This is a genomic window from Lachnotalea sp. AF33-28 (assembly GCF_003477885.1).
GTDB lineage: Bacteria > Bacillota > Clostridia > Lachnospirales > Lachnospiraceae > AF33-28.
The window spans coordinates 115,343-173,013 of sequence record NZ_QUEE01000010.1 but is presented as its reverse complement, the minus strand read 5'-3'; the positions used below and the strand labels follow the sequence as shown (position 1 = coordinate 173,013).

Here is a 57,671-nt window from a genome sequence, read left to right as displayed (position 1 = left end):
AGAATTTTCAGCGAAAAGATGCATACCAGCTTCAACCGGTATTTAAATACGCTGCGCGTCGATTACGCGAAGCACCTGCTGCAGGAGAGCAGCATCGATATTCTCACGGTCAGCGAGATGTGCGGCTATGATAACCCCCGCACCTTTAACCGCGAATTTAAGGCCCTCTGCGGATGCTGCCCGAGGGAATACCGCCAGGGTGCGGTCAAGGTGTAACCGTCTTCGGTTCTTATCCCCTGTCATCTCACGCGGTCCTGCCGGTAGAGCAGATACGCTCTCCCTGTCTCCCGGTGCGGGCTGCCGGCCTGACAGGCTTCGTATTCTCCGCTGGACGTGCTTATATGCAGTTTCTTTTCTTCCGGATAGTACGGAAGCATCCCCCGGTCGTACCTAAGCAGCACAGTCTCACCGATCGTGATGAGTTCCTTAAGCATCGCATAAGACCTTGGCTCCATCCTGCCATGGCTTAAAAGAATGCCGTTTTTATATTCATTTCTTCTTTTATATATCCGCTTCAAATTCTGTACATACTGTTCCACCGTAAGTGAATGCTCCAGGAACAGATACGTGAGGGTGCTCGCTGCATCGCCGGTGATCAGCAGCCCGTCCTCCTTCAGAAGAATGCCCATGCTGCCCGGCGTATGACCCGCCAGTTTTACCGCTTCCGCTTCATAATTGCCCAGATCAAACCGTTGTCCGTCCGCCAGCCCGTGTAAATGATGCAGATCGCGGTCCTCCGTAAAATCAGCGCGGGCTGCCCAGCCGCAGACCGGAGACACAAACCAAAGGCGCGTCTCAATGGAGCGCCCGGTCTCCAGTACCGTCCTCTTCAGCCCGGGCTTAGGAGTCCGGTCCTTTTCATTCAGCCGGATCTTCACGCGCCGATCATCAAAACAGTAAATGCCCCCACAATGATCCACATGCCCGTGAGTCAGCAGGATCTCATAAGGGTGCCTGGCAAAAAGCTCCGCAAGCTGCCCGCAGTCCCCGATCCCTGCCGTGGCATCGATGAGAAGTGAACGTTCGTCCCCATTCACCACGTACATGACTTCGCCTGCCGGCCCCTGGATGCCGGTCACATGTTCCGTCAGTTTTTTATAGGAAAATTCATGGACGGCTCCGTCTGAAGCGTCACAATAGGTCAGGATGCCGTCCTTTAGATAAAACGATTTTTTCTGTGTCTGCATGAAATCTCCGTCACAGGTCCGCCGCCTGTTTTGCCTTCCCATAGTCTTTCCGCCTCACATACAGATACTATACAACAGTTCTGCAACAACTTCAGCGCAGTGCGCTAAATCAGTATTCCGTCGCAGTGATCGATTTCATGCTGGATAATCTGTGCGGTGAGGCCGGAAAATGTCTGCCTGTGGCTCTTAAAGTTCATGTCCTGAAACTGGACCTCCACGTTCTGGCTGCGCAGTGTCCGTTTGGTGCCGGTATGGGACAGGCAGCCTTCCTCCGCCTCATAGGTATCCCCGTACTTTCTTACTATCACGGGGTTGAGCATCAGCACGGCGGCCGCGCCCATATCCACCGCGATGATACGCCTGTTCACTCCGATCATATTGGCCGCCATGCCTACGCAACGCTCGGAATTCGCCCGCAGTGTATCCAGCAGATCCATAGCTGCGGGCAGATCTTCCTTTCCGGCCGGAAGCGATTTTTGATTCAGTGTGAATATATCGGTGTTGATCGTTCTTACCATATGTTCTCCTTCCGTGTGATTCAGCCACGGTATCTCTACACTAGATTCTAATATCGGGCTGTATAAATGTCAAACAAATCGTGTTACTAATTCAGCACTAATTCACGATCAGGAGAAGTGATTGTTACTATTCACGGCTGCCGATAAAGCAGCGCATGTCGGGGCAGAGTACGGAAGCCGTAAATAGTAACAATGGTCATGAGATCTATACGCCATAGTATCTCTGTATCGCCAATGCCACGCATTTCGCATTTCCCTCACCGAAAACCCGGTCATTGGCTTCCCGCATCATCTCATTCTGAAGATATTCCTTTGCCAGATCGAGCAGCAGAGCCCTGGCGTTGTCCAGATGAAACATACCTTTGTAACATTCCGCCAGCCTCACAACCAGCGCATCTTCTTCCTCCGGATTCTCTGCGCCCACAAACTGCTGGAACGCCCTGCAGATTTCTTCATTTTCTTTCTGATAAGCGTCAAGGTCTTCCTTAGGACTTTTCACGGCCTCCATGGCTTTCTCTTTGCTGCCATAAAGCTGTATGAGTTTTGTGCTGTTCTCCTCCAGACTGCCCGCCATATAGGCTCGGTATTTCTCTTCACTGCCGCCATAGGCCTCCAACAGCTTATCAAACTCTTCCTTAGGCATTTTCTCCTTCATCCGATCAAAGACAATATCCGCGTCCGCTTTGTTAAATGCTTCAAATTCCATAGTATTCGCTCCCTTCATCACATCCGTAATCAGTTCGATCAGTCCGTCCAGCCTGTTCCTTTTTCGGACCAGCATAGCATGCTGCGCGCGCAATGCCTGCTTCCGGTCATAATGCGGATTGTCCATAATTTCCTTTATATCCGCCAAAGGAATCTCCAATTCCCTAAAAAACAGGATCTGCTGCAGTTTTTCAATGGCTCTGCCATCGTACATCCGATAGCCGGCCTCTGTCAGCTGTGTTGGTTTCAGCAGGCCGATTTCATCATAATACCGAAGCGTCCGTATACTCACTCCGGTAATCTCCGATACTTCTTTTACACTTCGCATGATTCACCTCCTGCTCTTATCATAGACCGTTACGCGGCGTGAGAGTCAAGAACTATTATGCTTTTCTTTACGATTTCCATATACTTTTTACCACCCTATATGTTCCAGGAAATCCTGCACCGCCTCCATCCGGCAACTGGCTGTATGCGCGTGTTCGCTGTACATACGGAAATAATAGTGGTATGGGTTTCCTTCCAGTTTCTCAAAAAAATTCCTGACCAGCAGATTTTTATCCAGCCATGGATCGAATCTGCCGCATGCATGAAATATGTACGGCAGAGGCACATTCTGCTTCAGCAGCTCTCCTCCCAGATATTTTATGCTGTAAGGGGTCTGGCTGATATCACCTTTTCCAAACATCAGCTCTCTGTTTTCAGCCTGCTCACTTCCATCCGCCTCATATAGATTATCCGCCTGATCTCCTGCTGCCATCGCTCCTATCGCTCCAAATACCTGTGGATAGGACAGTCCGAGATAAAGGCTGCCATAGCCTCCGTTGGAGAATCCAGCTATATAATTCTGTATTCTTTCTCTTCCCATTTTAGGAAACAGACTCCTAAGCACAGCCGGCAGCTCTAATGCAACATAGTCGCCATAACGCAGGCCATTCTTCATGTTCACGAAGCAGGAGGCGTGGACACCCGGCATAACCACTGCAAGACCGCGTTCCTCGGCAATCTGCCTGATTCGTGTTTTTCGCAGCCAATTGTGGTGGTCGCCATGTCCTCCATGCATCAGCCACAGCACACGCCAGCAATCCGTTTTCTCCCTCTCCGGAAGGATTAAATTAATATCCATCCGCATCCCAAGCACCCTGGACATCAGATTTAGTTCCATCTGTGACATATTCTTCAGACCTCCTTCTTTGCAGGAGCTTCCCGCTTCACATTGTTTGAATCACTGCTTTCAGAAACATAATTCATAAATTGTTCCAAACAGGTATCCGGATACCGCCACTCTTCTTTCGGAACCACATGTCTGATCCGTACTGAATGCGGATACAGCACATCGTTTAGACTCTCAAACAGTCCTCTCTGCTGCTCTCTGCAGTCCCTTTCTTTTATGCAGTAAAAAAGCTCCGGTGCCTCATCCTGTATTGTCTGCAGCCGCTTTAATGCCCATAACAAAGAATTTTGGGAAACAGTATACTCTTCCAGGCTGCCAAAGACCAGCTCAAGCTGTCTGTTCCTCATCCACAGGAATTCTTCCGTCAAATCCGTCGGAGAAAAGCAGCCGATCCAACCAAATATATCCGGATGCCGCAAAGCGGTGATCAGCGCCCCATATCCTCCCATACCGCATCCTGCAATACACCAACAGTCCGGCGATTGAGGAAAACCCAATACCTCACGGCAGTAAAGCGGCAACTCCTGTCCGACAAAATCCCCATACCTTCTGCCCTGTTTCATATTGACAAAAAAGCTGTTATCTCCTGACATCAAAACCACCGTAAACGAATTCCGGCTTGCGTATTGCTCCACCATAGAACTGCGCATCCACCATGTGTGATCTTCTCCATAATCGTGAAGCAGGAACAGGATTCGCCGTTTCTGCCCCTCATTATCCCCGTGGGGCTGGGGCGCTAATATTTCAAGTGTTACCGGCATATTCAGTGCCGTTGAATCCATCTGTACATGCATCCATATCATAAAATGTCGTCCTCCCACTGTGTTCTGTTAGAAAACGGGCGAAAGCACGCTCTGCTTCCGCCCGTTTTATAAACATCTTTCACATCAGCTTCACTGTTTCCGGTCCGCGTGATACTGTTCATTCACTTCCGCGATCACAGCCTCTCCGCCGGAGGCATACCACAAATCGAACTGTTCCATCAGCTGTTCCCTGTCAATCTGTCCCACGATATACTGGGTCCTCGCATCGCTTAAGATCAGATTGAGATTGCCGCCCTGTGCCACATAAGTCGGAGCATTGCCCAGATACCCCAGTGCCGGATTATAAACCGCGATCCTGGCGCCCTCTTCAAATTTTTCGTTCTGCACTTTTGTTCTCTCATCCTCAGCAAATGTATAGTCAGTGGACTGCTTATTAGGGATGTAAGGATTCAGCTGATCTAATCCCGCATAGGACTTACTGATCACAGTATCATCCACATTGATCTTCTCCACTTCTCCCTCACTGTTTTTCTCCCAGTTAATTCCTTCCAGTCCATAATTCATGAGCATAAGCGCATCATTTCCGCACAGCTTATCCAAAAACTCCAGGCAGGCCTGAACCTCCGCTTCGGACTGCGCAGCTCTGGTAATTACAAAGAAGTTCTTGGAAACACATGCTGCTGTCTTCGGATTCTGCCCATCTTTGGATATTCCGGATACCATAGCCATAGATGCCGGCTCTTCGTCATTTAAAACGCTGGGAATCTCATTGTCCACATAATAATCCCAGATTTTCTTCACATCATCCAGGCAGTCCATATAAGCCCCTGCCTTTCCGTTGTAGCTGTCATCCTTCCAGGTCCCTCCGTCACGGATCGCCCAGTCCTTAGCGAGCAGTCCGTCATCATAGAGCTTCTTAAACCAGTCCACAGCCTCCATATATTCATCCGTCATATGCACCGGCACAAGGTTTCCGTCTCCGTCATCCACTCAGCCATTGCCGCAGCCAAACCACGTCTGCATCTCATCCAGCGGACCTGTGTAACTGCACAGATTTAATCCATAGGTATCGTCGGCTCCGTTACCGTCAGGATCTCCGTAGGTAAAGGCATAGAGCATGTCATACACATCATCGATGGTGGAAGGCTCGCCGATACCCAGCTTTTTTGCCCAGTCCGCCCGGTAGCCCAAACCGTATCTTCCAATGGGAGAGGACAGGTTATGCAGACCATACGTATGTCCGTCAATGGTGAAATTCTGCTCGATCTCCTTTTTGGCCTGTGATATATTGGGATACACTTCACTGTTGTACAGATAATCCTCGATCGGCCAGAAGGCTCCGCTGGCAGCTGCGCTGATCACCACGCCGGTCTGAGTGTTCAGCTTCATGATCATCGGCATCGCCGAGACACCGCTGGCCAGTATTGTGCTCACCTTATCGTTATAGCTGTCACTGGTCACCCAGGTAATTTCAAATTGATAGCCGGTAATCTCCTCCAGCATCTCATGAACCTGTTCGCCGTATTCACCGCTGTTAGGGCTGCCTACAAAATCCGTCAGCATAATGGAGATTTTGAAATCCTCCGGCAGCTGGCCGTGAAAATCACCGGAAGCACTGCTGCCGCCACCGCTTTCATCCGTTTCACCCCCTGCCGCGGATGTGCCCGCTGCGGACGTGCCGCCGGTAGTCTGTGCATCCCCGGAGCTGCCGCAGGCCGTAAAGGTTCCCATCAACAGTACCAGTGTCAGCAGCATGGCTGCTGCTCTCATCCATCTTCCTTTGTTCCGCTTCATAAATACTTCCTCCTGTTTATATTTTTCCGTTGCGGCCCGTATAGCCGCTCCCGGGTATTCCTGCCGGCCGCAAGCCGCAGACCGGCATTCAGAAAGGGCTCTCACCCTTTAACTGCACCTACCATGACACCCTTTGTAAAAAACTTCTGTACAAAAGGATAGACCACCAGTATGGGCACAATGGTTACAATCGTGGATGCCAGCTTGACCGCCTGTTCCGGCGGTGCCCCCATCGGTCCGAAATCAATCGGGCTTCCCGACAGATCAAATCCGGAAGCAAGCAGCACGATGGAGCGCAGGATCAGCTGCGCCGTCTGCTTCGCCGTATCATTGATATAGAGCATGCAATTAAAATAATCGTTCCAATAGCCCACCGCATAAAACAGGCTGATGGATGCCAGAACCGGTTTGGAAAGAGGCAGCACAATCCTGAAAAATATCCCCGCATCCGTACAGCCGTCTATCACAGCGGACTCCGACAGTTCCTGCGGTATCTGTTCAAAGAAATTTTTAATAATCACCATATTAAACGCACTCATGGCGCCCGGGAAAATCAGAGCCGCATAGCTGTCAATCATATTCAACGACTTCACCAGCAGATAATTGGGAATCAGACCGCCGGAAAAGACCATGGTCACAATAACCATATTTAAGATTGTGGCCCTGCCGTTAAAATCCTTTCTGGAAAGCGGATAAGCGAAGGTGGCGGATAATGCCATTGCAACCGCAGTGCCGGCCAGCGTTACCTTGATCGAGTTGAGCAGGCCTTTCAGAATACGGCCATCATCCAGGATAAACTTATATGCATTTAATGAAAATTCGTGCGGGATAATCAGAAATGGGCGCTCATATAATTCCCGTTCCGTTGCAAAGGAGCCTCCCAGCACATATAAAAACGGCAGAATCGCCATAATTCCGATCAACCCGGCAAACAGATAGATAAATACCTGTGTGGTGCGGTAACCGACGGAACCTCTGATCGCATTGCTATTTCTGTTATTATTAATTTTCAAAATAATCTTCCCCCTGTCAGTAGATTCCGCTTTCGCCCATCCTCTTGGCCAGCCAGTTGGTGGTAAGCACCATCACACAGCCTACGATCCCTTTGAAAATTCCTACGGCGGTGGCAAAAGAGTATTGTCCGTTGGAAACGCCGATCCGGTAAACATAAGTGTCAAATACATCCGCCACCGAGCGGTTCAGCGCATTGGACATCAAATAGATCTGTTCATAGCCGGTATTGAGCAGCGCTCCCACCCTTAAAATCAGCATAATCACTATCGTACCCTTAATAGCCGGAAGAGTGATGTGCCACATCTGACGCCAGCGTCCGGCACCGTCCACCTTTGCCGCTTCATAAAGCTGGACATCCACGCCCGCCAGAGCCGCCAGAAATATGATCATGCCCCAGCCAGTCTCCTTCCATATATTCTGGATCACAATGATCGGGCGGAAATACTGTGTGCCCGACAGCAGTGGCTTTGTTGTGCCGGTCAGAGAACGGATGATGCTGTTGACCAGTCCGGTATCCTCATTGCAGAGCACATAGGTAATGCTGGCCACAATGACAAAGGATATAAAATGCGGGATATAGACCATGGTCTGCACCAGGCTCTTATACCTGTAGCTGCGTATCTCATTTAACAGCAGTGCGATGACGATCGGCATCGGGAAATAAAACAGCAGGTTTAACAGGGAAATGGACAGCGTATTGACCAACAGAGGAACAAAATCCCTTCCTGAAAATAAAAAGCGAAAATGTTTCAGCCCCACAAATGGGCTCTTAAGTATGCCGACAAACGGATTGAAATCCTGAAACGCGATCACCAGTCCCGCCATTGGGATATATTTGAATACAATCAGGTAGATTAATCCCGGCAGCACCAGCGCATATAATGTCCAGTGATGTACCGCGTAGGTTGCGTACCGTTTTATTCTGTTTTTTTTCACATGCTTTTTTTTCACAGAGCGGCCTCCATTCTCATACATTGATCACATTTTGCGGCGTTCCCTTGCAAAACTGCACCAGGTTTTCCACTGCGATATCCATAAGGCGCTGTCTGGCCTCCCTTGGAGCCCAGGCAATATGAGGGGTAATGACAGTATTGGGTGCGGTAAGCAGCGGATTATCCCCGCAGATCGGCTCCGTCGATACGACATCCACTGCCGCGCCGCCGATCTTACCGCTGCATAGAGCCGCACTTAGATCCTCCTCAACAATCAGCGGCCCTCTGGAATCGTTGATCAGCAATACGCCTTGTTTCATTCTGGCTATTGTTCCGGAGTGAATCATGCCTTCAGTTTCCGGTGTCAGCGGGCAGTGCAGCGTGATCACATCCGCATTTTCCAGCAGCTCATCCAATGAAACACAGCGGCAGCGCTCCCCTTCCGGTGTTTCACAGCTTCCTTGAGTGTAATAGATCACCTTCATGCCAAAAGCCAGCGCAATCTCTGCTACCCGTCTTCCGATCCGGCCGAATCCAATGATTCCCATCACCTTACCGGCCAGTTCCATCAACGGATAATTCCAGAAACACCAGTCTGGGCATCTGCTCCATGCCCCATCCTTTACACTCTCGGAATGCTCCCCCACATGATGGCACAGTTCCAGCAACAGAGCGAAGGTGTACTGCGCTACGGCATCGGTGCCGTAAGAAGGGATATTACATACGACAATGTCCCGCTCTTTGGCCGCTTTTACATCCACCACATTGTATCCCGTAGCCAGAACACCAATGAACCTAAGATTCGGGCATCGCTCCATTACAGCTTCAGATACCGGCGTTTTATTAACATATATGGCTTCGGCATCTCCGATCCGCTCCACGATGTCTTCCAGCTGAGTCCTGTCATAAACCGTCAGCTCCCCCAAATTTTTAAGGCCGTCCCAGGAAAGATCCCCCGGATTTTCTGTATATCCGTCTAACACAACGATTTTCATGGTTTATCCTCTTTTCTTTTATCTGATTTAAGCCTCCTGCTTTACATAACGGGGATTCTTTGAGATACGGATCTGATGTCCACTGAAATTGCCGTCAATCCTGTCAAACTCCATGCGGGCGGCTGCCATAAGCACCTCAAAATCAACGCCCGTTTCATACCCTTCCCGTTGTAACAGATAGATGAAATCCTCCGTGGCCGTATTGCCCGTAGCGCCCGGTGCGAACGGGCAGCCGCCCAGACCGCCCAGCGCCGTCTGCACGGAATCCGCGCCGGCCAGCACAGCGGTATAGCTGTTGAGCACACCTAAATTTCTTGTATCATGTATATGGATATTGAACTCGGATCCCGGGAAGGCCGCTTTTACCTCCTGCATTACATGCTTAACCTGTGACGGATAAGCGATGCCGATCGTATCACATAACGTAAATGCGTGAATTCCCATGCTTTTCAGTCTCCCGATCATTTCCAGCAGTTGTTCAACCGGCATACATCCTTCAAAAGGACAGCCAAATGCTGTCGCTATATCAACAGTCAGCTTCAGTTCGGGGAAAAGCTGCCGCATCTGCCCGATCTGGGCATAGGACTGTTCATGCGTCCGCTTTACATTGGCTATATTGTGGGAAGCGCTTAAGGATATAACCGGCGCGATCTCCTTGAGTCCCACCGCGACAGCGCTTTTCGCTCCATACACATTCGGGACCAGCGCGAACAATTCCGCACATGGATATTCTTCGATGACGGTCTTTGCTACTTCTTCTGCATCCTGCATCTGCGGTATGGCCCTTGTGCTTACAAAGGATGTGATCTGGACTTTCCGGATGCCAGCTTTAAGGATGTTTCTGATAATTTCCAGCTTCAGGGCGGTCGGAATGAACTCCTTTACATTCTGGAACCCGTCCCTGGGGCCGATCTCTACCACATTCACTTGCGGTTTCATTTCAGATCACCTTCTCTCTAAGCAGCCGTTCATATTCTTCCGGCTCCATATTAAGCTCTTTTGTCAAGATTTCCCGCGTATGCTCTCCCAGCATAGGGGACGGCCTGCTAATTTCCACTTTCCTATTCGTGAACTTAAACTGGCTTCCCGTCAGCGTCACTCTTCCCGCTTTGGGGTGCTCTACTTCCACGAACATCTCCCGCGCGCCGCCGATATGCGGATCCTTCACTACCTGATCGATAGAATAGATCGGCGCAGAAGGAATTCCCGCCGTCAACAGGCGATCCACAATATCATGAATCCCATGCAGCACGGTCCACTCCTCCAATATGGCTTTCAACTTTTTGTGGTGCTCCACCCGCAAAAGGTTGTCTGAAAATTCAGGGGCCGCCAGCCGGGAGTCTCCGATTATTCCCTTCAACAGTTCATAGAGCTTGTTATTGCCGCAGGCTATGACCACCATACCGTCTTTTGCCTGAAAAGAATCATAGGGATAGATCGCTTCATACCGGTTTCCAATGCGATCCGGTACCCGTCCGGTACACAGGTAAATCATATTGATGATCTCCAGAGATGAAACCATTGTATCCACCAGCGAGATATCCACCTTCTCCCCCTCTCCGGTTTTCAGCCGGTTTATGTAGGCCGCCAGCACCCCGATGCAGCAACTCAATCCTGCACTGACATCCGAAATCGCCGTTCCAGATCTGGTCGGCGGCGTGTCCGGCCAGCCCGTGGTGCTCATGAGGCCGCTCATAGCCTGCCCCACGATATCATATCCGGCACGGCTGCTGTAAGGGCCGTACTGTCCGAATCCGGAAACAGCTCCATATACAATGGCGGGATTTATCTTCTTAAGCTCCTCATATCCCAGGCCCAGACGTTCCATCACACCGGGGCGGAAATTTTCCAGCACGATATCGCTGCGCTTAACCAGTTTACGAAAAATTTCTTTACCTTTTTGGCTCTTTAAATCCAGCGTCATCCCCCTCTTGTTTCGGTTCAGATTCATAAAATAGGCGCTTTCACCGTTTATGACCGGCGCATTGTTCCTGGCATCATCGCCCTTTTCCCTGCGTTCTATTTTAATCACATCCGCTCCCATATCGGCCAGTATCATGCCGCAGTACGGCCCGGCCAGCACCCGTGTCAGATCCAGAACCCTTACGCCTTCCAGCAATCCTCTGTGACACATAATTCAACCTCCGTTCTCTTTGATATACTCTCGAAAGCTCTCAAAATCAGGCACAAAGAGATTCCGAGAGTACACTTTACTTACTGTCAGGGGATTTATTTCCCCTCTATTAATATTTATTAGCAAGAAACGTGCCAACTTTTTAAACCGTATATTATGGGATATTTATCAGAATTTCTTGAAATGTTTTGTTTCAAAGTGCTATTTTAGACAAAATTTGAAACATTTGAATTTATAGACATTTGTAACTCAAAAGGCTCCCTCCTGAAGCCTTTTGAGTAGCCGATTCGCGCGTTACCGCTCCTCTTTATTTAATTTTCTCCAGAGAGTAGTCCTGCTCGTCCCCAGTTTTACAGCTATCTGCTCTTTATTATACATAAAAATTCCGGAGATTTCCTTAATCATATCCGACGTGATATCCTCCGGGTGATCCGTACTGTAATGATATCTTGACAGAATGTCCCGAAACAGCCGTTCCTCTCCGATTGCCCTCACCATACAGCGCTTAATATAGCCTATACTCCGGTTTTCACCTGACTTGATATACAAATAATATCGCTCACAGACATTTTGCAGTTCTCTGATATTTCCCGGCCAGGTGTAGGAAGCGATGATCGGCTTAACCTCCGCGTGCAGCGGCAGGTCCGTCTTTTTCGCATAGAATGTTTCAAACAGATGGATTGCATCGTCTTCTCTCTCCCGCAGAGGAGGAAGTTTCAGTTCCAACACATTCAGCCGATACAGCAGGTCCCGGCGAAATGCCTTAGCGTCCAACAGTTCCAGATTGCGGTTGGTAGCGGAGATTACCCGGGCGTTAATCGGTATCATACGGTCGCCTCCCACATGCATCACTTCCTTCTCCTGCAGCACGCGCAGCAGCCTGGCCTGCAGACCGGGATTGATCTCCCCCACCTCATCGAGAAACAGCGTTCCGTTTTCCGCCAGCTCAAACAACCCTTTCTTTCCGCCTTTTTTACCGCCGGTGAACGCGCCCTCGTCATAGCCGAACAGCTCGGTCTCCAGCAGATTTTCGGGAAGGGCCGCACAGTTAATGCCGATAAAGGGCCCTTTGCGTCTCTCACTGCTGTTATGAATCCCCTGCGCAAACAACTCTTTTCCTACTCCGGTCTCTCCATAGATCAGCACATTTGCATCGCTTGACGCAAAGAACCTGGCGTCCGCTATACAGTCTTTGATCGCATAGGACGATCCTGTAATATCGCTGAAATTATACTTGCCTTCAAACCCGCGCTCCCGTCTTGCCTTTCGTTCCTTTTCCTTATACTCCAACTGCATCTTCTGAATATCCGATACATCGGAAAGCACACAAACATTGCCGATATACTGGCCATGTTTATCCTCAATCCTGATCCAGGTCTGCAGCAGCTCCTTCGTCTCTGCCCGAATGATTTTTTTTGACTCCTTAAGGCCCGAACCCGCGAAATCCTCCAGACCGCCGGCCGGCAAGAGGAGTTGGATATACTGGCCCTTCAGCGATCTGCCGCCAAATTCAAGCATAGTTCCCGCACTCAGATTATGGTTCAGAATACAGCCGTTTTTGTCCGTCATCAGGATACCGTTGGCGCTGTAATCCACCATGGCCTGTATAAACAGCGAATTCTCCCTCTCCATGCGCAGCCTCTTCAACAGCTCCTTAGCCTGCAGGATGGAATCACGGATAGCGGATTGGCCCGGATAAATCAATACTGATTTTTTATGAAGCTTTCCGGCAACTTCCACCGCATGAGCACCTCCGATAATCGTCGCCGCACTGTCCTCTTTCATCAGGCTCTCCAGCTCCTGCGTATCCTCATAGATGATATTAGCCACATCCATATGTACTTCATCAAGATAGTGCTTAAGCTCCGTTCCCAGAGGCTCCCTGTAGGTCACAATTGCCGCCCTCCCACCGCTTTCACAGTTTTTCTGTACCGCCAGCAGATAATCCATACTGCTGATCCGGTAGTCCAGCACCGGAATATTGCAGAAATCCCTGACGATTCTGGCATTTGCCCCGCCGGCAATCACAATTTCAATCCCATCTGCAATCTTCTTTTGCAGTTCCGGCAGGATTTCCTCGCGCAGACCGCTGATCACATCAATCTCCACCTCATCATCGGATAAACCTTTGATGGCAGTTCTCACCAGACTGTCCAGTTCTCTGTACGTCACACAGCATATTCTGTATTTATCCATTCGCTCATCTGTCCTTTCTGTCCACACTGCTCGGGATGCCCAGCTCTTCACGGTATTTCGCCACAGCTCGCCTGGATATATTCACATTCCGTGCCTTCAGCAGATCCGTAAGTCTTTGGTCGCTGAAAGGTTTTCTGCTGTCCTCGCCATCCACAATTTCCTCTATCATAATCTTTATATCCTCCGCGCGAAGTCCGGCATCCTCCGTTGCATTACGGGAAAACAGCTCTTTCATCAATATGGTGCCACATGGAAACTGCAGGTATTTTCCTGAAACAGCGCGGCTCACTGTAGATTCATGCAGGCAGATGTCCGATGCGATATCCGACATTCTCATCGGCCGCAGCCTGCCTTTTCCCATAAAAAAATTCTGCTGCCGTTTTGCAGCTGCTAATGCTATTCTGATCAAGGTGTCTTTTCTCTGCTCTACATATCCGATTATCATTCTGGCCTTTGCAGCATCTCTTTCAGCCGCAGGCCGTCGCAGGCGAGTATTTCCAATGATTGTATCTGCGCTGCTGTAATCGACGCTTTCTGTTCTACATTTATAGAATAAGTAAGCTTCATAATTCCTGCCCCCCATCAGTGAAACCACAAGATTTATCCAAAGCGTATCTGTTAGTTAGATTCTAATATCGGTCCGCATAAATGTCAAAGGAATCGTTAAAACAGCCGTCTCTTTCAAATTTTACCGTCACACTTCATCAACAACAAAAATAGACAGATTCTCATCTGTCAAAAGGATTCTTCCTAAACCGTTGCGCGGCATGAAATGCGGGTTCTATTTAAACTTTCCTTCCCGCATATATCTCCTGTATTCTGAAGGCGTATAGCCCGTAAATTTCTTAAAGGTGCTGCTGAAATACTGCGAATTGTCCCCAAATCCTGTTGCTCTGGCCACATCCAGGATCATTTCCTCCGGGCTGTACGCCAGCTTCTGCATGGCAAGCAGCATTCTGCGTTCGGCCAGATAGGAGGAGAATCTCTGCCCGGTCTCTTTCTGGAAGACTCTGCTTAAATAATTTTCATTCAGAAAAAGCTTCTTTGCAGAGATCCATTTCAGTGACAGTTCCTCGTTGGCGATCTCTTCGTCCACAATCTTGATGATCCTGCCTACTGTCTGCGGATAATTTCCCGGATCTGAAACATTAGCAAGGATCCTGTTCATTGCCGGGTTTTCCCGCATCATATCCATAAGCTGCTTTTGCTGCCGCTCATCCCGGCATTTCGTCACCACATTCAGCAGTGAAGCGGCATCCAGCGGCTTTAGCAGATATTCTCTGGCCCCATAGTGAATTGCCTGCTGCGCATAGTGAAAATCCGCATGTCCGCTTAAAATCACAAAATCAATATCCGCTCTGCGGCCTCTAAGCTGCTTAAGCAGTTCGAGGCCGTCCATCACGGGCATCCTGATATCCACCAGCATCATATCCACTTCATGGTCCTTAAGATATTCCAGCGCATCGACCGCATTGGCAGCGGCATATACTACCTCCACCTGATATTTTTCCCAGGGGATGGAAGAGGAGATCGCCTCCCTTACAATATGCTCATCATCCACCACCATAATCCTGTAATTGTTTTTCATTCCGCCTTCCCTCTTCATACTCTTCCTGTGAAATACATTTCATCCTCGCCTGCACCACCGTGCGGCCGGCGCTGTCACGCAACACACTGATTCCGCAACGATCCCCAAACACCTCTTTGATTCTCCGGTCAATATTTAACAGGCCAACGCCGTTTCCCTTCGGCTTCAGCTGCCCGCTGCGCAGCTTTTCCATCAGATTTTCTTCCGGCGGAGGGCCGTCATTGGATACCTGGCAGATGCACTCCTCTCCCCGCACGCACAGGCTGACTTCCACTCTGCATACCCCCAGCATGCATTCCACTCCATAGGCAATGGCGTTTTCCAATAAAGGCTGTATTGTGAACTTGGGAATTAACAGGCCGCTGCATTCCTCCGACACATCAAAGCGGATATCCAAACGCTCCTCATAGCGGTGCTTCTGGATCGTCAGATAATAGCAGACAATGTCGAGCTCCTTATCGATCGTGATCACCAGCTCTTTATTGCTGATCGCCTCCCTAAGCAGGAGTCCCAGACTGTTGACCATATCCGCCGCCGGCATATTCCCTGCCGTCTTAACCATCCAATACACGGAATTCAGTGTATTATAGAGAAAATGGGGATTCATCTGCGCCTGCAGCGCCTGTATCTGCGTCTCCTTGATCAGAATCTGTTTCAGATAATTTTCCCGAACTAATTCATTGATCCTGACCGACATTTTGTTAAAAGCCTGCTGAAGGGCATACACATCCCTGTCCCTGATTTCCTCTTTTTCATAGACGGGAAGCTGTGTAAAATTCTCCCAGGAAATCTGATGGATATGCTGGATAAATCTTCGGATATCATCGGTCACCCGGCGCGTGAAAAAGAACGAAATCGACAGCACCGCCGCGCAGCAGCAAACAAAAATCCCCATATACAGTGTAAAAACCTGCTTTACATCAAAGAAGAGTTCCGCATACGGTGTAAAAAGCACGTAGGAAAACTGCTGTCCGCTGTTATGCATGCTCACCACAAAATAGCGCTTCCCGCCGATATCCCGAATCGAATACGCCTCGCTCTGCACCCCGTCCGGATCGTAGTCCTCCAGAAGGTTCTCTTTGTCATTCAGCACAAACTTAAGACCGCCCTCATTGCCGTACATCAGAAATATCCCGTCGTGCACATCCGTAAGCAGCCTGCCCAGCCTGTCTATATCAATAAACAGCACCACCGTTCCGATATGCTTCAGGGACAGGTTTTCCTTTTCCCTGATCTGTTTGACCGCCAGCAGAATATTTTTCTCGCCGGCAAACGTGCTTTCCTCCATAAAGAAGGTCTCGCCCTTTGCATTGACAGCGGCCCCGGATACCGCTTTCGCGTTTTCTTCGGTCAGTCGGAAATAGCGCGTCGATGCGATCACGCTCACATTGCCCGCTCCGTCCACAAAATTGGCACAAACTACAGAATGATTCGCCGCGATTTCTCTCTGTATGCCGTCCGCAATCTGATTAATCCTTAATGCCCGCCCAAGTCCCGTTTCATCTCTTCCCTCATCATAAGCCAGCAAACTGCTGCCCGCTTTCTGCACGGTATCGGAGACCACGATATCATAGATGAGAGTTTTTATTTCCCCCATTTCATTCTCCATTCTGGAAATGGAAGAATCCATCAGTTCTCTGGTAAGCTGATATATGTATTCCGTATTTGACCGTTCCACACTGTAAAGCACAAAGCATCCGCCAGCAAAGCTTAGCACCAGCGCCGCGCCCAGAATGGCGGATACCCGATGAACGATGCTTTTTCTCTTTCCTGTCATGGCTCTCCTCCCCCCAGGATAAACCGAATGTGAATGATACTATTTTATGCTTTCAGTCCGGACATTGCAATGCCGTCCACAATGTATTTCTGCGTAAACAGAAACAGCACAATCACAGGAAGCAGCGAAGCCACGCACATGGCAAACATGGCGCCATAATCCGAAACGCTGGTTGGATCGCAGAAAAGCTTCAGCGCAATGGATACGGTGTACTTCTCCGGAGAATTAAGGTACAGAAGAGAACCCATAAAATCGTCCCATTTCCAGTAAAACGAGAAGATCGCCGAGGTTGCAAGAGCCGGTTTAATCAGAGGCATCATAACCCTGGTGAACAGACGCACCTTACCGCAGCCGTCGATTTCCGCCGCTTCATCCAGATCCTTGGGAATTCCCGCGATAAACTGCATGATTAAAAAGATAAAGAAGGCTCTCCCGCCCCATTCCGGCACCGTCAGCGGCAGAAACGTATTCACCCAGTTCAGTCCGTTAAAAATAATATACTGCGGCACCACCAGTACCTGGCTGGGCACCATCATCGTAATCAGCATACAGATAAAGAAAAAACCTCTTCCCCGGAAACGTATCCGTGTAAAGCCATAGGCCGCCATGGCCGACGCCAGCACATTGCCGATCACCGAAACCACCGTCACTATGACAGAGTTTTGAAAAAATGTGGTAAAAGTAGTGCCTCCAAACCCGGACCATCCGTTGAGATAATTTCCAAATTCCCATTTTTCCGGAAACAGATGATCTACGGTAGAGAGGACCAGGCTGCTCTCTTTAAAAGAGCTGAAAAACATCCAGATCAGCGGATAGATCATCACGAATCCGATCGCGCATACGACCGCATGAAATAAAACAGTATTAGATAGCTTTTTCCGAATCATTTCCGACGCGCCCTTCCTTTCCTCTTATTGCTTTTGCCGTCAAACATCTCGTTTTCATAAAACACCCATGCGCTGGAGGATTTGAAAACAAGGGCCGTGAAAAAGCCGATGATTACCAGAAGGATCCAGGCCATAGCGCATCCGTAGCCCATCTTATAATAAGCGAAGCTCTGTCTGTACAGATAGAGCGCATACACCAGCGTCTTGTTCATGGGGCCGCCGTCCGTTATGATCATCGCCTGTGAAAATACCATAAAGCCGCCGATCATCTGCATAACAAGGTTAAAGAAAATGATAGGGCTTAACAGAGGAAGTGTGATCCGGAAAAACTTCTTTACAGGTCCAGCGCCGTCCACCACCGCCGCTTCATAGTAGCTCCTGGGAATCTGCTTCAGTCCGGACAGAAAAATCAGCATCGGAGAACCGAATTGCCAGATAAACAGCAGTATGATGCTCCACAGCGCAGTATCTTTATTGGATATCCAGCTGATGTTGCAGGGAATGCCTAGCATATTTAAAAAGCTGTTAAATACGCCTGTTTTCGAGAAACAGTATTTCCACATAACCGATACCGCCACGCTGCCTCCAAGGATGGACGGAAGGTAATAGATCACCCTGTAAATAGGTACTGCTTTGGAGTCTCTGTTGAGGATCATTGCCACCATCAGCGCAAATAACAGTCTTAGCGGAATGGAAATAAATACAAATTTAAAAGTGACTCCGAGAGAGGTCATAAACAGGTTATCCTGCGTGAACAGACGGATATAATTGCTAAAACCGATAAACTTCGGCACCGACAACATATTGTATTCTGTAAAAGACAGAAAAAAGGAAGCTGCAAACGGCAGCGCCGTAAAGGCAAGAAAACAGATCAGCCAGGGTCCGATGAAAAGATACCCCAACAGTGTATTCTTCCTCATCTGGGATTTATTCGCCATGATAATCTACCTCATTTTCGTGAATTAGGCTGTTGGATAAACACACCTTTTTTGTGAAGCGGGAAAGGCAATGGGGGCTGATCAGGCCCCCATTTTACGATACTGTGAATATTGCCGTCTATTCCGGAAGAATGGAAGCTGCCTGGCTGATAAAGTCCGTGATGCAGTCTTCTGCGGACATCTCTCCGTACATGGCCGCCGTGAAGTTATTCTTCAGAACGCTGATCGCTTCCGCGGAATTGAGCGGATCAGCAGGATTCGTGGATTTGACCGCGGAGGAAACCTCATTCACATAATTCAACGTGTTCTTGGTATATACATCCGTATCCTCGCTGGATGCCAGCATTTCGCGCACCGCGCCGGATAATGAAATGCCTCTGTCCGTTCCGATCATCTTGCAGGCATCCTCGTCGTTGATCAGATAATTGATCACTGCCGCGGCCGCTTTCGGATCCTGGCAGTTGGCGGAGATGCACCAGTACATGTTGGAATTCAGATACATCCCTGTCTGGCTTCCGCCGTCCATCTTAGGCAGCATAACCATTCCCAGCTCCTTGCCCGCCGCAGCGCAGTAAACACCGTAGTAATTGCTTAACTGGAAGGACATGGCGGACTCGCCTTTTACGATAAAGTAATCTTCCGTAGTAGACCATGCGATCTGTACCTCCGGATCCACAAAATACCCAGCCTTAACTCCGTCATAAATATCCTGAACCGCCTGGATCACCGCCGTAACCACAGCCTCATCCTCTGCCCACGGAAGGGAATGGCCGTCCTCTGAAAAGAAATCATATCCATAGCTGCGGACCATTGCCTCCACCAGCCATCTGGCCTCCGCCAGGAATGGCAGCTCAGTGGGGATCTGCGTCGCGTCGTAAACAGCCTTGGCCGTATCAATAAATTGGCTCCAGGTCCAGTCATTGGAAGGGTATGTCACTCCCGCCTGATCAAACGCCTCTTTGTCGTACAGCACATTCACGGTGTTCACGCCGGTGGTAAAACCAGCCAGTTTACCGTCCACCATGCCTCCGCTTAGAGAGCTCTGGTCAATATTGCTGATGTCTATGGTCCCGTCATCAATATACGGCTGCAGATCGATGATCTGGTCGTTTTTTGAATAGTTGATGATATCCGTTGTAGACATCTGAATCACATCGGGAAGGTTGCTACCCACCGCCTGTGTGGCCAGGTTCTCAAAATAACTTGTCCAGCTGGTATACTCATAGGAGAACTCCGTTCCCGCTTCCGCCGCATATGCGTCCAGCGCTTCAATGGTCATGTTATGACGCTCCTGGCTGCCCCACCATGCCACCCGCAGGGCCGCTTGGTTCCCCGCATCATTGCCCGGCGCAGCAGTGGTGTTATCTGCAGCAGAGGTCTGACTCTCCACCGTGGTATTTACTGGACTTTCCGCCTGTGTTGTATTACCGGTATTCTGAGCGCCGTTTGCGCAGGCTGACGCAGATATGCACATAACTGCCGCAAGCGCCAGTGCCGTAACTTTTCTCCATTTCATCTTCATATCCTCCTCGTTTTCAATGCTAACGGTAAGCGTGCTGTCTGGTGAATATAATATGATCAGCACACACCTGTCTTTGTTCGGCCGATATGTCGATTATATGCAAAAGCACACTTATCCGCAATAAAAATAAGTGTGCAAAACGTTTAAAAAAGTGTGTTAATTTGCATTATATGAGACAATATTACCAGTTTTTATAACTGCCGGAATAATCCCTGGTCTTTCCCACCACCTGTCATCCATCATTGTTCTGCCCGCCGGTCCTAATGTCCTCCAGCGCTCTTGCGGTGTCTTCCGGCAGTGAATCAAACAGATAGTTCTTGCCAGATGGGCGGTCTTTTGTATATTCCTCCCTCAAGCTTTCCATCGCATGCGCAATCTCCTTCTTAAATTCCCTGGCCGAAAGCAGCCTGCATCCCTGGCTTAGGATGATGATCTGTTCCAGTCCGTCCGAAGTGGCCACGGTCACATCATATTTGCCGGCATTTTCATGGGCGAATTTCTCAATATACTGATCCGCGGTCTCAGCCTCTTTCGTATAGACCACATGTATATTATGGTAATCCCGGATTTCCGTCGGATGCCCCTGCACCCGGTAGGCGTCAAAAACGGCGATCAGGCGGCATTTGCAGATTCCCTGATAATTGCTTAAGATATCCAAAAGCCTTCCTCTGGCCCCGTCCACGCTGACAGCAGCCAGCTCCCGCAATTCGTCCCAGGCAAAGATGATATTGTATCCGTCCACCAGCAGATACGCTTCTTTTGGTTCCTGTTTCTTCACCGGCCTTGCAGACGCCGGATGAGGCGCAATGTCCACCCTTTTCCCGGCGGAATATTTTTTCCGCAAAGCGGTCGTTTTATCCCGGCTATTGGCGTAAAAGGTGCGGGATAAAATCGCATCGATCTCATCCACTCCTACGAAATCTTCCTCTTCAATAGGATCCGCATCCTGCTTCGGCGCTGCCTCTGTCCGGCACAGACGCTCATCCGGCGCGCTTTCCAGATGCATATAATCTTTCACTTTATCCCAGCTGACCACAAAACCGGCGCCGTGGGAGCAGAATACTGAGCCGGTCGGGTTCTCCAAATCGCGCTCCGAATCGTATCCGGCCGCCTCTATGACCTCTTCTGAATTATGGCAGGGTTCATAACCCTTCAGGGAACAGAACAGCCTTCCTTCCCCTCTGGTGTAGCCAATGACCTCTTTCTGATAGTCGCGCATCGTGACCACCGGCGCGCTGCCGGTCAGCACCATGAATCTGTCGGCAGAAAACGGAGGATTCATCCTCCCGCAGCGCTTCTCTATATCCGTCATGGCCCGTCCCACCATGCCTTCCGGCACCTCCAGGCGAAACTCATAATACGGTTCCAGCAACACGGACCTGGCCTGTTTTAAGCCCTGGCGTACGGCCCGGTATGTGGCCTGGCGGAAATCCCCGCCTTCCGTATGCTTAATATGGGCGCAACCCGCGATCAGCGTGATCTTCATATCGGTGATGGGCGCGCCGGTCAGCACGCCTTTGTGCTCTTTTTCTTCCAGATGGGTCAGCACCAGACGCTGCCAGTTACGGTCCAGCATATCCTCGCTGCAGGACGCCGCAAATTCCAGGCCGCTGCCAGGCTCACCCGGTTCCAGCAAAAGATGCACCTCTGCATAATGCCTTAACGGTTCAAAGTGTCCCACACCTTCCACACAGTCCGCAATAGTCTCCTTATACAGTATATTGCCGGAGTCAAAGCTCACACTCACATCGAACCGTTCCTGAATAAGGCTCTGCAGGATTTCGGTCTGCACCTCCCCCATGATCTGCGCCTGTATTTCTTTCAGCTGCTCATCCCACACGATATGCAGCTCCGGTTCCTCTTCTTCCAGCTGCCTAAGCTTCGGCAGCATGGCCGCGGCGTCGCAGCCCTCCGGCAGCCCGATTCGGTAGGTCAGCACCGGTTCCAGCACCGGCAGCGCAGACGACGCTTCGGCGCCCAGCCCCTGGCCCGGCCTTGTGTTTAAAAGCCCGGTCACCGCACAGATGCTGCCCGCCTCCGCCTCATTCACCGTCTCATATTTCTCACCGGAATAGATGCGGATCTGATTCACCTTTTCATCGCCGAACACCGTCTTCACCTTCAGCGATCCTCCGGTCACCTTCAGATAGGTGAGCCTGTTGCCCTGTCCGTCTCTGGCGATCTTAAACACCTTCGCTCCAAACTCCGCAGGATATTGCTCTTCCTCCGAATAGTTTACCAGCCCCCGCATCAGTTCCTCCACGCCGAAAAGCCGTAAGGCCGAGCCGAAATAGCAGGGAAACAGCTTCCTTTCAGCAATCAGATGTCTGATATCCCCCGCCTCCACCGTCCCCGTCTCCAGGAAATGCTCCAGCGCGCGCTCATCGCACACCGCCACCTCTTCATAAAAGGAAGCATCCGCGGGAGCGCTAAAATCCACGCAGCCGTCATCCAGGCGTTCCTTGAGCTCTGAAAGCAGAGCTTCCCTGTCCGTTCCGTCCTGGTCCATTTTATTCACAAACAGGAATACCGGTATATGGTATCGGGCCAAAAGCCGCCACAGTGTCTGCGTATGCCCCTGCACGCCGTCCGCGCCGCTGATCACCAGCACCGCGTAATCCAGCACCTGCAGCGTTCTCTCCATCTCCGCGGAAAAATCCACATGCCCCGGCGTATCTAACAGCGTAATCTTGGCTCCCGGCAGAGTAATCTGCGCCTGCTTGGAAAAAATCGTGATCCCTCTGGCCCTTTCCAGGGCATAGGTATCCAGAAAGGCGTTTTGATTGTCCACCCTCCCCATATTTCTTATGCTGCCGCTTAAATACAGCAGAGCTTCCGACAGCGTGGTCTTTCCGGCATCCACATGAGCCAACAGACCGGCACATATTCTTTTTTTTGGTTTTTTATCTATCTGCCCGCCCATAAAAATGCCCCCTTCCGTAATTGCATATTTTTTTTAAGTATATCACAGGAGGGGGATGTTAGTCGAGACGGCATTTTCTGTTTCAATGGGTTACAGGTTAGCTGGAAAGCTGAACTGTAGTTGCTGTTCACAGTTACCGTAAAGTTCCCGCGCAAGACAGGGCAGCCGTGAATAGTAACGAACTGTAACATTATTTATTTTTCACAACGCGATTGACAAGGCTTCAGGTAAGGATATAATAGACTTATAAGTTGCCTACTCATGAGTTAGTGTATTACGAGTAGAAAGGAGATTTATTATGTTTTATTGTCGTGAAGGTGAACTTCATCAGATGAATCGCCGCTATGATAAAAACAAGTTTGAGTGCGTTGTCATTTATGGCAGACGGAGAGTTGGAAAAACTGCTTTGATCAACGAATTCTGCAAAGAAAGACCGACAATCTACTTTTCGGCCTTAAATGCATCTTCTCTGGAAAATCTGGAGGCATTATCTAAGGCTATCTATTCTTACAAAAATCCAGATGAATCTGCCAATGCACCGACCTACCGAAACTATGATGATGCTCTGGAGGCAATCACCGCTATGTCCCGGGAGCAGCGGCTGGTTTTTGTTATTGACGAATATCCTTATCTTGCAAAAGCAGAAAAATCTATTTCCTCCCGCCTACAGCACATCATCGACCACATGTGGCAGGAAAGTCAGCTTTATTTAATTCTTTGCGGATCTTCTATGAGTTTTATGGAGTATCAGGTGCTTGGATATGAAAGTCCTCTCTATGGCAGACGCACAGCCCAGTTCAAAATTCATGCGCTGACCTATAAGGAAATGACGGTTTTTCATCCGACTCTTAGTCCGGAAGATCAGGCATTGTTGTACGGGATCACCGGCGGTGTTCCACACTACATTAACAAGCTGGATGTAGAAGATAATCTGGATGACGCTCTGTTGGAAAACCTCTTTAACCCCTCCAGTTATCTCTTTGAAGAGCCGGAAAATTTGCTAAAGCAGGAACTAAGAGAACCGGCAATCTATAATTCCATCATCTCTGCGATTGCCGGGGGTTCTACACGTGCCAATGAAATTGCTACAAAGGTAGGTCTTGAATCCAGTGTCTGCTCCAAGTACCTGAAAGTACTGCTTGATCTCGGTATTTTGAAGCGGGAGACTCCTATTACTGAGAAACCGGGCAAAAAAACCATCTATACCATTGATGATAATTTTTTCCGCTTTTGGTACCGATTTGTGCCTCGAAACATGTCTGCAATCAGTGCCGGGCGTATCGAACAAATTTATACAAAGGCCGTCAAACGCTATTTTTCGGATTACATGGGACTGGTGTTTGAAAAGATGTGCCGGGATTATCTGCTCCGTTATGCAGACTCTCTGCCTATTCTACTCAGTGAGGTCGGTCAATGGTGGGGAACCGATTCAAAGGAACGGAAAGAAGTTCAGATTGACATTGTAGGCACACCCGTGGATGGAAACGAATATATTATCGGCTCCTGCAAATACAAAAATGAAAAAATAGGTGTTGATGAACTGGAGCTGATCCGCCATTACGCTTCTGTTTTTGGCAGAGGAAATAAATATCACTATTTCATTTTCTCTAAGGTTGGTTTCTCATCCGCACTAGAGGCGTTGGGAAAACAGGGAGAGGTTACGCTCCTTACTCTGGAGGATATATATATATAAGAACGTAAACGGCTAAGTTCCGTTACAGCCATTTGCGTCTGCCGCTCCATGTTCCCTTTCTCATCTATCGCCGCACACGAATCACTCAACCCTAAGCATCCTGTATCCGACACCGATATGGGTCTGAATATACTGTGGAGCGCCCGGCTCTTTCTCGATTTTCTTTCGCAGTGCCGCCATAAAGACGCGCAAAGAAGCAATATCGTTATCCCAGCTGCTGCCCCATATGTTCTGTGTAATGAACGTATGGGTCAGTACCTTGCCAACATTTTTAGAAAGCAGACACAGCAGTTTATACTCAATGGGTGTCAGATGCAGTTCTTCGTCATTCAGGTAGGCGCACCCGGCGGCGTAGTCAATGCGAAGCTGCCCATTCGTAAAGGTGGATGCTTCCACCGGCGACTCGTACTGCGTCATCATAAGACGTCTTTGAGTAACCCGCAGCCTTGCCAACAGCTCTTCTACGGAAAACGGCTTAGTGAGATAGTCGTCCGCTCCCGCATCCAGCGCATCGATCTTGTCCGTATCCTCGCTGCGCGCGCTGATCACAATAATTGGCATATTGGACCATGTGCGGATTTTTTGAATCACTTCCACACCGTCCATGTCCGGAAGGCCCAGGTCGAGCAGGACAATATCCGGATTATGGGACGAGGCCTCTAAAATTGCTGCCGCGCCGTCCGGCGCGACAAGATAGTGGTAATCATGGGCTTTTAAAGTTGTTGTTATTAAATTTTTTACAGAAGTATCATCCTCTACGACTAAGATCAGTGATTTATTCATGAAGCTTTACCTCCCCGGAAGATAATGTAAATGTAAACACCGTACCCCGCGGTGCATTGTCTGAAACAGTGATTGTGCCTCCGTGAGCATTAATGATGGACTTGCACAGGGAAAGGCCCAGTCCGAGGCTTCGGCGGCTGTCTGCAATCTTATTGGCTCCGCTGTAAAACATATCAAATACCCTGGCTTTCATTTCGTCTGACATGCCCTCCCCGTCATCGGCAATGGAGACGACTGCTTTGCCGTCCCGCTTACAAGTCCGAATTACAATATGGGAACCTTTCGGCGTGTACTTGATGGCATTGTCCACGATATTGATAATGACCTGAACAATGAGCCTGGCATCCATTTTAGCCAGCAGAAAATCCTCCTCGCTCTCAACAGAAATACTGTGTTCCACACTTTTTCGGTTCACATGGTGCAGGGCTTCTGTGATTACATCGTCAATCAAATCCTCCGAGATACGCAGATTCAGCCGCCCTTCCTCAATTCGTGTAACCGCAAGCAGATTTTCCACCAGATTGATGAGCCACATGGAGTCATCGTAAATGTCCGTATACAGCTGTCTTTTTGTATCGCTGTCAAAGGAGTCACCGTTTGACAGCAGATTGCTCGCATTGCCGGATATGGAAGTAAGCGGCGTGCGCAGATCGTGGGAAATTGCCCTCAGCAAATTTGCCCGCATCTGCTCATTCTTGGCAAGAATGGCGGCCTCCTCCTTTTCCCTGTTGTTCTTTTCATTCTCCAGCGCCAAAGCGCATTCGCCCAAGATAGATAAAAAAATGCTGTTTTCAAATGCATCCAGCGGCTCGTTTCCAATTAAAATGCCGACCACACCGTATACGCGGTCATTCACCCGGACGGCAAGATACATGCACTTTGCATTGGAGAGCGTTTTTGTAGTCGCTCCGGCATGTTTGTTATTTTTGAGAACCCATGCCGCCACGCCTTTTTCATCGCCTGACAAACAGCTATCATCAAACGTCTCCTCCGGTACAGAAAAGACGTGCGGCTCTCCCAGCAGATTGTCCTCTGCAAAATAAAACACAATACTCTTTTTCAATAACTTCATAAGCTGATTGGCAGTAATGGATACAATCTCATTTCTGTCCGTCGCCTTCTGCAAAAGCTGGTTTGTATCAAACAGGATTTTTGTTCTGAACGCCGATTGCGCCGATTGCTTTGCGCTGTTCTTGAGCCGGCCCGCCAGCGAGCTGGTCAGAAAAGCCGCCAGAAACATGACGAGAAAGGTGACAGGATACCCCTGATCGTAAGCCTGAAGCGTATATTTCGGTTCAGTGAAGAGAAAGTTGAACACCAGCACGCTGACAACCGAAGAAATCAGGCTGTATACCCGGTTGACAGTCACCACTGAGGTAAGCAGTACGCCAAGGACATAGACTGTGATAATATTGGCTTCCGCAAATCCGAGCCACTGGAACAGAAAACCGATCAGGCTGGCGCCAATTAAGATTCCGGCACTTTTCAGGATATCTGCGGAAGAAAAGACAAGGCCTGACGTTTCCCTGGCTTTCTTTGCCCTATAAGCGGAAACTCCGGAAACCGTATCAGGAATGATATGTACGTCCAGATTGGGCGCATTTACAATTAGCCTTTCCGTCAGTGTCGGTTTGCTGAACAAACCCTTTTTCGTGGCTGCACTCCGTCCGATTACAATTTTAGACACACCGGAAAGCCGGGCAAACTCCGCAATTTGAAATGAAATGTCATCGCCGTAGACGGTCTCAATTTTAGCCCCTAACTGTTCCGCAAGGTGCATATTCGAACGCAGGCGTTTTTTGTTTTCCTCCTGTAAAGCGGAAAAATCGGGAGTTTCTACAAACAGGGCTGTAAATGCTCCGCGAAAGGCGCTTGCCATTCTGGCCGCAGTGCGGATAATCTTCGCATTGGATGGCGATGACGAGACACACACAAGTATATGTTCATCTGTATGATAGTCACCGTGATGTTTCACTCTGGCATTTTCCGTCAGGATATTCACTCGGTCGGCACAGCGGCGCAGCGCCAATTCCCTTAAAGCCGTCAGATTTTCTTCTGTAAAAAAGTTATGCAGGGCCTGTTTTGCCTGTGTTTCTTTATAAACATTACCCGACTGCAGCCTTTCAATCAGCTCTTGCGGCTCAATATCCACCAACTCCACCTGATCGGCATTGTCAAACACAGAATCCGGGATGCGCTCCCGAACCATAACGCCGGTAATTGAGGCAACTGTGTCATTTATACTTTCAATGTGCTGCACATTCACCGTCGTATACACATCAATTCCCGCTCGCAGCAATTCTTCTATATCCTGGTAACGCTTTGCATGGCGGCTGCCCTGCGCATTGGTATGGGCCAGCTCATCCACTAAAAGAAGCTGAGGTTTTCTCTTCATAGCCGCATCAATGTCAAATTCATGGAGCATTATGCCATTGTGCTCAATCTGCAGATTAGGAATGCACTCCAGGCCCCCAAGCAGTTTTATAGTCTGCGGGCGTGTGTGGGGCTCGATATAGCCCGCAGCCACATCTATACCCCGTTGTTTTGCGGCGTGGGCTGCTTTCAGCATGGCATATGTCTTGCCGACTCCGGCCGCATAGCCAAAAAATATTTTCAAATGGCCTCTTGTTTTCTTTTGCTCTTCCTCCTGAATAGCCTTTAACAGCTGTTCCGGTGTGTGCCGTTTTTCTTCCATGCGACTACCTCTCACTCTACAACAGGATATCTTCATACTATTTTGGCAGTGATACAAAACACACATAAAAATTATACTTCATCCGATCATAATTTTCCATAGCATGTTTGTCAGTGGCTCTTATCGCGATAAAGTTTCAATTGCCCGGCAAAACAATTCATTTTCTAGGAGCTTCCGTCTTTATTGTATCTTTATCTGTATTAAATGGGCATAAAAATAAAACTCACAGTATTTAGATTATATAAATGGGAACCCAAAAATCAGAGCCAGGGGAAGTGTGATAAGTGCGGTACACACGGCAACTGCCCCCAGAAGAAAAATCGGTATTCCTGCAAACGCCGCAAAAAGCGCAAGACACGGATGGTAAAGTGCAAAGCGCTGTACGCGCTCGTCGAACCCTCTCTCAAACTTGTGTAAAGACTCAAGAATTGCTGTCATAATCAATCCCTCCTATGCTATGCTTATATGTTAGCACAGGGAAAATTAAAATAGGGCAAGGGTTCGCGCGGTCAAATTAAGATAAAATAAACAGCTTCCGGGGCTGCCATTACGCATCAATCAGTCCCATTGCGATGCCGATTTCGATATTGACCTTCACCACATTGACGGTTTCTTCACCAAATATGCCCAGCAGCTTACCTTCCGTATTGTTTCTGATGATCTCACGGATCTGTTCTTCACCAAGGCCGGAGGCCTCTGCAATTCTGGGAACCTGAATCTGTGCCGATTCCGGGGAAATATGCGGGTCCAAGCCGGAGCCGGAAGCTGTCAGCAGGTCGGTGGGAATATCCTCCCGCTTCACAGCGGGGTTTTTTTCAAGGAAGTCCGCAAGATCCGCTTCGACACGCTCTGTAAGCGCTGGGTTGGACGGCGCATAGTTATTAGAGCCGGAGCCAATTCCGGGAAATTTCGTCCCGTCCTGATAGTTCCTGGTCCCGTCCCCATTTTCTGTATAAACGTTATAGTGGTAAGCGGAGGGCCGGCTCCACAGATAATAGTCCTGTATAAACTCCTGCCCCACATGCTCTGCCGCCACAGGCCTGCCGTCCGCCTCAATCAGGCTGCCCGCTGCCTGATGCGGAAATAGCAGTGCCGAAAGACCGTTTAACAATGCCGGGAAGAGAAATCCGCATACCAGCATCAGGACAAGCGATACGGTAACAGCCTGTCTGATGTTGTGCAGTAAATTTTTAGTATGTTCTTTCATAAGAGCTTCCTCCTTTTCATGTCACCGGCCAAAGCCTGATGACCTACGCACACTTCAGCATGCATTTTCTTTACAGACCGAGCAGCGCCAACAGCGGATGAATGATCAGATCTATGATTTTGATACCGATAAACGGTGTGATGACACCGCCGGCGCCGAAAATCATCATGTTTCGCAGCAGCATTTTTCCGGAGGACATGGGGCGGTATCTAACGCCCTTCATGGCCAGGGGAATCAGGCACGGAATGATAAGCGCATTAAAGATCAAAGCCGACAGGATCGCGCTGTACGGGGTTGCCAGATTCATGATATTCAGCACACCCAGCTGCGGGATGGCCAGCATGAACATGGCCGGAATGATGGCGAAATATTTGGCAATGTCGTTTGCAATGGAAAAGGTGGTCAAACTGCCCCTGGTGATGAGCAGCTGCTTTCCGATCTCCACAACTTCCAGAATCTTCGTCGGGTCAGAATCCAAGTCCACCATATTGGCTGCTTCCTTGGCGGCGGCAGTGCCGCTGTTCATTGCCAGACCCACGTTGGCCTGAGCCAGCGCCGGGGCGTCGTTGGTGCCGTCGCCGGTCATAGCGACGATTTTGCCTTCCGCCTGCTCCTTTTTGATGACATCGATTTTATCTTCCGGCTTACACTCCGCAATAAAACCGTCCACGCCGGCTTCTTTGGCAATGGTTGCTGCAGTCAAAGGATTGTCTCCGGTGCACATGATGGTCTTGATGCCGATAGCGCGAAGCCGCTCAAACCTCTCCGCCATACCGGCTTTTACGGTATCCTTCAGATAAATGACGCCCAGAATACGGTTGTTTTCGCAGACAGTAAGCGGCGTGCCGCCAAGCGTAGAAATCTTTTCCACCTCTTCCCGCAGGTTCACCGGAATGCTGCCGCCCTGCTCTTTGACATACGTCTCAATGGCATCGGCGGCGCCCTTTCGTATTTTCGTTCCGTCCGGAAGATCCACGCCGCTCATCCGCGTCTGAGCAGTAAATTCAATAAAGTTGGAACCGGCAGTTTCACTGCTGTTATCCCCCATACGGCGGGCCAGTTCCAGGGTGGATTTTCCTTCCGGTGTCTCGTCGTGAAGGCAGGTCAGCGCCGCACAGCGGATCAGTTCACCGCGTTCTGCGCCTTTTACCGGGATGAAATCGGCTGCCAGCCGGTTGCCGTAGGTAATGGTGCCTGTTTTGTCCAGAATCATGGTATCCACATCGCCGCAGGCTTCCACAGCTTTGCCGGACATGGCGATAACATTAAATCGGGTAACCCGGTCCATACCTGCGATGCCGATCGCCGAAAGCAGACCTCCGATGGTGGTGGGAATCAGACAGACCGCCAGTGCGATCAGCGTTGAAATCTGAAGCCGGACACCGGAATACACACCGATAGGATACAGGGTAACGATGACGGTCAAAAAGATGATGGTCAGGGAAACCAGCAGCGTGTTCAGCGCAATCTCGTTCGGCGTCTTTTTGCGGGAGGCGCCCTCAACCAATGCGATCATGCGGTCCAGAAAGCTGTTGCCGGGATCGGAAGTTATGCGTACCTTCAGCCGGTCGGATACCACGGTGGTGCCGCCGGTGACGGAGCAGAAATCGCCGCCTGACTCTCTCACCACCGGAGCGGATTCACCGGTGATGGCCGATTCATCCACCGAGGCAATGCCTTCCAAGACCTCGCCGTCGCCGGGAATGATCTCACCCGCAAAAACCAGGACAATATCGTCTTTCTTCAGCTCACTGGAGCGAATGTCTTTCGTGGAACCGTCCGCACACAGCAGATGGGCGGCGGTATCTTTCTGTGTTTTCTTCAAACTGGCCGCCTGCGCTTTGCCTCGCCCCTCTGCCACGGATTCCGCGAAGTTGGCAAACAGCACGGTGACAAACAGCACGGCACAGACGGTGATGTTGTAAGCCCTTAGATTACCGGCGGCCGCGTCCCTCCCTGGAAAGAAGGATAGCAGGAGTGTAATGAAGCACCCTGCTTCCACCACGAACATGACGGGATTTTTCATCATGTACTGGGGATTCAATTTTATAAAGGAACCGATGACCGCTTGCCGGAGAATTTCCGGTGTCATCAGCTTTTGGTTACGTTTTTTACTCATTGCAGCTTTACCTCCTTACATCCAAAGTGTCAGATGCTCTGCGATCGGGCCGAGCGCCAGCACCGGGAAAAATGTCAGCGCCGCAAAGATATAGACCACAACAACGAGGATGAGCGGGAACGATGCCGTATCCGTATGCAGTGCGCCGACAGAATCATTCACAAATTTTTTCTTCATCAGAGAGCCGGCAATCGCCAGTTGAATGACGATGGACAAATACCGTCCGAAGAACATAGCAAGACCCGTGGTGATATTCCAGAACACGGTGTTATCAGCCAGCCCCTCAAAGCCGGAACCGTTATTTGCGGCGGAGGAGGCATATTCGTACAGCACCTGGGACAGTCCATGAAATCCCGGATTGCTGATTCCCTCCCTTCCTGCTAAGGTGCCGACTGCCAGAGCGGAGAACGTCAAAATCAGCAGAGGATGTATGATGATGCACAGGGCCGTGAGCTTCATCTCACGTCCTTCGATCTTTTTGCCCAGATATTCAGGTGTCCGCCCTATCATCAGCCCGCAGATAAATACAGCCAGGATCGCGTACATGATCATATTCATGAGTCCGACGCCCTTGCCGCCGAACACTACGTTCAGCATCATATGTAACATCGGAACCATGCCGCCCAGGGGCGTCAGGGTATCGTGCATATTGTTGACCGTACCTGTGGTAAAGGATGTAGTCGTTATCGTAAACATCGCAGACTGAGCGATGCCAAACCGCACCTCCTTGCCCTCCATGCTGCCCATGGACTGGGACAGGCCTGCCTCTGCCAGCGCCGGATTGCCCTGTGATTCGGCCCAAAAACATACGCTTAGACCAATCACGAATAGAATGCCCATAGCGGCAAAAACCGTACGCCCCTCCCGTCCGAACAACCGGGCGGTCAAACTATTCGGAATCCGTTTTTCCCCATCGGTCAGCGCTGCAGAGGATTTTTCCTGCTCACGCCTGCGGTCACGGACCATTTTGCCGAAAGTTATGACACAGGCGCCCGGGAGCAGCATCATGGAATACAGCTCGATCAGGTTGGTTAGCACGGTCGGGTTTTCTATCGGAGTGGATGAATTCGCGCCGATAAACCCACCGCCGTTGGTGCCAAGGTGCTTAATTATTTCCAGCGGTGCAACAGGGCCCATGGCTATCACCTGCTTTGTACCCTCGATGGTGTCTATCACCACGTTGCCGGAGAAGTTCGAAGGAACGCCCTGCCAGACCAGCAGCAGTCCGCCGATGACGGAAAATGGCAGAAGCATGCGGGTTATAATCCGGACCAGATCCGCGAAAAAGTTTCCGACATTGTCCTTCGTCCTGCCTGCCAGTCCGCGGATGAATGCGATGCAGGCGGCATAGCCGCTGGCTGCGGAGACGAACATCATAAAGATGATAACCAGCATCTGGGAGAGGTACGAAAGGCCGCTCTCACCGGAATAGTGCTGGAGGTTGGTGTTGGTCATAAAGCTGATGATGGTGTTAAACGACAGGGATTCCTCCATAGCTCCCACGCCGTTGGGATTAAACAGTCCGACAGACTGGATCCGTAAAACTATGTAGCCCATCAGAATCATGACTGCGTTGGTGCCAAGAAGAGCCAGCGCATACGTTTTCCAGTTCATGCCTTTCTGCAGGCGGATGCCGCTCACCCTGTATATCACTCTGTCAGCACGGTCGAATACAGGATCGGCAAATGTATGTTTTCCGGCTGCAATATGGTACAAATAGATGCCCACCGGAATGACCATAATCAGATAAATGAGAACGGTCAGTGCAAGCTGCAGCATAGTTTTTTCCTCCTTCGGTTTAAAATTTTTCCGGGTGTACCAGGGCATACACCAGATAAACACCCATTAAAAGGACAATACCTCCAAGAACGTACATCATATCGTGATCTCCCTTCTATTCTTCCGACTCAACTTGTTTATGGCACCAGCAAATCAGCAGCGCCACTGTGCCGCAGCAGGCGGCCAACACAGTCAGCATCATAAAGTCCAGCATATGATTTCCTCCTTTTACATGCCACCAACCGCAGGTCGATGGCCTACGCACACTGCAGTGTACTTGTGCTGTATACTTTGATTTCTCTGCTATTGTACACACTTATTCATGAAAGCGGGCTAAGGATCATTCCCCTTTCCATTAAGCTTTCATAAAGAAAAAACACGGCCTGCCGCCATCGCCTTTTGGTTTGGCAAAAGGGTATCTTGGCAAACAGACGGCTATACACAGCAAAAAACCGTCTACTCCTTTTGAGAATAAACGGTTTTCTGTCATTTTTCAGTTTTCATTTTTTAAAGGCGAATACAAACTCAGATAACGCGCTACAATTCAGCCTGCGCACAATGGATCAGCGCGTTCCGCATATTGCAATGATGATATCCGCAATGTATAATAATCTAACAACCTTTTAAGGCAGCAAGGAGGACGCCTATGAAACTTTTTAAAAAGGATACCATCAGCGATGAAGGACGGATCAAGCTGGAAATGGTAACCACCTCTCAGTCCTATCCCATACATCAGCATGAATTCATAGAGCTGGTTTATATCCTGGCCGGCAGCGGAATCCAATCCATTGACGGCACAGAGTACCAAGTATGTCACGGAAGTCTTCTGTTCATCGATTACGGGCAGACGCACAGTCTTGCGCCTCTAAGGAGCATGACCTATGTCAACATCCTTCTGGAGCCGGAGTTCTTCAGCAGAGAGCTGGTCAACGTTGAAAGCATCATCGATATCTTCTGTTACAATATCTTTTCTGAATTTTCAAAAAGTGAGCACAGTGCTTTGCAATGCGTGTCATTTCAAAAAACTGAGCTTGAAGAGGCCGATCAGCTGATTAAAATCATGCTGCGGGAATTTGAGCAGAAAAAGGCCGGCTACCTGTCGGTACTGCGCGCCTGCACACAGACTCTTTTCAGCTGGCTCCTCCGTAAGATCAACTCAGGCTCCGAAAAAACTCATTTTTGCTCTGTCCAGGATGTAACGGAATATATCAATGAACATTTCACCGAGAAAATAGAACTGGGGGATATCGCCGCCAGGGGCTTTTACAATCCTGATTATTTAAGCAGACTGTTGAAAAGGCATTGCGGTAAAAGCTTTTCCCAATATGTCAAGGAAAAAAGGATCGCCCAGGCTGTATGCCTGATGCGGGACAGCTCTCTGTCCATCAGCGAGATCATGCTGCAAAGCGGCTACACGGACAGCAAAATGTTCTACCGGCATTTCCGGGAAATTTACGGCGAAGCTCCCGGCAGTTACCGCATCAGGCTTTTAGCCGATAATCACTGAATTCCCTAAAAACAGCTCGCTTTGCCCTAATGACAGTCCCAAAGCCTTCCTTTATACTTATAGAAAACCTAAAGTTATATGTAATCAAGGAGGCTGTTTATATGAAAACCATCTCAAAAGAGGAATATCGCAATAAAGTGTATGGCTGCTGGCTGGGCAAAAATATCGGCGGAACATTAGGCGCACCCTTTGAAGCCTGCAGGGAGGTTCATGATGTGGAATATTATACCCATAACTTTTCCGAAGGCGTCCTGCCCAATGACGATCTCGATCTGCAGTTATCCTGGCTATGCGCTGCGGAGCGGTTCGGTAACTCTGTAAATGCAAAGATTCTCGCCGAGTACTGGGTCTCCACTATCGTACCCAACTGGGCAGAATACGGCGTGGGGAAAAACAATCTGCGTTTCGGGCTGGAACCTCCCGTATCAGGCGGTTTTTGCAACGCCTTCAAGGATTCCAACGGCTCATGGATCCGCAGTGAGCTGTGGGCCTGCCTGATGCCGGGACATCCTGAGCTCGCAGTACGCTATGCCCTGCAGGATGCCATGATAGATCATGCTGATGAAGGTATTTATGCCGAAGTTTTTACGACAGCGCTGGAAAGTGCCGCCTTTGCTGTCACCGATTATGAAGAGCTGATACAGATCGGCCTTTCTTATATTCCCGCTGACTGCGGCATTGCAAAGGCTGTAAGACTTGCCATAGAATGTTATCATGACCACCTTACCTGGAAAGAAGCGCGGATCCGGCTGCTGACCCAGATACCAGGTTCTTTTGGAGGGCAGCTTAGACTGCCGAATCCCGATAATCTTCCGCAGGGCCCCTGGGGATATGATGCACCTTCCAATATTGGCCTGACTGTTCTCGCATGGTACTACGGTGAAGGAGACTTCAGCAAAAGCATCTGCATAGCGGCAGGATGCGGTGAAGACGGTGACTGCACTACCGCCACCCTCGGTTCTGTAATGGGGATTATACTGGGGGCGTCCGGCATTCCGGAAAAATGGCTCAAACCAATTGGCGATGAAATCAAAACATGTTCCTTGAATCTGCAGTCCTCCATGCTGAAGGTTCCTAAAACCGTCACAGAATTGACAAACCGAACCAGCTGCCTGATGCCGTCATTTATGACAGGCTACTTTGACCTGTATTCTTCCGGAGCTGAAATCGTATTGAATACAGATAAGGAGCTTTACGATCATCCCATCCGTGACTGGACTATAAAGCCCCCTTTCTTTACAGATGAATATCCAGAAAACTTTCAGACCTTTATCGGCGAGAATGCCATCATGAAACTTCAGGTCAGCGTAACAGAAGGCATACGGATTCATGAAGGAGAAACAAGGCAGCTCAAGCTGCATGCGGAAAATATATCGGGCTTTGTAGGTGATCCTCTGTGGCTGAAACTGAAATGGTTTCTGCCGGAAGGATGGAGTATCGATACCGGTACAAATACCGCCCTCTTTCTGAACCAATATCACTGCGGCTCCGGCAATGCCTCTGCCGTAGCACAGATCACCGCCGGCCCCGCCGACGGAGCCATCACCACTGTCCTTTTAGAGGTTACGGCCGCCGGCCGTCCGGGACGTATCTACATTCCTATACAATTCGTCTGCGAAGCATAAATCATTCTTCTGCCGGGGGCATTTTGCTTTATAATAAAGCAAAACGCCCCCGGCAGAACGCTTAGTATAATTCCTGCAGGCAGGATCATAAGGGAAATACGGTGCCAGGCATCTTTCACATCTTGACAGAAAAATCCATAGAGAGTATGATTTATTTACAGTACGAATTATACAGCAGTAAAGAGAGGAACCAGTGAGATGTCAAACGGCCATGAAGATCAAATCCGAATTGTGCAGGAAACAGTAGCCGGAAAGGAAATAACCTTTGCGCATGTGATGGGCGGCCCTGCTCCAATTGTATATCAGAAGTTAGGTCTAAATCCGCAAGTTGATTACAGCTCTTCCGCGATCGGAATCATGAATATGACTCCGCCGGAATCCGCAGTGATCGCGTCCGATATTGCCGTTAAGAGCGGAAATGTCTATCTTGGATTTGCAGATCGTTTTACAGGGACATTAATCATCACAGGCGAAATATCCGACGTAATGACCGCCCTGACTGAGATTGTGGATTTTTTCAGGGATTCGCTGGGATACGTAGTTTGTAACATTACTAAGAAATAGGAAGTGCCGTCATGGCCCATATAACGAAACAGGAACTGTTGGAAAAAATATTCAACGACGATTACGAGCATCTGAAGGGGAAAAAGCTGCGCATGACCCGCGTCCGGGTCCCCGGGAAAGAAATCTGCCTGGCTCATGTGATCAGCACCTCCCAGACATGTGTTTATCAGAATCTGGGGCTGCATATCGGAGTCCACGAGGGCGAAGACCATGTGGGCGAATCCATCGGTCTGATCCGATTTACCCCCTGGGAGGCGGTTGTAGCCGCTGCGGATATTGCGATAAAAAGTGCGGATATTGAAATAGGATTTATGGACCGTTTCTGCGGTTCTTTGATTATTACCGGAGGGATCTCCCAGGTACAGACCGCAGTGGAAGAAGTTGTTCGATATTTTAATGAAGAGCTGGGCTTTAAAACCTGCCCGATTCACAGATGCTGACTCTTAGGAAATGATAAATGAAAAAATTGTTTTTAATGGGAAGAAGTGAAGCCGGCAAAACATCCCTGACACAGGCTTTAAAAGGCGAAGAACTTCATTATGTAAAAACTCAATATACGGTTACAAAGGATGATACCATTGATTCCCCCGGAGAATATGCCGAGTCGAAACGCTTCAGCGTCGGTCTGGCATGCTTTTCTTTTGAAGCGGATGTGGTGGCGATCGTCCAGGCGGCGGATGAGCCGTATAATTTATTCAGTCCCAGCCTCCGCTCTTTTATTCTTCGGCCGCTCATTGGAATTATAACCAAAACCGATTCGCCGTATGCGAATGTTCCTATGGTAAAGCAATGGCTTATGAATGCCGGCTGTGACCGCATCTTTCTGGTGAACAATGTGACCAGAGAAGGCATTGACGAACTGATGGAGTACCTCGCAGAGGATCCGGCGCAGCTTACTCTTGAACAGGCCAAGTTTAAACAGAGCCTCGGTCTCAATGAATGGGATCCCTTACCGGAAGGAATCGATTATCCAGCCGGCTGATTTTCAAAATGAAAATCAGCCGGCTTTGTACTTCACTGTGTTACCTTATCTTAACCGTCCTGATTTCAAAAGGATGCAATGCAAATTCCATCCGCCCGTCCTCGCAGGATTTATATTCACCGCAGCTCTCCTCCAGGATATTGCTCTCACACCACTCCTTCATCGGGATACCGGCCTGAATCCGGATCTTATGAGAGCCTCCCAGGCACTCGTGGAACCGAAGTATCAGGCAGTCCTCTCCTTCGGCTTCCTTCACCGCATCAATCAGCACCGCATCGGAAGGATTCCCGTTCACATCCGTTACCGTAAACGCAGAGTACTTAAGGGCGGCGCGGCAGCCGGATATGCCATGCAGCGGCTGGTTTAAGCATACGCCTTCCCGGACAGTCCCGCCCTCCGTCACACTGCCGGCATGAGGGTACAGGGAGTAAGTGAACTCATGCTCACCCATATCCATCCGGTCATCCGGATATTTTGTGCTCTTTAACAGGGACAGCTTCATCACGTGATCCTTGATGCTGTAGCCGTATTTGCAGTCGTTTAACAGGCTCACGCCGTAATTGGTTTCCGACAGGTCCGCCCATTTATGGCCCACCACCTCAAACCGGGCATAGTCCCAGCTGGTGTTATAGTGGGTCGGCCGCTCCACGTGGCCGTACTGGATATCATAGGAAGCGTGCTGGCTTCTGACACTCGTTTCAAAAGAGGCCTTCAAAAGCCTGCAGTCCTCATGCCAGCTCACCTTTGTCTTAAAATCTATGCGCCCGCTGTCTGCATAAACAATTACATCCTGCACGATCTCCGATAAATTGTACCGGCGCCGGAAACGCAGCACGGCCCTAAGTCCGCCCATCTCCAGGACTTCCACCGGCGCAATAAGGCGGAATGTCTCCTTCTTCTGCATATAAAAGATATCTATGTCCCAGTTATCGTAATTTAGAGGGCGGTCCTCATACACTTCCAGCACATTGCCTCTTCCGCCTTCCTTTATCACCTCTCTGTCATTTACCTTGTCGTAGATGCTGCTGAAATTCCCGTCTAAGTCCCATGCCAGGCGGTAGTACGGCGTTTCGAGAACCCCTTCCGGGTCAAAGGCAAACGGCAGAGGTTCTGCAGCCCCCACGGATACGCGCTCACCGCTCACCGCTCTCACGGTTTTCATGGACAGGGGCTCCATGGGCACCTTAAGCAGATAACCGCCCTCCGTTCTCTGGGATGCAACCGCCTCTTTATCAGGACCCGTAAAGGCCAGTCCGTCTTCTCCCGGGACAAAGACCGGATCACATCTGTATAGAGACGTAGTATTATACACACAGTATGCGCCTTCTTCCTGCACGGTGAGGCATGAGAGCGCGGATGTTCTGACGCCCTCTTCTATGCGGCAGGCTTCCTCATATTCTTTCGCAGAATCCTCATAAACCTCATGTATGGAAGAGCCGGGGATGATATCGTGGAACTGGTTTCGAAGCACGATCTTCCATCCTTCCTTCAGTTCCTGCTTATGGCTCTTACCGCCGGCAACCGCCGCCATGGAAGACAGCCATTCCGATTCCGCGAGCGCAAATTCCAGGTACCGGTTCATCTTTTTATTATGAGCCTGGGAGGTATAGGTGCCTCTGTGGTACTCAAGATAGAGCTCTCCGTCCCATACAGCCGCCTGCTCCCCCGCCGCGTCCATCCGCTCATGCAGCAGATCGAAAAATTCACCCGCTTTTCCGGTCTTCACCGCGGGCAGTCCGGGCAGGCGGTCCATCGCCCGGCGCATCTTCAGCATATCCCGGTTGACGCCTCCGCCGCCGTCGCCGTATCCATAAGAAATCAGCGTATCCCTGCTGATCTCCTTATCCTTGAATTTCTTCCAGCTGCCCAGGACCGACTGCGGTGTGAGAAGCCCGTTATAGGTGGCGAACCGGGAGTCCATAGGCTGATTCGGCTCCGGCGTATTGATAAAATAAGTCATGATCTCTGTTCCGTCCATGCCGCGCCACCAAAACAGATCATGGGGCATGGTATTGAACTGGTTCCAGCTGATCTTGGTGGTGGCAAAGCTTGTGATGCCGCACTGCTTCATGATCTGCGGCAGCGCCCAGCTGTAGCCGAATACATCCGGCAGCCAGAGGAAGCGGCACTCATGCCCGAACTCCTCTTTCAGGAAACGGATGCCCTGCAGGAACTGGCGGCTTAACGCTTCACCGGAGCTGATATTGCAGTCCGCCTCCAGCCACATGCCTCCGTCCGCTTCCCACCGGCCTTCGGCGGCCCTGCGCTTCATACCCTCATAAATCTGCGGCTGATCCTGCTTCACGTAATCGTAGAGCTGCGGCTGGGACTGCAGGAATACATAGTCGTCAAATTCATCCATCAGGCGCAGCACGGTGGAAAAGGATCTCATCGCCTTCTCCCTCGTATGCTTCAGCCGCCACAGCCAGGCCACATCGATATGAGTATGCCCCACGCAGTGTACGGTGACTTTGCTGGTCTTTTCCATAGTTTCCAGCGCGCCGTTTACATATGCCAGAGCCTCCCCTACACTGTTGTAAAACTTATCCTCATCCCAGTTGACCAGACAGTAGGCTTGATCCAGCGCACGGATCAGATCCTGTTTCTCGGTCTGTTCATCCGGAATCAGCTTTGCCGTCTCCACAATCGCACGGGACAGATAGTACAATTCATCCGTTTCTTTATGCAGATAACCGATTTCCGCCCTCTGAATCCTGAGGTGCCGTGGCTCCTTGGATGGGCCATCGTTAAGCCCGGTCCATAAAAGAAAGGTCAGTCTCATCGGCTCTCCGGCCATCGATTCAAACACCACGTCCTTATGGTTTTTATCCATCCCCTGATAGGGGAGGCCATTCACATAAAGCATAGCTTCAAACCTGGGGTTGCCATCCCCTCCGGTATTTCCGAAATCAAACAATCCGATGGCCTCCAGGCCGTCCTCATGCGCTGGAACCGTTACATCCGTCTGCATCCATAAGTATTTGTCGAACCCGTCAAAGGTTTCCCCCACCTCCATACGGGAATTTCCCGTAATTTCCGGCGCCTGCGTATATACCTGATCCCTGTCCCCGCCGCCCGGGGCAACAAGAAAAGGGGTCACACTCTCCATCCGCATATAACGGCGTTTTTCCACTTCCCTCGTGCGCTTATCCAGTTTTTCCAATGTAAGTAGCATGTCAATCCTCCTGATTATCTCAAGAGCGCATCCCCGCGCCCCTATGCTGTGCGGCCAGGCCTGTGCCGCCTGCCGCCACTCATCCTACAGCTCCGGCTTCGCCCCGGCTCCGTAGATCTCATTGATCCTCTGATACAAAGGAGAAAGCCGTCCGTAGATTTTTTTAAATACTTCCTCATATAACATTTGGTAAATCCGGTGCTGCTCCATGTCGGGCTCGAATACATCCTTGACAGAGACCATATGCTCCGCAGCCTCTTTATAGCCGGAAAATTCCCCCAGCCCCACAAACACTGCCATGGCGCTGCCGATGCCGGACACCTCATGCGTCTGCGTGCGGACCGCCGGAAGGCCGAACATGTCCGCCGTAATCTGGCAGATTTCGTCGCTCTGAGCGCCGCCTCCCCCGAGCCGGATCTCCTGAAACCTGTGGCCGGACTGCTTTTCCAGCTGCCGCATGCCGTCGATCAATGCGAAGTTGATTCCCTCTATGATCGCCCGGTAGATGTGTATGCGCGTGTGGACATCGGAAAAGCCGATCACCGAGCCCTTAGCCACGGGCATCGTGGTATTGGGCGTGAAATAGGGCTGAAAGATCAGGCCTTCGCATCCCGCAGGCACCTCGCTCAACCGTTCATTTAAAAGCTGCTCCGCAGAGACTCCCAGCTGCCTCGCCATCTCCTCTTCCTTTTCGGCAAATTCTTTCTTAAACCAGGACACCAGCCAGTAACCCCTGAAGATCTCAATCTCCGGGGTAAAATGCCCCTTCATCACCGAAGCATAGGGCGGTATCCAGCGCTCCGGCTCCACATATTCCGGTGTGGTAAATGTTACGGTGGCGGTGGTTCCGAAGCTGATGGCGGCCCTCTCCCTGTTTATGCACCCCAGACCCAATATCTCACAGGCTTTATCGGAACCGGAAGCGATGACGGGCAGCCCGCATCTAAGACCTGTATCCGCGGCGGCCTTCCCGGTGATCTCCCCCATCACCTCTCCTGTTTCGGCGATATCGCAGAGCTTTTCCGGCTCAATGTCAAACACGGGCCTCGTCAGAGCCCCTTTCTTCTGCCAGTTTCTCGCCCTGTGGTCAAAAGGGATTCTGCCCACCATGCTGGCGGCACAGTCCACCATACGGCCGGTCAGTTTAAAGATCAGATAACCGCTGATCATCAGATACTTATAGGTCTTCTTCCAGGTCTCGGGCTCCTTTTCCATCATCCAGTTGCACTGGCCTTTTCGGTACTGCATGATCGCTGTCTGATCCATGCCAACGGCCTTAAGCATCAGCCTGGTGAGCTGGGAATACTTAGGCTTTCCTTCCGCCTTGCGGTTATCCAGCCAGACAAATGCCGGTCTTAAAGGCTTCCCTTCCTTATCCACACAAACCGTGGTGGCCCGGATCGCGGTGACCGAAACCGCCTCGATCCGCTCCCAGCATTCCGGCATGCGTTTCTTCAGCCCTCTGGCGGCAGAGCAGATATGTTCGTAATAGAAATCCGCGTCCTGCTCCGCCAGATCCGTATCCGGAGAAACATAAGGCGGATCATGCCTGCACTGCTCCTTTCCCAGTATCTCCCCGCGGTTGTTCACAAGAAGCGCCCTGGAACTCTGTGTCCCCACATCAAAGATCAATACAACCCGTTCTGCTCTTTCTTCCATACCTGCCCCCGTCTATATGGCATATGCCATATGATCACATCATACCTCATTGGATTATCCGTGTAAACATCAAATAAAAGAATTTGTACACCGCATTTACTGATTTGGAAACCGCTTTTTGTCTTCGGGCAGATCCAGTCCCAGGGTTCCGCCGGGATTCATATTGTATCCGGGGTCAAAATAGTCCTTAAGGGCATGGAATACGCCGTATTCCGTGCGTCCCAGCTGCCCCTCCAGCCACGGCGCGAACATCTTGCCGATGCCGTGATGGTGGCTCATGGCCGCGCCGGATTTCTGGATCGCGTCCAGAATGCTGCTGTGATATTCCCGGAATTTCTCCGCGTCGTCGATTTTGGTGATAAAGATGAAGTAGAGGTTGGCACCCTGCGGATAACAGTGGGACATATGGGTGGTCACAATGGTATTGGGCAGACGGTGGCAGACCTCCCGCACCTCCTTATGTACCTTCGCCATGTTGGACCAGTGCACCGTGCATTCCAGCGTGTCGGTCATGATGCCGAAATCCAGCATTGTATCGCGCAGATACGGATCGGTAAACCGGCCATGCTCCCAGCTCTTTGTGACAAAAGAGGTCAGGCTCATGCCGCCGCGCTCATGGGCGATGCGCCGTATGTTTTTCGCCACATTTTTGGAGTACCCTTTCTCCCCGTCCGTAAAACCGATGAACAGGCACCGCTTCATATCCTTATATCCCCTGATATCAAACAGCTTCTGCAGCGGTGTTTCATCCACATTGTAGAGCTTGAGCATCAGGCTGGTCTCCTCCGGGTCGGAGAGACGGAAGACCGAGGAATAACCGGCCTCGCACTGCATCATCTCTCTGGCCGCATCCATAGCGGTCTCCCAGTCCTTGAAGATAAAGGAAAAGCGTTTTCTGTTTTCCGGCATGTAACGGAATACCCGCAGGGTCACTTCCGTCAGCACGCCGAAGGTCCCCTCGCTTCCCATCATGATCTGATTCAGGTTAGGCCCCGTGGCCTCTCTCGGATAGGTGCTGGTGGTGACCGTTCCGATGGGGGTGGCGTATTTCTGGCCGGCTACGATATCCGTGATGCAGCCGTAATAGGTGCTGTTCTGGCCGGCGCCTCTGGTCACCACCCATCCCCCCACGCTGCTGTATTCAAAAGACTGCGGAAAGTGCCCGCAGGTGTATCTGCGCACCGCCTTTAAAAGCTCCGGCGCCCGGTTCAGCGTATCTTCCAGCTTGGGTCCTGACATGCCGGCCTGCACCGTGATCGTCTGATCCGTTTCGTTAAAGCCTAAAACCTTGTTAAAACGCAGCCGCATATCCAGAGAAATGCCGCCCTTCACCGGCTCCACCCCCATGGTAACGCTGCTGCCGCCGCCGTAGACGTAGAGCGGGATAGCATTTTTTGAGCAATAGTCCACAATCCGCTCCACCTGCTCCGTGGTATCGGGATAGACCACCAGATCGGGCAGACTGTCCACTCTCTTTTCACGCAGCCTCAAAGTATCAAAACCGGTCTTTCCATAGGCTACGGACAGCCTCGGATAGTCTTCATCGGTGACAAACTCTCTGCCCACGATCTCTTCCATGGCCTCTCTGTGCCTTTTCTCCAGCCGGCACGGCCTGTTCAGATGCACCTCATCCCAGCCGATATCGCCGTCATAATGGCTGAAATCCTCATCGGTCATACGGAACTGTTCCTTCATCATCTTGTACAGCGTTTCTTTCGGATATTTCACAAATTCCGGATCACCCCAGCGGAAAATAGAACGGTAGCTGTTCTTCGGCGCAGGCTCCTTCACCCATGCCGGCTCAAATCCTTTATACGGTTTGCTCATACTGGCTCCTGTCTGCGCTCTAAGGCGCGTTTCTGACTTTTTACTGTTTTGGTATCAATATGCCGCTGGTGGCGATCACATCCACGCCTAGTCCCAGCACATCTCTGATCACGGTTTCCCCCCGCGCCACCCTGCGGGTGAGATACACCTCATGGATGGCATGCATCACCGGAAATATCTGATCCTTTGGAATCGGAGCCGACACCCTGACCGGCAGTGCCGGAGCCTCTGGAAACGCGGTCCGCACGGTGGAGCAGACCGTCCTCATGGGACAGGTGAGCTCTGATCTTACAAACTCTTCCCCCCTCTTACAGCGGTTGCCCCGCACCAGAATGCGTCCGTCACTCTCTTCCACTTCCATCCTGCATCCGTTCGGGCAGACAATGCAGATCATCTCTTTCATCGGCGGCCTCCCTTCCCATCCGCGGCGGCGGTGTCTCTGACGGCAGCATCTCTGACGGCAGCATCCCTGACGGCAGCATCTCCGGCAGCGGCAGCGCCTCCGAGATCCTCCTTCTTTCCGGCGGTTACCTCATCTCCGGCCGTACATTCTCTGACAGATACCGTAACGCGCGACCCCGGGCCAAGACCCCAGCCTCCCGTATCCAGCTTTATGCGCTCCATCTCAGGCGGTCTTAGAGCGGCATAGGTCCTGCAAAAGACCTGTCTTCCATCGGCTTCAACTGTAAATACAGACTTTTTCATCTCTCTGCCGCTGCGAAAATACAGCACCGTTTTCTTTCCCTCCGGCCGGAGATGTATCCTCTGGGGAACCAGATACTGGAGCGACCGATCCGCCTCTAAATCGACCGTACTGACTTCTGCTGTCCCCCTGCCCCTCACATAAGCAGCCGCGCTCTGTCCCGCAAGTTCTCCGCTCTCCGACACATAGTCCACCAGATCATTGACATGAAGCGCATTTCCGCAGGAAAAGACCCCCTCCACATCCGTCATGAAATCCTCGTCACAGACAGGGCCTTTGGTACGGCCATCCAGCGTCACGCCCAGTTTGGATGCCATCTCGTTCTCCGGGATCAGCCCCACCGACAGAATCAGCGCGTCGCAGTCCACCCGGTAAGATGTGCCCGGCACCGACTTCAATTGCTCATCCACCTGTGAGATCTCCACGCCGGTCAGACGCTCCTCTCCAAAGACTCTGGTCACGGTATGGGACAGATAGAGCGGAATATCATAATCCTCCAGGCACTGCACAAGATTTCTGGTCAGCCCGGACGGCGAAGGCTTCACCTCATATACACCCAGCACCTTCGCACCTTCTAACGTCAGACGTCTGGCCATGATCAGTCCGATATCGCCGCTTCCCAAAATCACGCAGCGCCTTGTGGGCATCTCCCCCAAAAGATTGGTGAAATGCTGGGCCGTGCCGGCTGTAAACACGCCGGCCGGCCTGGTCCCGTGGATAAACACCTGTTTGGCCGTACGCTCCCTGCATCCTGTGGCCAGGACAATGCTCCCCGCCAGCCAATCCGCCATTCCGTCTCTGTTAACAGTTGTAACGAGAAAACCTTTTTCCTTTCTTTGTATCTCTGTTACAAAAGTAAGCGTCCGGCAGCCAATTTTCCTCTCATAAAATTCGTCTATAAAGCGCTCCGCGTATTCCGGTCCGGTCAGCTTTTCCCCAAAACGCACCAGCCCAAAACCGTCATGGATGCATTGCTTTAAGATGCCGCCCAGCCGGGCCTCCCGCTCGATGAGGAGCACCCGTGCCCCTTCTTTATCCGCGGATATGGCCGCCGCCAGTCCGGCCGGCCCCCCTCCGATCACAATCACATCATATTCCCTCATATGCTTTCCTTTCCCGCCTGCGGCCCATAAGAGATCACCGAATCCGGCCCCGCCTTACGCACCTCTGACAGGGGTACGCCCAGATATTCGCTGATAATTTTGGCCACCAGTGGCAGACAGAAGCCTCCCTGGCACCGTCCCATGCCGGGACGCAGCCTTTTCTTCACGCCGTCCACGGTGCAGACCGGCAGAGGAGATTTAAGCGCATCCAGTATCTCCCCTCTGCTGATCTCCTCACACCGGCAGACAATCACGCCATAATCCGGATTTTCTCTGATCAGCCGCTCCCTCTCCTGTCTGGGCAGCTCCCGAAGCCTGGGAATTCCCGCCCGCCTGGGCTGAAAATCCGGATTTTGCTCCACCTTAAAGAGCCTGCCAAGCTCATCCGCAGCCATCTTCGCAACGTCCACCGCCACCGCAGGAGCCGATGTCAGGCCCGGCGACTGTATCGCCGCACAGTGAATCAGGTTTTTTGTCCGCCGCCCCTTCTCAATCACAAAATCCTCTTCGAAGCTTGCCGCGCGCACGCCGGTGAAATAGGCGATGCTATCCGCCTGCTTCAGTCCCGGCGCAGTCATTTTCTGCTTGGAAAACACCTTGTCAACGGACTCCTGGTTTGTGGCAAAATTTTCTTTCTCACAGGTCTCCACCGCATCCGGCCCCACCAGCACGTTGCCGTCCACCGTGTGCAGCAGCCCGCCGCCCTTGCTGTGGGCCGGATTTTTCTTCAGCGTTTTGATGGAAGAGATCGATGAAATCAAATGTCCCGCCTTTTTATCCAATATTGAATTCGTCCCCCTTCTGGGATGGATGGAATAAAACCGGTCCCCGGCCATCTCTGCCACATCTTCTGCGAAAGTGCCGGCGGCATTGATCACCAGCCTGGGATACACCGTTCCGCGGTTGGTTCGGACACTCATTATGCGTCCCTCCGTCACATCCATATCCAGAACGGCCGTATTCAGCGAAATCCTGGCTCCGTTCTGCACCGCATTTTCCCCGTATGCGATAGTCAGACCGTATGGACATACACAGCCGGCGCTTGGATTATATATGGCGAACTTAAACGCCGGATTTAACTCCGGCTCCGCCATCCTAAGCTCCCGACGGCCAACCAGCCTCGTATCCCTTACACCGCAGATATGTTTCCTCTGCCACACAAACAGCCGCACAATCGGCCAGGCCACAGCATCCGTAAATCCCACGTACTGGCCGCAGCGCCGAAACGGCACATCCAGTTCCTCACAGATCCGGTCATACATGAGGTTTCCCAGCAGGACATAATGCTGCTTTAGGCTGCCCTTATTTAAATCCACACCGGGATGCACCTCCCCGTCATTTCTCCCCGAAGCCTGGACCGCCAGATCCGCCTCTTTCTCAACCAGCAGGATATCCAGCTTCCACTTCGTCAGTTCCCGTGCGATGCTGGCGCCGGAAATCCCGCCGCCGACGATCAGCACATCGGGCCGCAGGCCTTCCAGGCTCTCATCGCGGATATCCGGCACCCTCATGGCAGGAATCCGTACCCCCTCCAGCGCGATATCGTTCACCACATGCTTATCGCCCTTCCTCTGCACGCACATCGTACATGCTTCCACCGCATCGTTCCAGTCAGTCAGCCTGCCCGACACCACAATGCGGTCCTCTTCCTCTCTGACTGACACAGCTCCCCGATACTTCTTCTGCAATTTCCGGTTCAGCTTCGCAATATTCATCTTCCCCATTCCTTCTGCCTTTTAAGGCTTACAATCAAGACCTGCCCAAGTCGCCCGCATGACCGACTATATATTCTTATTTTACCAAATTTCACCGTTTGCGTCAATCGTAAAACAGGGTGAACTTACTATTCAGAGTTACCACAAACCTCCCGCGTATGGCGGGGAGCGCACTCTATTGAATAAATAAGAATCCCGCTCGCGGGATTCTCCGCCTGCGGCGGGCCGCTCTGGCGGCATAATACCTTCCCGCCGCAGTGCGTTCCTAAGCGGAGCGTTTTTTATTCAATAGGCCGTATTCTCCTATTGAATAAAAAAATGGCGGGAGCATTTTAAACGTTCCCACCACAATTATACGCTTATTTTATTGTTCACTTTCCACTTTTAACAGTATAGACCCATCCATAGAAATAGCGTCCGTCAGGTCGTAAATATCGGCTGTTGTCAGCCTGTTGTCTGATATGTACTCGTCTGAACTGTCACTTTTAAATTGGTATGCAGGAGCTGTATCTGTGATACAATTCCCGTATTTCATCATCCGACGCCAGGCATCCGTGGCCGCCGACACGGATGGCAGGTTTCGTTTTGCCGTGATAATCGCTGCCACAGGAAACGAACAGGCCGCGCGATTTTGCCTCGTTAAAGTAGTAGGCCGCCTCATCTTTGCTGTGATAGCTGCTGAATGCCTCCAGTCCGTCTATACCGGGCTTGAGGACCTGTTCCAGCAGCTCTTCGCGCCCTCTCAGATTGACGCCAGGATGGGCGAGCACCGCAAACCCTCCGTTTCTGTGAATGATATCCACCGTACTTTCAAGGCGTGGATACCGGATTTCCACATAACACGGCTTGCCCTGGGAATAATAGTCCCAGTAAAAATTTACGTAGGGATTATCGCCGCGGACGCCGTTTTCCCGATAGGGCAGCAGCAGAGGATGCCTTTCATAATCGGGATGGTGAAGCAGCACCTCCCCAAACATCTCCCCTGTCCAGCAGTCCTTCCAGTAGCTGTTTTTTGCCGCCCTTTCCATATCTTCTTCCGTTATCTCAAAGCCCAGCTCCCGTGTCGCCAAAAGCATCTTGTGCGAGGCCTCACGGCTCTGTTCCTCTACATTTTTCTCGATCGCATTAAAATCCTCACTTCTCCAGTCGATTCCGTACCCCAGCACATGCAGGTTCACGCCGCCGAATGTGCAGTCGATTTCCACCGCGGGAACATATTGGATTCCCGCCCGGGCGGCCGCCCGTTCTCCTTCTTCATGGGCCTTCACACAATTGTGATCCGCAATGGCCATTATCTTAATTCCGCTCTCCGCGCACTTTTCAACCAGCTCTGCCGGTGAATACTCCCCGTCGTCGCTGTAGCAGCTGTGCAGATGCATATCCATAAAATCTCCGTTCATATGCGCATCTCCTTTCCCCTTATGTCTGTACCGGTGTCACTGTTCACGGCTGCCGATCAAGCAGCGCATAGCGGGGCGTTTATGACCACCGCAAACAGTAACGTACCTGTTACATGGTATTAGGATACATTGTTTTGGGTCTTGATTCAATTTCATTCCGGACATATAATATAAGAAAAACGACTGTTTAGTTGCGGAGGTGATCCCCCTGGGACTTCAAACATGCAGCCTGAATCTGAACCGCGGCTCCAAAGAGCTGCAGCCCCACGGAACTGTTGAATTTCCGTGCGCCGGATTTTCTTCACAGTATACGGACCGCGCGGACGATGCCATACCGTGGCACTGGCACGAGGAGCTGGAAATCCTCTACCTCAAGGAAGGTTCTTTAAAGCTGCAGATACCTGAAAAAACAATTCCTCTGACGCAGGGCGAGGGATTTGTGATTAATTCCAACATCCTGCATTACGCCGCGGCGGACCCGTACTGCAAACTGCATTCCATCGTATTTCATCCGTCCCTCATCATGGGAAACGCTGATTCCGTCTTCGCCGAAAAGTATATCCTTCCGCTCATCGGATGCGGCCGTTTTGACGGATGCCGCCTGCCCCTGAAGGATGAGTTTACAGCCGCCTTTGACGCGCTCGCCTCCGATGCATTCGGATATGAATTTACTGTCCGTGAGGCGCTCTCCAGGATATGCCTGACTCTGTACCAGAGCTACGCGGCTGATAGGGACGGGTATGTCAGGCCTGATCAGGACAGTGCGCGCATTCATAAGATGCTGGATTTTATTCATGAGCACTTCATGGAAAATCTGGATCTGACCCTCATAGCCAAAGAGGCACACATAGGAGAACGCGAATGTCTGCGCTGCTTTTCCAGGGTCATACAGGTATCGCCCATGCAATATCTGATCAAATACAGAGTGACCCAGGCAGCTTCTCTGCTGCTTAAGAATCCGGACAAAAGCATTGCCGAAATATCCATTCAGTGCGGATTCGAAAGTCCGAGCAATTTTTCGCAGATGTTCAAACGCTATTACCGATGCACCCCCAGGGAGTATCGCAAGCTGAATCCGGAAAAACAAAAGTAAATAGGAAAAGAGACAAACGCCAATGGCCGCACCCCGAAAAGACAATGTAAAAGAATTGATCCTGGATACCGCAGAAAAGCTGCTTACAGCCAGCGCCCTCGCGGATATTTCTCTCGCGGAAATTGCCCGCACCGCCGGCATCTCCAAGGGAACGCTGTACTATCACTATAAAAATAAGGATGAGATCCTGCTGGATCTGACGGACAGATATTTAAGCAGGCAGTGGCAGGATCTGATCGACTGGACCGGCGATGCCACCAAAGACACCTCCATAAACCGGCTGGTCAAATATGTGCTGGAACGCGATGTGTCCACCGCGGGCCTGCGACTGCACTTTTTCTATGACGCGATGCTTGGCAATGAGCAGATCCGCCAGAGGCTGCTGGACTGGTATACACGTTTTTCCAGCCTGATCGCGGAAAAAGTCGGGGAACGCACGGATGTGATCCCATCCGGTTATCTCACCTGGCTCCTGCTGCTTTTGTCCGACGGACTGTTTATCCATAAAACCATCGGCAATACGGGCATAGATACGGCGGCTTTCATACAGGAAACCTCTGAATATGTGCGGCGCCTTATGGCATCAGGAAGCGCAAGTCCGCTCTTGTAACCTTTTTCATCTCATGATATAATGTCGTAGACTTGCTGATTTTCTATCTGCGCAGCAGATAGTTTGCTATGGAAATCATGCGCTTCCCAAATTTTACTTTTTCCGATACCAACTAGGAAAGGATGAATAATTAAAAATGCATTGGTCAGAAGAAATTGCAAACAGAATCGTTAAAAAGAATCCGGATAAGGAAGAATATGTGTGTGCCGCCGGCATCAGCCCTTCTGGCTCCATTCACATCGGCAACTTCCGCGATATTGCCACCAGTTATTTCGTAGTTAGGGCTTTAAGAGGCATGGGCAAAAAAGCCCGCCTGCTGTTTTCCTGGGATGAATTCGACCGGCTGCGCAAGATTCCGGTAAACGTTGAAAAAATCAATCCTGATATGGAAAAATATATCGGATGTCCCTATGTGGACGTCCCCAATCCTTTTGATGACGGCGCCGCCAATTACGCCGAGCACTTCGAAAACGAATTCACCGGCGCGCTGGAGCAGTTCGGCATCGATGTGGATTACCGCCATCAGTCCGTCATGTACCGCAGCGGCAAATATGTGGACTACATCATCCTGGCGCTGAAAAAGCGCGGGGAGATCTTCGACATCCTGGACAGCTTCCGCACCCAGGACGCCAAGGAAGGGGAGAGGGAGGCCTATTACCCGGTCAGCATATACTGCCCTGTCTGCGGTAAGGATACCACTAAGATCACTTCCCTGTCCGATGACTGCGAGACAGCCGAATATACCTGCGCCTGCGGACATCACGGCACCTTTCATTTCCGCGAAGACTTCAACTGTAAACTGGCATGGAAGATTGACTGGCCCATGCGCTGGATGTATGAGGGCGTGGATTTTGAACCGGGCGGAAAGGATCACGCGAGCCCGGGCGGCAGCTACGATACCAGCCGCGTGATCGCGAAGAAGATCTTCGGCTATGAGGCTCCGATCTTCCAGGGCTACGAGTTCATCGGCATCAAGGGCTCCACCGGCAAGATGTCCGGTTCTTCCGGTCTGAATCTGACTCCGGAAACGCTGCTTAAGATCTATCAGCCCGAGGTCATACTGTGGCTGTACGCGAAATCAGAGCCAAACAAGGCGTTCGATTTCTGTTTTGACGACGGCATCCTGCGCCAGTATTTTGAATTTGACAGGCAGTACAATGCCTATCAATCCGGCGAGGCGGACGATTATGTCAAGTCCATCATGAGAAACTGCCTGATAGACGGCAAAGAAATCAAAACCGTTCCGATGTCCCTGCTGGTACAGCTGGGCTCCGTGGTGGATTTCAACGTTCCGATGCTGGAAACCGTATTTACAAAAATCAATACACCCTATAAATATGAGGATTTCCGGGAACGCCTGGATCTGGCCAGATACTGGCTGGAGCAGTGTTCACCGGAAAATGCGAACCATCTGCTGCCGGTTCGCAATTGGGAGGTATATGAGGGCTTAAGCGAAGATGAGAAAAAGGAGATTGACCTGCTGCACGGTACGATCTGCCAGGGAGGCTATACGCTGGACGAGCTGAACACCCGCCTCTATGATATTCCGAAGGAAGTCTTCGGCGCGGATTCTCCCAATCTGAAATCCATACAGGGAACCTTCTTTAAAAATGTATACAGGCTGTTAATCGGCAAGGAAAAGGGCCCCAGGCTCTATCTCTTCCTCTATGCTATCAGCCCCAACCGCTATACCTTCCTTCTGGATTTCTCCACACCTAAAACGGCGGAGGAGGAAGCGCCTGCGCCTTTGGCCGGAGAGACTTCAAACACCGCCTCCGAGGAGACGCCCGCTGCGGTCTACGGCGATCCGGATCCCGTACAGCCGGTAGCTTCGGAGATCACCAGAGAGGAATTTGATCTGATTGACCTTAGAGTCTGCAAGGTGCTGAAAGCGGCGGAAATCCGTAAATCCCACAGCTGCTTAAAGCTTACGCTATTTGACGGCCTGAAGGAAAGGGTCATCGTGTCCAGCATCAAAAAGGAATATAAGCCGGAGGACCTCATCGGCAGAAAGATCATTGTTGTGGTCAACCTAAAGCCCGCACGTTTCAGCGGCGTCACCAGCGAGGGGATGCTCCTTGCCGGCACAAACAACGCCTGCGGCTGCAAACTGATTTTTGTGGATGACAGCGTGCCCGAAGGCACCAGGATCTGCTAATAAAAGGCCCTGAAAGAGCGATGTATATTTCGTCTCTTTCAGGACCTTTTTTCAATTAACTCATTCCTCTTCTCCAGCAGGCTTTAACGGATAGCAGTGATGCAGGATCAGATTGCCCGGCTCAATCTCCAGTTCACGGTAAAACGCATTGCTGATGCGAAGCGCGATGCTCTCCGCATCTCTCTCCTGCACATCGGAAGCCATGATCAGGAACTGACAGCTGCTGTACTGGGTGAACACATCTCCCAGGCGCAGAGAATTCTGGATTACCCCTTCCAGTATTTCCATATTATCTTCCCGGTCCGTAAGCTCTGGGAATTCACCCCTGCCGTCCGTAAGCGTCAGCAATATGATATACACGCTGCTCTGCGTCCGTCGAAGTCTGCGTTCCACAAACCGGTATATGCTTTTGAAAGTATCATAATCCTGACAGTAAGCTCCCTGCAGCAGCTCCTGCTCCGCAAGCTCCCTGCGGATGCGTTTCATATCGATATCAATGCCTTTTTTCATCCAGGCATCTTCACCGCGCATGGTTCTCCCCACGTTCTTTCTGTTTCGTCTGCGCTTGTTCTGTATCAGCTTCTGATCTGCCCGTTCAAACATGCTCAAATAGCTGTCTCCCTCGCAGTACTGGCTGTATCCTATGGATATGGTGAACTCCGGAAGTCCGCTCTGTTCCGTAATCCTTTCAAGCCTCTCCCTGATCTGTCCCGCACGTTTCTCCGCATAATTCAGATCCTGTTTTGCCGGCATATAGATGACAAATTCATCCCCGCTGATTCTGCCCAGTATATCATTTTTCAGGATCATACAGCTTAAAATTCTCGCAATCTGTTTTAGCAGTTCATCTCCGGCGATATGCCCATGCAGATTGTTGATCTGCCTGAAATAGTCCACATCGATCAAAAACAGAAAACCGGATTTTACCCGTTCCAGCATGTCGGATATCTTTTCCTCTGACGTCCCACGGTTGTAAATACCGGTAAGTCCGTCCCGTTCCAACAGATCACACAGCTTTTGATTCTCTTTTTTCAAACTCTGTATATCCGGATCCAAACCACTCACCTGCCATCGCATTTTCTCATCATTTAACATACCACTCACCCAGCTTTAATAATAATATGTATTTTTTTATGAGTCAATATATATGGCGAGATCTGCTCTAAATTTGTAGCAAACTGCAGTCTGTCGCAGAAAAGCATCTGTCAGAATTCCTTCACCGCGTCAAAGTTTGCCTTCAGCGCGCCGGACAAAGCTCTTGCATCCTGCCCGAACACCGTCCACTGCACACCCTTTCCCATGATCCTTTCGGCGTCCTCCTTTGTAGGGCCCATGGCGGCCCCCAGATAAAGCCCCCGCGCGCGCACTCTCCTGCAGATATCATCATATACCCCGTCCAGCGTATAGTTCTTGTCCCCTCGGTATCCCGCAATGGATCTAGAGAGATCGGCCGCACCTATAAAGATTGAATCGATGCCTTCCACGTCCATAATAGCATCCAGATTCTCATACCCTTCCAGGGATTCGATCTGCATGATTCTCATCACATTCCTGTAACCGGAGGCCAGGTATTCGCCTTCGTCCAGCAAGCCGTAGCGGATAGCCCTGATCGGCCCCTGTCCGCGGATGCCGCCGGTGTCCGGATAGGAGCAGGCCTGCACAGCGGTCTTTGCAATACCGGCATTATGTATAAAAGGGAAAATGACGCCGTCCGGTCCCATATCCAAAATCGCTTTTAATAAAGAAGGCTCTGCTGACGGCACTCTGACGATGGCGCAGCAGCCGCTTCCCTGCGCCGCAACGATATGGCGCAGGATCTCCTGCCTGCCCAGCGCTCCGTGCTCCGCGTCAATCCAAACATAGTCATATCCGATCCAGCCTGCCATCTCGCTGACCGCCGGATCTTCCATGGTCAGGAAAAAGCCCTTAACCAGTTTTCCCTCATTCATTTTTTCATAAATTCTGTCCACTCTGCTGTTCATTGTAATCTCCATTTCTGCCCGACTTTCGTATTGGCCGCAAGGCCTGCAGCAGCCGCGCATCTTTATATAATAAGTATAGCGGCATGCAGATTAAAAAGCAATGGCATCCGCGCTAAAATACATTTACGCCCGCATGCAGCCTGATGGTCTTTCCTTCATGATAAAATACCGCTTCCATGTCCGGAACCGTAATCTCCCATTCCGGTAGCTGCCCCCGGCGGTAGCTCACCTCGATTTTACCTGCATCTGCCGTAATGTGTCCTTTCACAAAATCCAGTTTTGAAGGTATCTGCGGACGAATTTCAATCCCGCCATATCCGGGCGCAGTTTCCCGAATCCCCAGGATATATTCAAACAGGCAGTCGGTTACAGCGCCGAACATATGGTGATCATGGGAGCCGTGTCCGTCCCAGCTCTCCCACAATGTGGTAGCGCCAGCTTTCCTCATATGAGAAAATGAGACCTTCGCTTCTGAAGTCAGCAGCTGATAGGCTGTATCGGCAAAGCCATGTTCAAAAAGCATTCTGGTCAAAATATATGTGCCAAATATTCCGGTATCATATGCGCCTCTCTCTTTGTACTCGCGATTCATCCGCTCTGCGGCCGCTTGATCTTTACTGCCTTAAGCGACGCGGCAGCCTGGCGTTCGATCTCATCTTTCTTCTCATCACATCCCAGGATGCCCGCAATCTTTTCCATCATCCCCATACATTTAATAAAATAATAGGTGTTCACAAGAGGTTCCGGAATCTGTACGCGCTCATAAGTGCACCAGTCTCCCAGGCACCATCCGTCCTTTTCCTCCGACGTCACCAGATTTAAGACACAGCGGCTCTGCATATAAGAGAACCATTTCAACATATGCGGCCAGCACTCGGCCAGCAAATCCCGGTCTTTAAAGTGCCGGTAATATGTATAGGGCACGATCACCACAGCGCCTCCCCAGCCGCCCGGACCTCCGCCTCCTCCATAAAACGGAGCGGTGTGCTGCACATGTCCGGTGTCCGGATCCTGGCTGTCCAAGATATCCCGAATCCATTTACGGTACAGCCTGCGGCTGTCCAAAAGCAGCATGGCCGCGTTGCAGGTCAGCTGTCCGTCACCGGTATAACCCAGCCGCTCCCGGTGCGGGCAGTCCGAAACGATCGCGTAATGCATCATCGCCGGATACAAAAGAGGATGTGACGGCCACATCACTGTGCACGGCGATCACTTCCACTTCTTTAACATCACCCGTTATTTCGATGAAGCGGAACCCTTTGACGGAGAATCTGGGCTTGAGCCTTCTCTCCCTGCCGGTCAGGTATTCATCGCACTGTATCTGCTGTTTTCCGCCCGCCGATGTGAAATCCAGCTCACCGTCCGCTCTCAGCTCCTCCGCATACCGGATGATGATCCTGCCTCTGCCGGTACACGTCGCATACCCCGTCAGATTCTCCCCGGCATCGTAGATGCTCCGGCCGCCGCTGCGCCTGATAAGCTTGGGAGAAAAGGATCGGATCTCTCTGTCCGCAGGGCATTCCTGCCTGCTAAGCGTTTGAATTGGCTCGGCCAGCGCAACCGGGCGCTCTTCCGGCTCCACAGCGTCAAAATCCCATTTTTCTCCGTAATAGATAGTCGGACCATGCCGGTACCATGAGATCTTCAGAAACCTTTCGCCCGTTTATATACAATTCAAAAAAACCCAAACCGCAGATCGAAATTTTTGCAGACTTCATCCCTCCCTCAACAAAAATCTTGCCCAACATGATGGGGGCCTCACAGTCCTCATCCGGCCGCACCCATTTTGCCTCTTCCTGAATCATCCGTTACCTCCCCGCCGCCGGCTATCATAGTTTGGGTCTACTATATCACGAATAGTTCTGCGCTTCAATTCCATTGTCCCAACCTATACAAACAGGTCAGCTGATGATACAATAAAAAGACACGCCGCAGTGTGATCCTATGCGGAGCATGTTTTGTTCAACAGCAGGTATTTAACAGGGGGAAAGTCCGTTGAAATTAGAGAGTGATCTGAAACGTCATATCTGCGAATATTATGAGGCGAGAATCCTGAGCGGATATTATGGCTGCGGCGACCCGCTGCCATCCATTCATAAAGTCAGCGCCGCCTTTCAAGTGTCTGTTCCGACCGTCAGGGATGCGTTGACGGCGCTGGAGCAGCAGGGATATGTTACGGTGGATGCGAGAAAAGCTGCCAGGGTGACCTGCCGCATTCCCTTATCCGTCTGCCGGCAAAACGCG

52 protein-coding genes (2 of these 52 running past the window's edge) are annotated in these 57,671 nt (G+C 50.8%); 11 read left to right on the top strand and 41 right to left on the bottom strand.

Annotated elements, in window-relative coordinates:
* Positions 1-216: the final stretch of an AraC family transcriptional regulator gene (locus DWZ56_RS15075; RefSeq protein WP_118557458.1), read on the top strand. Its footprint begins 588 nt before the window's first position; the window shows 216 of its 804 coding nt (coding positions 589-804); its start codon lies off the left edge, out of view; the stop codon is at positions 214-216.
* Positions 217-239: 23 nt separating this feature from the next.
* Here DWZ56_RS15075 and DWZ56_RS15070 read toward each other — a convergent pair whose 3' ends face one another.
* The 21 genes from DWZ56_RS15070 to DWZ56_RS14975 form a co-directional block, all read right to left on the bottom strand.
* Positions 240-1,229, bottom strand: a complete 990-nt coding sequence (locus DWZ56_RS15070) for an MBL fold metallo-hydrolase (protein WP_118557457.1) — start codon at positions 1,227-1,229, stop codon at positions 240-242.
* A 62-nt stretch (positions 1,230-1,291) separates the two neighbouring features.
* The gene (locus tag DWZ56_RS15065) at positions 1,292-1,705 is read right to left on the bottom strand and encodes a peptide deformylase (RefSeq protein WP_118557456.1); all 414 of its coding nucleotides are present in this window, start codon (positions 1,703-1,705) and stop codon (positions 1,292-1,294) included.
* A 205-nt stretch (positions 1,706-1,910) separates the two neighbouring features.
* Complete coding sequence (locus tag DWZ56_RS15060) at positions 1,911-2,738, bottom strand: MerR family transcriptional regulator (protein WP_118557455.1); 828 nt, start codon at positions 2,736-2,738, stop codon at positions 1,911-1,913.
* A gap of 87 nt (positions 2,739-2,825) precedes the next feature.
* Positions 2,826-3,584 carry an alpha/beta hydrolase gene (locus tag DWZ56_RS15055; protein ID WP_118557454.1) on the bottom strand — a complete coding sequence of 253 codons (759 nt, stop codon included), beginning with the start codon at positions 3,582-3,584 and terminating at the stop codon, positions 2,826-2,828.
* Positions 3,585-3,589: 5 nt separating this feature from the next.
* Positions 3,590-4,387, bottom strand: coding sequence for an alpha/beta hydrolase (locus DWZ56_RS15050; protein ID WP_118557453.1), 798 nt, complete (start codon positions 4,385-4,387; stop codon positions 3,590-3,592).
* A 90-nt stretch (positions 4,388-4,477) separates the two neighbouring features.
* Complete coding sequence (locus DWZ56_RS15045; RefSeq protein WP_118557452.1) at positions 4,478-5,338, bottom strand: hypothetical protein; 861 nt, start codon at positions 5,336-5,338, stop codon at positions 4,478-4,480.
* A complete protein-coding gene (locus DWZ56_RS15040; RefSeq protein WP_147369432.1) occupies positions 5,339-6,142 on the bottom strand; it encodes an extracellular solute-binding protein in 804 nt (267 codons plus the stop codon).
* A 101-nt stretch (positions 6,143-6,243) separates the two neighbouring features.
* Positions 6,244-7,155: a carbohydrate ABC transporter permease gene (locus tag DWZ56_RS15035; RefSeq protein ID WP_243095292.1), complete on the bottom strand. Its 912-nt coding sequence runs from the start codon at positions 7,153-7,155 to the stop codon at positions 6,244-6,246.
* A 16-nt stretch (positions 7,156-7,171) separates the two neighbouring features.
* Entirely contained in the window at positions 7,172-8,107 is a 936-nt protein-coding gene (locus tag DWZ56_RS15030; RefSeq protein ID WP_243095291.1) for an ABC transporter permease, read from the bottom strand.
* Between the two features lie 16 nt (positions 8,108-8,123).
* Complete coding sequence (locus DWZ56_RS15025) at positions 8,124-9,083, bottom strand: D-2-hydroxyacid dehydrogenase (RefSeq protein ID WP_118557449.1); 960 nt, start codon at positions 9,081-9,083, stop codon at positions 8,124-8,126.
* A 27-nt stretch (positions 9,084-9,110) separates the two neighbouring features.
* Positions 9,111-10,022, bottom strand: a complete 912-nt coding sequence (locus DWZ56_RS15020; RefSeq protein ID WP_118557448.1) for a hydroxymethylglutaryl-CoA lyase — start codon at positions 10,020-10,022, stop codon at positions 9,111-9,113.
* A 1-nt stretch (position 10,023) separates the two neighbouring features.
* A complete protein-coding gene (locus DWZ56_RS15015; protein WP_118557447.1) occupies positions 10,024-11,217 on the bottom strand; it encodes a CaiB/BaiF CoA transferase family protein in 1,194 nt (397 codons plus the stop codon).
* 294 nt (positions 11,218-11,511) lie between these two features.
* Positions 11,512-13,413 carry a sigma 54-interacting transcriptional regulator gene (locus DWZ56_RS15010; protein WP_118557446.1) on the bottom strand — a complete coding sequence of 634 codons (1,902 nt, stop codon included), beginning with the start codon at positions 13,411-13,413 and terminating at the stop codon, positions 11,512-11,514.
* Positions 13,414-13,417: 4 nt separating this feature from the next.
* On the bottom strand, positions 13,418-13,858 hold the full coding sequence (locus tag DWZ56_RS15005; RefSeq protein WP_158584616.1) for a hypothetical protein: 441 nt from the start codon (positions 13,856-13,858) through the stop codon (positions 13,418-13,420).
* Positions 13,855-13,980 carry a hypothetical protein gene (locus DWZ56_RS23350; protein ID WP_158584615.1) on the bottom strand — a complete coding sequence of 42 codons (126 nt, stop codon included), beginning with the start codon at positions 13,978-13,980 and terminating at the stop codon, positions 13,855-13,857. Before DWZ56_RS23350 ends, DWZ56_RS15005 begins: the two co-directional genes overlap by 4 nt.
* 214 nt (positions 13,981-14,194) lie before the next feature.
* On the bottom strand, positions 14,195-15,001 hold the full coding sequence (locus DWZ56_RS15000; protein ID WP_158584614.1) for a response regulator: 807 nt from the start codon (positions 14,999-15,001) through the stop codon (positions 14,195-14,197).
* A complete protein-coding gene (locus tag DWZ56_RS14995) occupies positions 14,967-16,778 on the bottom strand; it encodes a cache domain-containing sensor histidine kinase (RefSeq protein WP_118557443.1) in 1,812 nt (603 codons plus the stop codon). The genes DWZ56_RS15000 and DWZ56_RS14995 overlap by 35 nt, the downstream gene beginning before the upstream one ends.
* Positions 16,779-16,822: 44 nt before the next feature.
* Positions 16,823-17,665: a carbohydrate ABC transporter permease gene (locus tag DWZ56_RS14990; protein ID WP_118557442.1), complete on the bottom strand. Its 843-nt coding sequence runs from the start codon at positions 17,663-17,665 to the stop codon at positions 16,823-16,825.
* Entirely contained in the window at positions 17,662-18,603 is a 942-nt protein-coding gene (locus DWZ56_RS14985; protein WP_118557441.1) for a carbohydrate ABC transporter permease, read from the bottom strand. The genes DWZ56_RS14990 and DWZ56_RS14985 overlap by 4 nt, the downstream gene beginning before the upstream one ends.
* A 118-nt stretch (positions 18,604-18,721) precedes the next feature.
* Positions 18,722-20,119 (bottom strand): ABC transporter substrate-binding protein, encoded by a 1,398-nt coding sequence (locus DWZ56_RS14980; RefSeq protein WP_158584613.1) that lies wholly within the window; start codon positions 20,117-20,119, stop codon positions 18,722-18,724.
* Positions 20,120-20,357: 238 nt separating this feature from the next.
* On the bottom strand, positions 20,358-23,048 hold the full coding sequence (locus DWZ56_RS14975; protein ID WP_118557439.1) for a translation factor GTPase family protein: 2,691 nt from the start codon (positions 23,046-23,048) through the stop codon (positions 20,358-20,360).
* 298 nt (positions 23,049-23,346) lie between these two features.
* Between DWZ56_RS14975 and DWZ56_RS14970 the strand changes: the two genes are divergently transcribed.
* Entirely contained in the window at positions 23,347-24,741 is a 1,395-nt protein-coding gene (locus DWZ56_RS14970) for an ATP-binding protein (protein WP_118557438.1), read from the top strand.
* An 81-nt stretch (positions 24,742-24,822) separates the two neighbouring features.
* Here DWZ56_RS14970 and DWZ56_RS14965 read toward each other — a convergent pair whose 3' ends face one another.
* The 7 genes from DWZ56_RS14965 to DWZ56_RS23830 all read right to left on the bottom strand — a co-directional run bounded on the left by DWZ56_RS14965 (position 24,823) and on the right by DWZ56_RS23830 (position 33,421).
* Positions 24,823-25,524: a response regulator gene (locus DWZ56_RS14965; RefSeq protein ID WP_118557437.1), complete on the bottom strand. Its 702-nt coding sequence runs from the start codon at positions 25,522-25,524 to the stop codon at positions 24,823-24,825.
* Positions 25,517-28,219, bottom strand: coding sequence for a sensor histidine kinase (locus DWZ56_RS14960; protein WP_118557436.1), 2,703 nt, complete (start codon positions 28,217-28,219; stop codon positions 25,517-25,519). The genes DWZ56_RS14965 and DWZ56_RS14960 overlap by 8 nt, the downstream gene beginning before the upstream one ends.
* A 237-nt stretch (positions 28,220-28,456) precedes the next feature.
* Positions 28,457-28,657: a hypothetical protein gene (locus DWZ56_RS14955; RefSeq protein ID WP_118557435.1), complete on the bottom strand. Its 201-nt coding sequence runs from the start codon at positions 28,655-28,657 to the stop codon at positions 28,457-28,459.
* Positions 28,658-28,766: 109 nt separating this feature from the next.
* Complete coding sequence (kdpC, locus tag DWZ56_RS14950) at positions 28,767-29,426, bottom strand: K(+)-transporting ATPase subunit C (RefSeq protein ID WP_118557434.1); 660 nt, start codon at positions 29,424-29,426, stop codon at positions 28,767-28,769.
* Between the two features lie 70 nt (positions 29,427-29,496).
* Positions 29,497-31,545, bottom strand: coding sequence for a potassium-transporting ATPase subunit KdpB (gene kdpB / locus DWZ56_RS14945; RefSeq protein WP_118557433.1), 2,049 nt, complete (start codon positions 31,543-31,545; stop codon positions 29,497-29,499).
* A 15-nt stretch (positions 31,546-31,560) separates the two neighbouring features.
* A complete protein-coding gene (locus DWZ56_RS14940; RefSeq protein WP_118557432.1) occupies positions 31,561-33,324 on the bottom strand; it encodes a potassium-transporting ATPase subunit KdpA in 1,764 nt (587 codons plus the stop codon).
* A gap of 19 nt (positions 33,325-33,343) precedes the next feature.
* Entirely contained in the window at positions 33,344-33,421 is a 78-nt protein-coding gene (locus tag DWZ56_RS23830) for a potassium-transporting ATPase subunit F (RefSeq protein ID WP_442911449.1), read from the bottom strand.
* Positions 33,422-33,970: 549 nt separating this feature from the next.
* Here DWZ56_RS23830 and DWZ56_RS14930 point away from each other — a divergent pair.
* The 5 genes from DWZ56_RS14930 to DWZ56_RS14910 all read left to right on the top strand — a co-directional run bounded on the left by DWZ56_RS14930 (position 33,971) and on the right by DWZ56_RS14910 (position 38,002).
* Complete coding sequence (locus DWZ56_RS14930) at positions 33,971-34,831, top strand: AraC family transcriptional regulator (RefSeq protein ID WP_118557430.1); 861 nt, start codon at positions 33,971-33,973, stop codon at positions 34,829-34,831.
* Positions 34,832-34,932: 101 nt separating this feature from the next.
* The gene (locus DWZ56_RS14925; RefSeq protein ID WP_158584612.1) at positions 34,933-36,456 is read left to right on the top strand and encodes an ADP-ribosylglycohydrolase family protein; all 1,524 of its coding nucleotides are present in this window, start codon (positions 34,933-34,935) and stop codon (positions 36,454-36,456) included.
* Between the two features lie 198 nt (positions 36,457-36,654).
* Positions 36,655-37,020 carry a BMC domain-containing protein gene (locus tag DWZ56_RS14920; RefSeq protein WP_118557428.1) on the top strand — a complete coding sequence of 122 codons (366 nt, stop codon included), beginning with the start codon at positions 36,655-36,657 and terminating at the stop codon, positions 37,018-37,020.
* A gap of 11 nt (positions 37,021-37,031) precedes the next feature.
* Positions 37,032-37,460, top strand: a complete 429-nt coding sequence (locus DWZ56_RS14915) for a BMC domain-containing protein (protein ID WP_118557427.1) — start codon at positions 37,032-37,034, stop codon at positions 37,458-37,460.
* A gap of 17 nt (positions 37,461-37,477) precedes the next feature.
* The gene (locus tag DWZ56_RS14910; protein WP_118557426.1) at positions 37,478-38,002 is read left to right on the top strand and encodes a EutP/PduV family microcompartment system protein; all 525 of its coding nucleotides are present in this window, start codon (positions 37,478-37,480) and stop codon (positions 38,000-38,002) included.
* A gap of 40 nt (positions 38,003-38,042) precedes the next feature.
* On the opposite strand, the gene DWZ56_RS14905 is transcribed toward DWZ56_RS14910, so the two are convergent.
* From DWZ56_RS14905 to DWZ56_RS14875, 7 genes are all read right to left on the bottom strand, one after another.
* Positions 38,043-41,177, bottom strand: coding sequence for an alpha-mannosidase (locus DWZ56_RS14905; RefSeq protein WP_118557425.1), 3,135 nt, complete (start codon positions 41,175-41,177; stop codon positions 38,043-38,045).
* Between the two features lie 84 nt (positions 41,178-41,261).
* Positions 41,262-42,836, bottom strand: a complete 1,575-nt coding sequence (locus DWZ56_RS14900) for an FGGY-family carbohydrate kinase (RefSeq protein ID WP_118557424.1) — start codon at positions 42,834-42,836, stop codon at positions 41,262-41,264.
* A gap of 96 nt (positions 42,837-42,932) precedes the next feature.
* Complete coding sequence (locus DWZ56_RS14895) at positions 42,933-44,663, bottom strand: FAD-binding oxidoreductase (protein WP_118557423.1); 1,731 nt, start codon at positions 44,661-44,663, stop codon at positions 42,933-42,935.
* Positions 44,664-44,703: 40 nt separating this feature from the next.
* Positions 44,704-45,066: a DUF1667 domain-containing protein gene (locus DWZ56_RS14890; RefSeq protein ID WP_118557422.1), complete on the bottom strand. Its 363-nt coding sequence runs from the start codon at positions 45,064-45,066 to the stop codon at positions 44,704-44,706.
* A complete protein-coding gene (locus DWZ56_RS14885) occupies positions 45,063-46,469 on the bottom strand; it encodes an NAD(P)/FAD-dependent oxidoreductase (RefSeq protein ID WP_118557421.1) in 1,407 nt (468 codons plus the stop codon). The genes DWZ56_RS14890 and DWZ56_RS14885 overlap by 4 nt, the downstream gene beginning before the upstream one ends.
* Positions 46,466-48,184 (bottom strand): NAD(P)/FAD-dependent oxidoreductase, encoded by a 1,719-nt coding sequence (locus DWZ56_RS14880; RefSeq protein ID WP_118557501.1) that lies wholly within the window; start codon positions 48,182-48,184, stop codon positions 46,466-46,468. The genes DWZ56_RS14885 and DWZ56_RS14880 overlap by 4 nt, the downstream gene beginning before the upstream one ends.
* Before the next feature lie 485 nt (positions 48,185-48,669).
* Entirely contained in the window at positions 48,670-49,584 is a 915-nt protein-coding gene (locus DWZ56_RS14875) for a PHP domain-containing protein (RefSeq protein WP_118557420.1), read from the bottom strand.
* Positions 49,585-49,792: 208 nt separating this feature from the next.
* Between DWZ56_RS14875 and DWZ56_RS14870 the strand changes: the two genes are divergently transcribed.
* The 3 genes from DWZ56_RS14870 (at position 49,793) to lysS (ending at position 53,445) form a co-directional block, all read left to right on the top strand.
* Complete coding sequence (locus DWZ56_RS14870) at positions 49,793-50,677, top strand: AraC family transcriptional regulator (RefSeq protein ID WP_118557500.1); 885 nt, start codon at positions 49,793-49,795, stop codon at positions 50,675-50,677.
* Positions 50,678-50,699: 22 nt separating this feature from the next.
* A complete protein-coding gene (locus DWZ56_RS14865; RefSeq protein ID WP_118557419.1) occupies positions 50,700-51,287 on the top strand; it encodes a TetR/AcrR family transcriptional regulator in 588 nt (195 codons plus the stop codon).
* 136 nt (positions 51,288-51,423) lie between these two features.
* On the top strand, positions 51,424-53,445 hold the full coding sequence (gene lysS / locus DWZ56_RS14860; protein ID WP_118557418.1) for a lysine--tRNA ligase: 2,022 nt from the start codon (positions 51,424-51,426) through the stop codon (positions 53,443-53,445).
* 60 nt (positions 53,446-53,505) lie between these two features.
* Here the strand turns inward: lysS and DWZ56_RS14855 are convergent, their stop codons facing one another.
* From DWZ56_RS14855 to DWZ56_RS14830, 6 genes are all read right to left on the bottom strand, one after another.
* The gene (locus tag DWZ56_RS14855; RefSeq protein ID WP_243095290.1) at positions 53,506-54,540 is read right to left on the bottom strand and encodes a GGDEF domain-containing protein; all 1,035 of its coding nucleotides are present in this window, start codon (positions 54,538-54,540) and stop codon (positions 53,506-53,508) included.
* A 110-nt stretch (positions 54,541-54,650) separates the two neighbouring features.
* Positions 54,651-55,427, bottom strand: a complete 777-nt coding sequence (locus DWZ56_RS14850) for an HpcH/HpaI aldolase family protein (RefSeq protein ID WP_118557416.1) — start codon at positions 55,425-55,427, stop codon at positions 54,651-54,653.
* A gap of 112 nt (positions 55,428-55,539) precedes the next feature.
* Positions 55,540-56,019: an alpha-L-rhamnosidase-related protein gene (locus tag DWZ56_RS23345; protein ID WP_118557415.1), complete on the bottom strand. Its 480-nt coding sequence runs from the start codon at positions 56,017-56,019 to the stop codon at positions 55,540-55,542.
* Positions 56,016-56,588 (bottom strand): alpha-L-rhamnosidase-related protein, encoded by a 573-nt coding sequence (locus DWZ56_RS14840; protein WP_158584611.1) that lies wholly within the window; start codon positions 56,586-56,588, stop codon positions 56,016-56,018. The genes DWZ56_RS23345 and DWZ56_RS14840 overlap by 4 nt, the downstream gene beginning before the upstream one ends.
* Positions 56,527-57,009: a family 78 glycoside hydrolase catalytic domain gene (locus tag DWZ56_RS14835; RefSeq protein WP_158584610.1), complete on the bottom strand. Its 483-nt coding sequence runs from the start codon at positions 57,007-57,009 to the stop codon at positions 56,527-56,529. The genes DWZ56_RS14840 and DWZ56_RS14835 overlap by 62 nt, the downstream gene beginning before the upstream one ends.
* A gap of 4 nt (positions 57,010-57,013) precedes the next feature.
* Positions 57,014-57,232 carry an alpha-L-rhamnosidase N-terminal domain-containing protein gene (locus tag DWZ56_RS14830; protein ID WP_118557412.1) on the bottom strand — a complete coding sequence of 73 codons (219 nt, stop codon included), beginning with the start codon at positions 57,230-57,232 and terminating at the stop codon, positions 57,014-57,016.
* A gap of 190 nt (positions 57,233-57,422) precedes the next feature.
* Between DWZ56_RS14830 and DWZ56_RS14825 the strand changes: the two genes are divergently transcribed.
* Positions 57,423-57,671: the start of a GntR family transcriptional regulator gene (locus DWZ56_RS14825; RefSeq protein WP_118557411.1), read on the top strand. It continues 1,140 nt past the right edge of the window; 249 of the gene's 1,389 nt are visible here — the first part of the coding sequence; it begins with the start codon at positions 57,423-57,425; the stop codon falls past the right edge of the window.

Coding starts and splice junctions, on each gene's coding strand:
- DWZ56_RS23345 (WP_118557415.1), bottom strand. CDS start 56,019: ATGAATCGCGAGTACAAAGAGAGAGGCGCATATGATACCGGAATATTT.
- DWZ56_RS23350 (WP_158584615.1), bottom strand. CDS start 13,980: ATGAAGCTTACTTATTCTATAAATGTAGAACAGAAAGCGTCGATTACA.
- DWZ56_RS14930 (WP_118557430.1), top strand. CDS start 33,971: ATGAAACTTTTTAAAAAGGATACCATCAGCGATGAAGGACGGATCAAG.
- kdpB (WP_118557433.1), bottom strand. CDS start 31,545: ATGAGTAAAAAACGTAACCAAAAGCTGATGACACCGGAAATTCTCCGG.
- DWZ56_RS15015 (WP_118557447.1), bottom strand. CDS start 11,217: ATGTGTCACAGAGGATTGCTGGAAGGCGTAAGGGTTCTGGATCTGACA.
- DWZ56_RS14865 (WP_118557419.1), top strand. CDS start 50,700: ATGGCCGCACCCCGAAAAGACAATGTAAAAGAATTGATCCTGGATACC.
- DWZ56_RS14995 (WP_118557443.1), bottom strand. CDS start 16,778: ATGACAGGAAAGAGAAAAAGCATCGTTCATCGGGTATCCGCCATTCTG.
- DWZ56_RS14925 (WP_158584612.1), top strand. CDS start 34,933: ATGAAAACCATCTCAAAAGAGGAATATCGCAATAAAGTGTATGGCTGC.
- DWZ56_RS15010 (WP_118557446.1), bottom strand. CDS start 13,413: ATGGATAAATACAGAATATGCTGTGTGACGTACAGAGAACTGGACAGT.
- DWZ56_RS14890 (WP_118557422.1), bottom strand. CDS start 45,066: ATGAAAGAGATGATCTGCATTGTCTGCCCGAACGGATGCAGGATGGAA.
- DWZ56_RS14920 (WP_118557428.1), top strand. CDS start 36,655: ATGTCAAACGGCCATGAAGATCAAATCCGAATTGTGCAGGAAACAGTA.
- DWZ56_RS14900 (WP_118557424.1), bottom strand. CDS start 42,836: ATGGAAGAAAGAGCAGAACGGGTTGTATTGATCTTTGATGTGGGGACA.
- DWZ56_RS14880 (WP_118557501.1), bottom strand. CDS start 48,184: ATGAATATTGCGAAGCTGAACCGGAAATTGCAGAAGAAGTATCGGGGA.
- DWZ56_RS15020 (WP_118557448.1), bottom strand. CDS start 10,022: ATGAAACCGCAAGTGAATGTGGTAGAGATCGGCCCCAGGGACGGGTTC.
- DWZ56_RS14985 (WP_118557441.1), bottom strand. CDS start 18,603: ATGGCGAATAAATCCCAGATGAGGAAGAATACACTGTTGGGGTATCTT.
- DWZ56_RS14910 (WP_118557426.1), top strand. CDS start 37,478: ATGAAAAAATTGTTTTTAATGGGAAGAAGTGAAGCCGGCAAAACATCC.
- DWZ56_RS15000 (WP_158584614.1), bottom strand. CDS start 15,001: ATGAAAAACAATTACAGGATTATGGTGGTGGATGATGAGCATATTGTA.
- DWZ56_RS14970 (WP_118557438.1), top strand. CDS start 23,347: ATGTTTTATTGTCGTGAAGGTGAACTTCATCAGATGAATCGCCGCTAT.
- DWZ56_RS15025 (WP_118557449.1), bottom strand. CDS start 9,083: ATGAAAATCGTTGTGTTAGACGGATATACAGAAAATCCGGGGGATCTT.
- DWZ56_RS14940 (WP_118557432.1), bottom strand. CDS start 33,324: ATGCTGCAGCTTGCACTGACCGTTCTCATTTATCTGATTATGGTCATT.
- DWZ56_RS14850 (WP_118557416.1), bottom strand. CDS start 55,427: ATGAACAGCAGAGTGGACAGAATTTATGAAAAAATGAATGAGGGAAAA.
- DWZ56_RS14875 (WP_118557420.1), bottom strand. CDS start 49,584: ATGAACGGAGATTTTATGGATATGCATCTGCACAGCTGCTACAGCGAC.
- DWZ56_RS14885 (WP_118557421.1), bottom strand. CDS start 46,469: ATGAGGGAATATGATGTGATTGTGATCGGAGGGGGGCCGGCCGGACTG.
- DWZ56_RS14905 (WP_118557425.1), bottom strand. CDS start 41,177: ATGCTACTTACATTGGAAAAACTGGATAAGCGCACGAGGGAAGTGGAA.
- DWZ56_RS14855 (WP_243095290.1), bottom strand. CDS start 54,540: ATGTTAAATGATGAGAAAATGCGATGGCAGGTGAGTGGTTTGGATCCG.
- DWZ56_RS14975 (WP_118557439.1), bottom strand. CDS start 23,048: ATGGGCGGGCAGATAGATAAAAAACCAAAAAAAAGAATATGTGCCGGT.
- DWZ56_RS14915 (WP_118557427.1), top strand. CDS start 37,032: ATGGCCCATATAACGAAACAGGAACTGTTGGAAAAAATATTCAACGAC.
- DWZ56_RS23830 (WP_442911449.1), bottom strand. CDS start 33,421: ATGTACGTTCTTGGAGGTATTGTCCTTTTAATGGGTGTTTATCTGGTG.
- kdpC (WP_118557434.1), bottom strand. CDS start 29,426: ATGAAAGAACATACTAAAAATTTACTGCACAACATCAGACAGGCTGTT.
- DWZ56_RS14830 (WP_118557412.1), bottom strand. CDS start 57,232: ATGATTCAGGAAGAGGCAAAATGGGTGCGGCCGGATGAGGACTGTGAG.
- DWZ56_RS14840 (WP_158584611.1), bottom strand. CDS start 56,588: ATGATGCATTACGCGATCGTTTCGGACTGCCCGCACCGGGAGCGGCTG.
- DWZ56_RS15005 (WP_158584616.1), bottom strand. CDS start 13,858: ATGATAATCGGATATGTAGAGCAGAGAAAAGACACCTTGATCAGAATA.
- DWZ56_RS14960 (WP_118557436.1), bottom strand. CDS start 28,219: ATGGAAGAAAAACGGCACACACCGGAACAGCTGTTAAAGGCTATTCAG.
- DWZ56_RS15065 (WP_118557456.1), bottom strand. CDS start 1,705: ATGGTAAGAACGATCAACACCGATATATTCACACTGAATCAAAAATCG.
- DWZ56_RS14980 (WP_158584613.1), bottom strand. CDS start 20,119: ATGAAATGGAGAAAAGTTACGGCACTGGCGCTTGCGGCAGTTATGTGC.
- lysS (WP_118557418.1), top strand. CDS start 51,424: ATGCATTGGTCAGAAGAAATTGCAAACAGAATCGTTAAAAAGAATCCG.
- DWZ56_RS14965 (WP_118557437.1), bottom strand. CDS start 25,524: ATGAATAAATCACTGATCTTAGTCGTAGAGGATGATACTTCTGTAAAA.
- DWZ56_RS15055 (WP_118557454.1), bottom strand. CDS start 3,584: ATGTCACAGATGGAACTAAATCTGATGTCCAGGGTGCTTGGGATGCGG.
- DWZ56_RS14990 (WP_118557442.1), bottom strand. CDS start 17,665: ATGATTCGGAAAAAGCTATCTAATACTGTTTTATTTCATGCGGTCGTA.
- DWZ56_RS15070 (WP_118557457.1), bottom strand. CDS start 1,229: ATGGGAAGGCAAAACAGGCGGCGGACCTGTGACGGAGATTTCATGCAG.
- DWZ56_RS15060 (WP_118557455.1), bottom strand. CDS start 2,738: ATGCGAAGTGTAAAAGAAGTATCGGAGATTACCGGAGTGAGTATACGG.
- DWZ56_RS14895 (WP_118557423.1), bottom strand. CDS start 44,663: ATGAGCAAACCGTATAAAGGATTTGAGCCGGCATGGGTGAAGGAGCCT.
- DWZ56_RS15040 (WP_147369432.1), bottom strand. CDS start 6,142: ATGAAGCGGAACAAAGGAAGATGGATGAGAGCAGCAGCCATGCTGCTG.
- DWZ56_RS14955 (WP_118557435.1), bottom strand. CDS start 28,657: ATGACAGCAATTCTTGAGTCTTTACACAAGTTTGAGAGAGGGTTCGAC.
- DWZ56_RS15050 (WP_118557453.1), bottom strand. CDS start 4,387: ATGATATGGATGCATGTACAGATGGATTCAACGGCACTGAATATGCCG.